The organism is Pseudoalteromonas sp. T1lg21 (assembly GCF_002964625.1).
GTDB lineage: Bacteria > Pseudomonadota > Gammaproteobacteria > Enterobacterales > Alteromonadaceae > Pseudoalteromonas > Pseudoalteromonas gelatinilytica.
In genome coordinates this window covers 624,802-681,889 of sequence record NZ_PQBX01000056.1, presented here as the reverse complement: position 1 = coordinate 681,889, position 57,088 = coordinate 624,802, and the positions used below count along the sequence as shown (strand labels likewise).

At 41.5% G+C, this 57,088-nt stretch carries 57 protein-coding genes, 2 pseudogenes and 1 riboswitch (1 of these 60 cut by a window edge); of the genes and pseudogenes, 41 read left to right on the top strand and 18 right to left on the bottom strand.

All coding sequences use genetic code 11. The annotated features are described in order from the left end of the window. Positions 1 to 773, bottom strand: partial view of an inosine/guanosine kinase gene (locus tag C2M25_RS13345; protein ID WP_105181307.1) — the 5' portion only. It extends 532 nt beyond the left edge of the window; only the first 773 of its 1,305 coding nucleotides appear in the window; it begins with the start codon at positions 771 to 773; its stop codon lies off the left edge, out of view. Between the two features lie 180 nt (positions 774 to 953). Between C2M25_RS13345 and tadA the strand changes: the two genes are divergently transcribed. Continuing rightward, entirely contained in the window at positions 954 to 1,451 is a 498-nt protein-coding gene (tadA, locus tag C2M25_RS13340) for a tRNA adenosine(34) deaminase TadA (RefSeq protein WP_105181306.1), read from the top strand. Here the strand turns inward: tadA and C2M25_RS21850 are convergent, their stop codons facing one another. Both C2M25_RS21850 and mltF read right to left on the bottom strand, forming a co-directional pair. After that, entirely contained in the window at positions 1,452 to 1,622 is a 171-nt protein-coding gene (locus C2M25_RS21850) for a hypothetical protein (RefSeq protein WP_199775179.1), read from the bottom strand. A 103-nt stretch (positions 1,623 to 1,725) separates the two neighbouring features. Beyond that, the gene (mltF, locus tag C2M25_RS13335) at positions 1,726 to 3,192 is read right to left on the bottom strand and encodes a membrane-bound lytic murein transglycosylase MltF (RefSeq protein ID WP_105181305.1); all 1,467 of its coding nucleotides are present in this window, start codon (positions 3,190 to 3,192) and stop codon (positions 1,726 to 1,728) included. 311 nt (positions 3,193 to 3,503) lie between these two features. On the opposite strand from mltF, the gene purL reads away from it, so the two are divergent. From purL to C2M25_RS13315, 4 genes are all read left to right on the top strand, one after another. After that, positions 3,504 to 7,388 carry a phosphoribosylformylglycinamidine synthase gene (gene purL, locus C2M25_RS13330; protein ID WP_105181304.1) on the top strand — a complete coding sequence of 1,295 codons (3,885 nt, stop codon included), beginning with the start codon at positions 3,504 to 3,506 and terminating at the stop codon, positions 7,386 to 7,388. Between the two features lie 141 nt (positions 7,389 to 7,529). After that, positions 7,530 to 9,998: a YdbH domain-containing protein gene (locus C2M25_RS13325; RefSeq protein ID WP_158679723.1), complete on the top strand. Its 2,469-nt coding sequence runs from the start codon at positions 7,530 to 7,532 to the stop codon at positions 9,996 to 9,998. Further along, positions 9,991 to 10,173, top strand: coding sequence for a YnbE family lipoprotein (locus C2M25_RS13320; RefSeq protein ID WP_054551055.1), 183 nt, complete (start codon positions 9,991 to 9,993; stop codon positions 10,171 to 10,173). Before C2M25_RS13325 ends, C2M25_RS13320 begins: the two co-directional genes overlap by 8 nt. A gap of 9 nt (positions 10,174 to 10,182) precedes the next feature. Beyond that, complete coding sequence (locus C2M25_RS13315) at positions 10,183 to 10,518, top strand: YdbL family protein (RefSeq protein WP_054551056.1); 336 nt, start codon at positions 10,183 to 10,185, stop codon at positions 10,516 to 10,518. A gap of 75 nt (positions 10,519 to 10,593) precedes the next feature. Here C2M25_RS13315 and C2M25_RS13310 read toward each other — a convergent pair whose 3' ends face one another. Both C2M25_RS13310 and waaA read right to left on the bottom strand, forming a co-directional pair. Next, positions 10,594 to 11,136, bottom strand: a complete 543-nt coding sequence (locus tag C2M25_RS13310) for a DUF1415 domain-containing protein (protein ID WP_105181362.1) — start codon at positions 11,134 to 11,136, stop codon at positions 10,594 to 10,596. A 50-nt stretch (positions 11,137 to 11,186) separates the two neighbouring features. Then, complete coding sequence (gene waaA / locus C2M25_RS13305) at positions 11,187 to 12,446, bottom strand: lipid IV(A) 3-deoxy-D-manno-octulosonic acid transferase (protein ID WP_105181302.1); 1,260 nt, start codon at positions 12,444 to 12,446, stop codon at positions 11,187 to 11,189. A gap of 153 nt (positions 12,447 to 12,599) precedes the next feature. On the opposite strand from waaA, the gene C2M25_RS13300 reads away from it, so the two are divergent. The 3 genes from C2M25_RS13300 to hldE are packed head-to-tail and all read left to right on the top strand — an operon-like array spanning position 12,600 to position 16,107. After that, positions 12,600 to 14,045, top strand: a complete 1,446-nt coding sequence (locus C2M25_RS13300) for a capsule assembly Wzi family protein (RefSeq protein ID WP_105181301.1) — start codon at positions 12,600 to 12,602, stop codon at positions 14,043 to 14,045. A gap of 32 nt (positions 14,046 to 14,077) precedes the next feature. Continuing rightward, positions 14,078 to 14,668, top strand: coding sequence for a D-sedoheptulose-7-phosphate isomerase (locus tag C2M25_RS13295; protein ID WP_105181300.1), 591 nt, complete (start codon positions 14,078 to 14,080; stop codon positions 14,666 to 14,668). Next, the gene (gene hldE, locus C2M25_RS13290) at positions 14,668 to 16,107 is read left to right on the top strand and encodes a bifunctional D-glycero-beta-D-manno-heptose-7-phosphate kinase/D-glycero-beta-D-manno-heptose 1-phosphate adenylyltransferase HldE (protein ID WP_105181299.1); all 1,440 of its coding nucleotides are present in this window, start codon (positions 14,668 to 14,670) and stop codon (positions 16,105 to 16,107) included. Before C2M25_RS13295 ends, hldE begins: the two co-directional genes overlap by 1 nt. Here the strand turns inward: hldE and C2M25_RS13285 are convergent. Next, positions 16,097 to 16,819 carry a 3-deoxy-D-manno-octulosonic acid kinase gene (locus C2M25_RS13285; protein ID WP_105181298.1) on the bottom strand — a complete coding sequence of 241 codons (723 nt, stop codon included), beginning with the start codon at positions 16,817 to 16,819 and terminating at the stop codon, positions 16,097 to 16,099. The genes hldE and C2M25_RS13285 overlap by 11 nt on opposite strands. 124 nt (positions 16,820 to 16,943) lie before the next feature. Between C2M25_RS13285 and C2M25_RS13280 the strand changes: the two genes are divergently transcribed. The 6 genes from C2M25_RS13280 (at position 16,944) to glpG (ending at position 22,163) form a co-directional block, all read left to right on the top strand. Next, positions 16,944 to 18,002, top strand: coding sequence for a glycosyltransferase family 9 protein (locus C2M25_RS13280; RefSeq protein WP_105181297.1), 1,059 nt, complete (start codon positions 16,944 to 16,946; stop codon positions 18,000 to 18,002). Further along, the gene (gmhB, locus tag C2M25_RS13275; protein ID WP_063703072.1) at positions 18,002 to 18,553 is read left to right on the top strand and encodes a D-glycero-beta-D-manno-heptose 1,7-bisphosphate 7-phosphatase; all 552 of its coding nucleotides are present in this window, start codon (positions 18,002 to 18,004) and stop codon (positions 18,551 to 18,553) included. Before C2M25_RS13280 ends, gmhB begins: the two co-directional genes overlap by 1 nt. Positions 18,554 to 18,701: 148 nt before the next feature. Next, positions 18,702 to 19,898 (top strand): glycine C-acetyltransferase, encoded by a 1,197-nt coding sequence (locus C2M25_RS13270; protein WP_063703074.1) that lies wholly within the window; start codon positions 18,702 to 18,704, stop codon positions 19,896 to 19,898. Between the two features lie 55 nt (positions 19,899 to 19,953). Continuing rightward, the gene (gene tdh / locus C2M25_RS13265) at positions 19,954 to 20,979 is read left to right on the top strand and encodes an L-threonine 3-dehydrogenase (RefSeq protein ID WP_063703076.1); all 1,026 of its coding nucleotides are present in this window, start codon (positions 19,954 to 19,956) and stop codon (positions 20,977 to 20,979) included. 54 nt (positions 20,980 to 21,033) lie between these two features. Then, positions 21,034 to 21,351 carry a thiosulfate sulfurtransferase GlpE gene (gene glpE, locus C2M25_RS13260; protein WP_063703079.1) on the top strand — a complete coding sequence of 106 codons (318 nt, stop codon included), beginning with the start codon at positions 21,034 to 21,036 and terminating at the stop codon, positions 21,349 to 21,351. Continuing rightward, positions 21,348 to 22,163 carry a rhomboid family intramembrane serine protease GlpG gene (gene glpG, locus C2M25_RS13255; RefSeq protein WP_105174872.1) on the top strand — a complete coding sequence of 272 codons (816 nt, stop codon included), beginning with the start codon at positions 21,348 to 21,350 and terminating at the stop codon, positions 22,161 to 22,163. The genes glpE and glpG overlap by 4 nt, the downstream gene beginning before the upstream one ends. A gap of 41 nt (positions 22,164 to 22,204) precedes the next feature. Here the strand turns inward: glpG and C2M25_RS13250 are convergent, their stop codons facing one another. Beyond that, complete coding sequence (locus C2M25_RS13250) at positions 22,205 to 22,576, bottom strand: flagellar basal body-associated protein FliL (protein ID WP_370626054.1); 372 nt, start codon at positions 22,574 to 22,576, stop codon at positions 22,205 to 22,207. A gap of 201 nt (positions 22,577 to 22,777) precedes the next feature. Here C2M25_RS13250 and C2M25_RS13245 point away from each other — a divergent pair, with 201 nt between their 5' ends. Together C2M25_RS13245 and ubiA are read left to right on the top strand one after the other, a co-directional pair. Next, positions 22,778 to 23,323 carry a chorismate--pyruvate lyase family protein gene (locus C2M25_RS13245; protein ID WP_105174871.1) on the top strand — a complete coding sequence of 182 codons (546 nt, stop codon included), beginning with the start codon at positions 22,778 to 22,780 and terminating at the stop codon, positions 23,321 to 23,323. Beyond that, on the top strand, positions 23,320 to 24,198 hold the full coding sequence (gene ubiA / locus C2M25_RS13240; protein WP_105174870.1) for a 4-hydroxybenzoate octaprenyltransferase: 879 nt from the start codon (positions 23,320 to 23,322) through the stop codon (positions 24,196 to 24,198). Before C2M25_RS13245 ends, ubiA begins: the two co-directional genes overlap by 4 nt. Here ubiA and C2M25_RS13235 read toward each other — a convergent pair whose 3' ends face one another. From C2M25_RS13235 to C2M25_RS13220, 4 genes and pseudogenes are all read right to left on the bottom strand, one after another. Continuing rightward, positions 24,199 to 24,819 (bottom strand): 2OG-Fe(II) oxygenase, encoded by a 621-nt coding sequence (locus C2M25_RS13235; RefSeq protein ID WP_063703090.1) that lies wholly within the window; start codon positions 24,817 to 24,819, stop codon positions 24,199 to 24,201. Positions 24,820 to 24,960: 141 nt separating this feature from the next. Continuing rightward, positions 24,961 to 25,848 carry a LysR family transcriptional regulator gene (locus C2M25_RS13230; RefSeq protein WP_063703094.1) on the bottom strand — a complete coding sequence of 296 codons (888 nt, stop codon included), beginning with the start codon at positions 25,846 to 25,848 and terminating at the stop codon, positions 24,961 to 24,963. 122 nt (positions 25,849 to 25,970) lie between these two features. Next, a pseudogene (locus C2M25_RS13225) lies at positions 25,971 to 27,496 on the bottom strand (DUF3369 domain-containing protein). Positions 27,497 to 27,547: 51 nt separating this feature from the next. Next, a complete protein-coding gene (locus tag C2M25_RS13220; protein ID WP_054560956.1) occupies positions 27,548 to 27,955 on the bottom strand; it encodes a DUF2721 domain-containing protein in 408 nt (135 codons plus the stop codon). An 86-nt stretch (positions 27,956 to 28,041) separates the two neighbouring features. Between C2M25_RS13220 and C2M25_RS13215 the strand changes: the two genes are divergently transcribed. From C2M25_RS13215 to tsaD, 3 genes are all read left to right on the top strand, one after another. Beyond that, entirely contained in the window at positions 28,042 to 28,407 is a 366-nt protein-coding gene (locus C2M25_RS13215) for a putative signal transducing protein (protein WP_054560955.1), read from the top strand. Next, on the top strand, positions 28,391 to 28,981 hold the full coding sequence (locus C2M25_RS13210; protein WP_063703099.1) for a YjaG family protein: 591 nt from the start codon (positions 28,391 to 28,393) through the stop codon (positions 28,979 to 28,981). The genes C2M25_RS13215 and C2M25_RS13210 overlap by 17 nt, the downstream gene beginning before the upstream one ends. 62 nt (positions 28,982 to 29,043) lie before the next feature. Further along, positions 29,044 to 30,057, top strand: a complete 1,014-nt coding sequence (gene tsaD / locus C2M25_RS13205; RefSeq protein WP_063703101.1) for a tRNA (adenosine(37)-N6)-threonylcarbamoyltransferase complex transferase subunit TsaD — start codon at positions 29,044 to 29,046, stop codon at positions 30,055 to 30,057. Positions 30,058 to 30,064: 7 nt separating this feature from the next. Here tsaD and plsY read toward each other — a convergent pair whose 3' ends face one another. Next, complete coding sequence (plsY, locus tag C2M25_RS13200) at positions 30,065 to 30,667, bottom strand: glycerol-3-phosphate 1-O-acyltransferase PlsY (RefSeq protein ID WP_063703103.1); 603 nt, start codon at positions 30,665 to 30,667, stop codon at positions 30,065 to 30,067. A 228-nt stretch (positions 30,668 to 30,895) separates the two neighbouring features. On the opposite strand from plsY, the gene folB reads away from it, so the two are divergent. From folB to trmB, 8 genes are all read left to right on the top strand, one after another. Beyond that, entirely contained in the window at positions 30,896 to 31,252 is a 357-nt protein-coding gene (folB, locus tag C2M25_RS13195; RefSeq protein ID WP_063703105.1) for a dihydroneopterin aldolase, read from the top strand. A gap of 1 nt (position 31,253) precedes the next feature. Further along, the gene (gene folK / locus C2M25_RS13190; RefSeq protein WP_063703107.1) at positions 31,254 to 31,742 is read left to right on the top strand and encodes a 2-amino-4-hydroxy-6-hydroxymethyldihydropteridine diphosphokinase; all 489 of its coding nucleotides are present in this window, start codon (positions 31,254 to 31,256) and stop codon (positions 31,740 to 31,742) included. Further along, complete coding sequence (locus C2M25_RS13185) at positions 31,739 to 32,542, top strand: undecaprenyl-diphosphate phosphatase (protein WP_063703109.1); 804 nt, start codon at positions 31,739 to 31,741, stop codon at positions 32,540 to 32,542. Before folK ends, C2M25_RS13185 begins: the two co-directional genes overlap by 4 nt. Positions 32,543 to 32,703: 161 nt before the next feature. Then, entirely contained in the window at positions 32,704 to 34,047 is a 1,344-nt protein-coding gene (gene mpl / locus C2M25_RS13180) for a UDP-N-acetylmuramate:L-alanyl-gamma-D-glutamyl-meso-diaminopimelate ligase (protein ID WP_105181296.1), read from the top strand. Between the two features lie 22 nt (positions 34,048 to 34,069). Continuing rightward, positions 34,070 to 34,693: a flavin prenyltransferase UbiX gene (locus C2M25_RS13175; protein ID WP_105181295.1), complete on the top strand. Its 624-nt coding sequence runs from the start codon at positions 34,070 to 34,072 to the stop codon at positions 34,691 to 34,693. Next, on the top strand, positions 34,690 to 35,619 hold the full coding sequence (locus tag C2M25_RS13170) for an ABC transporter ATP-binding protein (RefSeq protein ID WP_105181294.1): 930 nt from the start codon (positions 34,690 to 34,692) through the stop codon (positions 35,617 to 35,619). The genes C2M25_RS13175 and C2M25_RS13170 overlap by 4 nt, the downstream gene beginning before the upstream one ends. Further along, positions 35,619 to 36,386: an ABC transporter permease gene (locus tag C2M25_RS13165; protein ID WP_063703120.1), complete on the top strand. Its 768-nt coding sequence runs from the start codon at positions 35,619 to 35,621 to the stop codon at positions 36,384 to 36,386. Before C2M25_RS13170 ends, C2M25_RS13165 begins: the two co-directional genes overlap by 1 nt. Then, positions 36,386 to 37,051 carry a tRNA (guanine(46)-N(7))-methyltransferase TrmB gene (gene trmB / locus C2M25_RS13160; RefSeq protein ID WP_063703125.1) on the top strand — a complete coding sequence of 222 codons (666 nt, stop codon included), beginning with the start codon at positions 36,386 to 36,388 and terminating at the stop codon, positions 37,049 to 37,051. Before C2M25_RS13165 ends, trmB begins: the two co-directional genes overlap by 1 nt. Here the strand turns inward: trmB and C2M25_RS13155 are convergent. Continuing rightward, complete coding sequence (locus C2M25_RS13155) at positions 37,048 to 38,898, bottom strand: bifunctional diguanylate cyclase/phosphodiesterase (protein ID WP_105181293.1); 1,851 nt, start codon at positions 38,896 to 38,898, stop codon at positions 37,048 to 37,050. The two genes, trmB and C2M25_RS13155, sit on opposite strands and share 4 nt — an antisense overlap. 248 nt (positions 38,899 to 39,146) lie before the next feature. On the opposite strand from C2M25_RS13155, the gene panP reads away from it, so the two are divergent. Continuing rightward, the gene (panP, locus tag C2M25_RS13150; protein WP_105181292.1) at positions 39,147 to 40,775 is read left to right on the top strand and encodes a pyridoxal-dependent aspartate 1-decarboxylase PanP; all 1,629 of its coding nucleotides are present in this window, start codon (positions 39,147 to 39,149) and stop codon (positions 40,773 to 40,775) included. Between the two features lie 19 nt (positions 40,776 to 40,794). Here panP and argE read toward each other — a convergent pair whose 3' ends face one another. Further along, a complete protein-coding gene (gene argE, locus C2M25_RS13145; protein WP_105181291.1) occupies positions 40,795 to 41,946 on the bottom strand; it encodes an acetylornithine deacetylase in 1,152 nt (383 codons plus the stop codon). A 220-nt stretch (positions 41,947 to 42,166) separates the two neighbouring features. Between argE and argC the strand changes: the two genes are divergently transcribed. From argC to C2M25_RS13095, 9 genes and pseudogenes are all read left to right on the top strand, one after another. Next, complete coding sequence (argC, locus tag C2M25_RS13140) at positions 42,167 to 43,177, top strand: N-acetyl-gamma-glutamyl-phosphate reductase (protein ID WP_105174866.1); 1,011 nt, start codon at positions 42,167 to 42,169, stop codon at positions 43,175 to 43,177. Then, positions 43,177 to 43,935 carry an acetylglutamate kinase gene (gene argB / locus C2M25_RS13135; RefSeq protein ID WP_105174865.1) on the top strand — a complete coding sequence of 253 codons (759 nt, stop codon included), beginning with the start codon at positions 43,177 to 43,179 and terminating at the stop codon, positions 43,933 to 43,935. The genes argC and argB overlap by 1 nt, the downstream gene beginning before the upstream one ends. Positions 43,936 to 43,942: 7 nt before the next feature. Next, entirely contained in the window at positions 43,943 to 44,863 is a 921-nt protein-coding gene (locus tag C2M25_RS13130; protein ID WP_063703145.1) for an ornithine carbamoyltransferase, read from the top strand. Between the two features lie 9 nt (positions 44,864 to 44,872). Then, complete coding sequence (locus tag C2M25_RS13125) at positions 44,873 to 46,075, top strand: argininosuccinate synthase (protein ID WP_063703147.1); 1,203 nt, start codon at positions 44,873 to 44,875, stop codon at positions 46,073 to 46,075. 53 nt (positions 46,076 to 46,128) lie between these two features. Continuing rightward, positions 46,129 to 47,993, top strand: a pseudogene (gene argH / locus C2M25_RS13120) (argininosuccinate lyase). A gap of 252 nt (positions 47,994 to 48,245) precedes the next feature. Continuing rightward, positions 48,246 to 48,452 carry a hypothetical protein gene (locus C2M25_RS13110; protein ID WP_105181290.1) on the top strand — a complete coding sequence of 69 codons (207 nt, stop codon included), beginning with the start codon at positions 48,246 to 48,248 and terminating at the stop codon, positions 48,450 to 48,452. Between the two features lie 13 nt (positions 48,453 to 48,465). Continuing rightward, positions 48,466 to 49,008, top strand: coding sequence for a hypothetical protein (locus C2M25_RS13105; protein WP_105181289.1), 543 nt, complete (start codon positions 48,466 to 48,468; stop codon positions 49,006 to 49,008). Beyond that, a complete protein-coding gene (locus C2M25_RS13100; RefSeq protein ID WP_105181288.1) occupies positions 48,998 to 49,516 on the top strand; it encodes a hypothetical protein in 519 nt (172 codons plus the stop codon). The genes C2M25_RS13105 and C2M25_RS13100 overlap by 11 nt, the downstream gene beginning before the upstream one ends. A 3-nt stretch (positions 49,517 to 49,519) precedes the next feature. After that, on the top strand, positions 49,520 to 50,053 hold the full coding sequence (locus tag C2M25_RS13095; RefSeq protein WP_105181287.1) for a hypothetical protein: 534 nt from the start codon (positions 49,520 to 49,522) through the stop codon (positions 50,051 to 50,053). 10 nt (positions 50,054 to 50,063) lie between these two features. On the opposite strand, the gene C2M25_RS13090 is transcribed toward C2M25_RS13095, so the two are convergent. After that, on the bottom strand, positions 50,064 to 51,440 hold the full coding sequence (locus tag C2M25_RS13090) for a capsule assembly Wzi family protein (protein ID WP_105181286.1): 1,377 nt from the start codon (positions 51,438 to 51,440) through the stop codon (positions 50,064 to 50,066). Beyond that, positions 51,437 to 51,919, bottom strand: a complete 483-nt coding sequence (gene coaD / locus C2M25_RS13085) for a pantetheine-phosphate adenylyltransferase (RefSeq protein ID WP_063703162.1) — start codon at positions 51,917 to 51,919, stop codon at positions 51,437 to 51,439. Before coaD ends, C2M25_RS13090 begins: the two co-directional genes overlap by 4 nt. Positions 51,920 to 52,136: 217 nt before the next feature. Between coaD and C2M25_RS13080 the strand changes: the two genes are divergently transcribed. Next, positions 52,137 to 52,790 carry a TetR/AcrR family transcriptional regulator gene (locus C2M25_RS13080; protein ID WP_105181285.1) on the top strand — a complete coding sequence of 218 codons (654 nt, stop codon included), beginning with the start codon at positions 52,137 to 52,139 and terminating at the stop codon, positions 52,788 to 52,790. Positions 52,791 to 52,898: 108 nt separating this feature from the next. Then, positions 52,899 to 54,356, top strand: coding sequence for a tRNA uracil 4-sulfurtransferase ThiI (thiI, locus tag C2M25_RS13075; RefSeq protein WP_063703169.1), 1,458 nt, complete (start codon positions 52,899 to 52,901; stop codon positions 54,354 to 54,356). A 142-nt stretch (positions 54,357 to 54,498) separates the two neighbouring features. Here the strand turns inward: thiI and C2M25_RS13070 are convergent, their stop codons facing one another. Beyond that, a complete protein-coding gene (locus tag C2M25_RS13070; RefSeq protein ID WP_063703172.1) occupies positions 54,499 to 55,392 on the bottom strand; it encodes a ketopantoate reductase family protein in 894 nt (297 codons plus the stop codon). Next, on the bottom strand, positions 55,385 to 55,735 hold the full coding sequence (locus C2M25_RS13065) for a VanZ family protein (protein ID WP_063703175.1): 351 nt from the start codon (positions 55,733 to 55,735) through the stop codon (positions 55,385 to 55,387). Before C2M25_RS13065 ends, C2M25_RS13070 begins: the two co-directional genes overlap by 8 nt. 157 nt (positions 55,736 to 55,892) lie before the next feature. On the opposite strand from C2M25_RS13065, the gene C2M25_RS13060 reads away from it, so the two are divergent. Both C2M25_RS13060 and C2M25_RS21745 read left to right on the top strand, forming a co-directional pair. Then, the gene (locus C2M25_RS13060) at positions 55,893 to 56,375 is read left to right on the top strand and encodes a YajQ family cyclic di-GMP-binding protein (protein ID WP_063703177.1); all 483 of its coding nucleotides are present in this window, start codon (positions 55,893 to 55,895) and stop codon (positions 56,373 to 56,375) included. A 129-nt stretch (positions 56,376 to 56,504) separates the two neighbouring features. Then, on the top strand, positions 56,505 to 56,744 hold the full coding sequence (locus tag C2M25_RS21745; RefSeq protein ID WP_130050669.1) for a hypothetical protein: 240 nt from the start codon (positions 56,505 to 56,507) through the stop codon (positions 56,742 to 56,744). Positions 56,745 to 56,915: 171 nt separating this feature from the next. Further along, positions 56,916 to 57,071, top strand: a riboswitch (cobalamin riboswitch). Positions 57,072 to 57,088: the final 17 nt, after the last annotated feature.

The following is a 57,088-nucleotide window of genomic DNA, read 5'->3' as shown; positions in this document are numbered from 1 at the left end:
CCTTCTTCTTCGTTCATCGCAAGAATGTCGACATGCTTTTTGACAAACTCTGCCCACCAAGTTGGGTCTTGTTCAATCAAGAACTTAGTACCGAGTGTTAAAACCACAGGCACACCTGCATCATTGGCATATTTCACTGCCTGCATGGTAGCTTCAGTCATGGTTTCATCACCTTGCGTACGCATTAAGTATGCGCTGATCACCAATGCTGAAGAGTTCTCGATGAGTTCTTTATCGATAGATTCAGGACGAAGGTGATTCATAAGCCCCGCGCTGATCGCGAAGGTACGTTCACCTGTTTCGTCAATAAGAGTAAAACAGCGACCAATTGGGCCATCGACAGGTTGAAGATAATCAAGATCAACGCGGCTAGAGGTATTACATAAAAAACGATATGCATAGCTGCCGATTTTAATGTTTTCACTCATGACCCCTAATAACACTGAACGGTCATCAGCTAGGGTTGAGTAGTTGTGCATGGTGTTACCCACCGTACCACCGGCAAACTCATAGTCGATCATGTTGTCGAGTTTCAGTCTGTCGTATAACGCATTGGTAATATCGCTATCGATCACTTGCGACATGCCACGGCGCAATTGAAATTCATCTAGGAAAGCTTGATCAACTTTCGCTTCAATATCCACCACAATTTGGTCGATACCCGTAATATAACTACGTTGTAGTCGTTCGGTTGAGTTAAGTTGATTTGTTAGTGGATCTTTGGCTTCCACCGGAAAATAATGTTTATGCCTGCGGCGTCCAGGAAATTTCATTTGCTACCCGTGTTGTAAGCTAAATAAAAAAAGCGCGAGATTATAGCGCAATATGGGTCCATTGAGCCATGAAAAAGCCGCTAAAATTTGAGTTAATTTTTTAGTGTAGCAGTATTTATTGCCCTTTTTATTTACTAACTAGGTATAATTACTCACAGTTTTACAAGATTTGTGTGATATATGAGCGAACAATTTAGCGACGAGTATTGGATGGAAAAAGCATTAAACTACGCCAATGAAGCGGCTGCGATTAATGAAATTCCGGTTGGTGCTGTGCTGGTAAAAGACAATCAACTGATATCTTATGGCTATAACCGCTCCATTACCGATAACGATCCATCTGCTCATGCTGAAATGATGGCAATCCGCGAAGCAGGTAAAGTACTTAATAATTATCGACTAATAGATTGCACCTTATATGTAACGCTAGAGCCCTGTTCGATGTGCGCAGGCTTGTTGGTTCATAGTCGTATAAAGCGACTAGTGTTTGGTGCCAAAGATGCAAAAACGGGATCGGCAGGATCAATTATGAATTTGCTACAAGAACCCAGACTTAATCACCAAGTTGAAGTAACCAGCGATGTTATGGGGGAGCAGTGTGGGGTGGTGATATCTGCGTTTTTTAAGCGTCGTAGAGAAGAGAAAAAGGCGGCAAAGCTGGCAGCTCGCAACGCCTAGTTATACAACCGGCGTTGCAGGAATTTGAGCTTCCATTAACTGCATCGCAAATAAGCGGCGACGCCAAATAACTTTTTTATGCGTGTTACGCAGCATGATACGACGGCGTGTCGCTGTCGAGTATATAATATTACGCTTGAACTTGTGTGTCTTGCGTCTTCTTTTTAACATGTGTGCTCCTTAAGTGAGAGTAAAGCATGGCATGGTCCATTCCATTTCTACTAAAAGATAATGATCATTTGATGACAAGTAAACAGATTTCTGGTGCTTTAGGTCAGTTGTTTTCTAACGTCTGCTGCTCTTGGGAGTCTGGTTGTGTTGTGTCGTTTGGCTTTTCGCTCGTTTCTGTAGAAGTGTTAACCTCTTCAATGGTTTGCTCTTCTTCACTTGGGTCAGCAATTGCATCATTTTCATCAAGCCAAACCAACGCATCGTAATAACGACGAATATTGTCAACATACTGCACGGCAACATCGCCACGTGCATAACCATATTTGGTTTTACGATAATAACGCTTTTTAATTAAAAGCGGTAAGCGTTTTTTTACATCCGCCCACTTATCGGGGCTTGCCCCTTCTTGCTCGGTAATAATTCGCGCGTCATTTACGTGGCCCCAGCCAACATTATAAGAGGCTAAGGCAAACCAAGTTCTATCGGGTTGTGGAATACGTTCAGGGATCCACGAAATAACCTTCGCTAAATATTCGGCACCGCCTTTGATATTTTGCTCAGGCTCTAAACGGTTAGTAACGCCAACTTGTTTTGCTGTAGTTTGCGTAAGCATCATGATCCCGCGAACACCTGTCGGTGACTTGGCTTTAGGGTTCCACATTGACTCTTGATAGCTTAAGGCGGCCAGCAAGCGCCAATCAATATTCCCTGAATATTGCTCAAACCAAGGTTGATATTTGGGTAGTGTTTCTTTGATAGCTTCGATATAGGCTAGGGTATTAACATAATTAAACTGACGAACGTGGCCAAAATACTTTTCTTCTAATACATAAAGTTGGTTATTTTGTTTTACATCACCAAAAAAGGGCACCATCAAGGCATATAAAGAATCGTCACCATCTTTTCTTAGTAGCCAAGCGATAGGGTCGTTACGAGTCACTGAAAAGCCAATACTTAAATTAGGGTGGTAGCGGCGAAATAATGACAAGGTGTGAGAGTCAGCGAGAGTGTAATCAATTTCACCATCAATGACAGCTTGCAGAAGTTCTTCTTCATCCATATCTTCTGTTTCATGCCATGTTAAGTCTGGGTGAAGCTGTTTAAGTTGCTGTAATGCAAGTGAGTGACTACTTTTCGCAAGAACCGTTAGGTTCCCCGTTAAATCGGCAAATTCTCGAGGGCGAGTGCGGCCTTGCTTGTATACTAGCTTTTGGCTAATGGTGCGGTAAGTTGGCCCAAAACGATAATGTTCAGCCCGAATGGTATTATAAGTAAGTCCAGAGGCAATAATGTCTAAATCACCACTTTCGAGGCGAGAGAACATATCTGTAAGATTAAAAAAAGGCACCATCTCGAGCTCTACGCCAACATAATCGGCAAACTCTTGTGCTAATTCGTACTCAAAACCCTGCACACCTTGCGGTGCTTGATAGTAATTACTCGCGCCGGCTAAGGTGCCGACTCTTATCTTATTCTGTGCTTTGATATGAGCAAGTTGTGATGGTTGTTGTTGCATATCGCATGCACACAACATGAGCACAAGCGTAAATATAGCGAGTATTTTTTGCATAAATTAGAAATGCCCCTTAAACCATTACGTTACCGTTATAGCAAAACTTCACTGCCACGTCACTTCGCATATAGTTTTATATCTCTATTTAAAAATTAATAACTGTAATAGTGGCGGTAATAGATAAGTCATACAGAACAACAGCCTGCGGGAAAATAAAGAGTACTAAGATAGTTAATTGTTGCAACCATAATCGCGGTTATGAAGATTATTTAAATAAAAGCGCAATTTTGAGTTAAATCTAGACGTTATTTGCACTATAATACGCGCCTAAAATATCGTTCAATCCCTAACCCCGGATGAAAATACCTATGTTGATCCTTCGTGGTGCACCAGCACTTTCCGATTTTAGAGTTCAGAAAATTTTAGCGCGTTGCCAACAGGCACAACTTCCAGTCACTAACGTTTATGCTGAGTTCATGCATTTTGCTGATCTTACTGCTGAGCTTTCAGCAGATGAGCAAACAAAGCTTGAAAAGCTGCTTACTTATGGTCCAACGATTGCAGAGCACAGCCCTGCAGGCACGTTAATTCTTGTAACGCCGCGTCCTGGCACTATCTCGCCTTGGGCATCAAAAGCAACCGACATCGCACACAACTGTGGCTTAAGCCAAGTTCACCGTGTTGAACGTGGTATTGCATACTACGTTGAAGGTAATCTATCAGCTGAGCAAACAGCTGAAGTAGCAGCGTTATTACACGACCGTATGACTGAAGCAACGCATGCGGATATGGCTGATGCAGCTAAATTATTCCGCCACGATGAACCGCGTCCAATGTCATCAGTTGACATTTTAGGTGGTGGCCGTGAAGCACTTGCTAAAGCCAATGTTGAGCAAGGTTTTGCGCTTGCAGATGACGAAATCGATTACTTGGTAGAAAATTTCCAAAAGTTAGGGCGTAACCCGAACGACATCGAATTATTTATGTTTGCACAAGCAAACTCTGAGCATTGTCGTCATAAAATCTTTAATGCTGATTGGACAATTGATGGCATCGAACAGCCAAAATCATTGTTCAAAATGATCAAAAACACTTACGAGCAACACCCTGAAAATGTGTTATCTGCATACAAAGATAACGCAGCGGTAATGAAGGGCTCAGTAGCGGGTCGTTTCTTCCCGAACAGTGAAGGCGAGTACGCATACCATCAAGAAAACATCGAAATCTTGATGAAAGTTGAAACTCATAACCACCCAACAGCGATTGCGCCATTCTCAGGTGCATCAACAGGTTCTGGTGGTGAGATCCGTGACGAAGGTGCTACAGGTCGTGGTTCTAAACCAAAAGCTGGTTTAGTGGGCTTCACTGTATCTAACCTTCGTATTCCTGGTTACGAGCAACCATGGGAAACCGACTTTGGTAAGCCTGGTCGTATCGTTAATGCACTGGATATCATGACTGAAGGTCCATTAGGTGGCGCGGCATTCAATAACGAATTTGGTCGCCCTAACTTACTTGGTTACTTCCGTACCTACGAAGAAAAAGTATCAAGCCACAACGGTGAAGAAGTACGTGGTTACCACAAGCCAATCATGCTTGCAGGTGGTTTAGGTAACATTCGTTCTGAACATGTTCAAAAAGGTGAAATCCCAGTTGGTGCAAAACTTATCGCACTAGGTGGTCCGGCAATGAACATCGGCCTTGGTGGTGGTGCTGCGTCTAGTATGACATCAGGTCAATCGAACGAAGATTTAGACTTTGCATCTGTACAGCGTGAAAACCCAGAAATGGAACGTCGTTGTCAGGAAGTTATCGACAAATGTTGGCAGTTAGGTGATGCAAACCCAATCGCTTTCATTCACGATGTGGGTGCAGGTGGTCTTTCAAACGCATTCCCTGAGCTTGTAGACGACGGTGGTCGTGGTGGTAAATTCCAACTTCGTGATATTCCAAACGATGAGCCGGGTATGGCACCACACGAAATTTGGTGTAACGAATCTCAAGAGCGTTACGTATTAGCGGTTGCTGCTGAAGACTTCGCGCGCTTTGAAGCAATCTGTAAACGTGAACGTGCACAATATGCGGTTATTGGTGAAGCGACAGAAGAGCGTCACTTAACGGTTGAAGATAGCCACTTCGGTAACAACCCTGTTGATCTTCCGCTTGATGTTTTACTTGGTAAAGCACCAAAAATGCACCGTGAAGTGGAATCTAAAAAAGCGCAATCACAGCCATTAGACGTTGCTAACATTGATGCGGCAGATGCTGCACAGCGTTTATTACGCCTACCAACGATTGCAGAGAAAACATTCTTAATCACCATTGGTGACCGTACGGTAACGGGTTTAGTTGCGCGTGACCAAATGGTCGGTCCTTGGCAGGTGCCAGTAGCAAACTGTGCGGTAACAGCCGCTGCGTTTGATACTTACCACGGTGAAGCAATGTCACTAGGTGAACGTACACCAGCTGCACTTTTAAACTACGGTGCTTCTGCTCGTTTAGCTGTCGCTGAGTCACTAACGAACATCGCGTGTGCGAACATCGGTGGCCTTGAAAATATCAAGCTATCTGCAAACTGGATGGCTGCTGCAGGTCACCCTGGCGAAGATGCAGGTCTTTACGAAGCTGTTAAAGCGGTGGGTGAAGAGCTTTGTCCGGCGCTTGGTTTAACTATCCCTGTCGGTAAAGACTCAATGTCGATGAAAACTCAATGGGATGAAAACGGTGAGCAAAAATCAGTTACTGCACCATTATCACTGATCATTACTGCTTTTGGTCGTGTTGAAGATGTTCGTAAAACAGTAACGCCACAGCTACGCACTGATAAAGGTGAGTCATCACTACTATTAGTTGATTTAGGTGCGGGTCAAAACCGTATGGGCGCATCAAGCCTTGCACAGGTTTATAAGCAACTAGGTGATGTGACACCTGATGTTGATAACCCAGCACTATTAAAAGGTTTCTATGAAGCAATGCAAGCGCTTGTTGCTGATAACAAGTTACTTGCTTACCATGACCGTTCTGATGGTGGTTTATTCACGACTATCGCTGAAATGGCATTTGCTGGTCACACGGGTGTAACTGTTGACCTTGCTGGCTTAACAGGTTCAGACATCGAAGCGCTTTATAATGAAGAGCTAGGTGCAGTTATCCAAGTGGCAAACGCTGACTTAGACGCAGTGAAAGCAGTTCTTGCAGATCACGGCTTAGCAGCTATCAGCCATGAAATTGGTGCACTAAACGCTGATGACCGCGTGCTATTCACTCGTGGTGATGATGTGGTTCTTAACCATACGCGTACTGAGCTTCGTACGATTTGGGCAGAAACAACTTATCAAATGCAGGCACGTCGTGATAACCCTGAGTGTGCTAAGCAAGAGTTTGACGCTAAATTTGACGCAAAAGACCCAGGTCTTAACGTAAAACTAAGCTTTGACTTAAACGAAGATGTTGCAGCGCCTTACATTGCAACTGGTGCGAAGCCGAAAATGGCGATTCTACGTGAGCAAGGCGTTAACTCTCACTTAGAAATGGCGGCGGCATTTAACCGTGCAGGCTTTGCAGCGGTTGACGTGCACATGAGCGACATTCTTGAAGGTCGTTTAACACTTGAGCAATTTAAAGGCTTAGTGGCATGTGGTGGTTTCTCTTACGGTGACGTATTAGGTGCAGGTGAAGGCTGGGCTAAGTCAATCTTATTTAATGAGATGGCGCGTGAGCAGTTCCAAAGCTTCTTCCACCGCGAAGATACATTCAGCTTAGGTGTGTGTAATGGCTGTCAAATGCTTTCAACATTGAAAGAATTGATCCCAGGCACTGAGCATTGGCCACGTTTCGTAACGAATAAGTCAGAGCGTTTTGAAGCTCGCTTTAGCCTTGTAGAAGTGCAAGAAAACCCATCGGTATTCTTTAATGGTATGGCTGGTTCACGTATGCCTATCGCTGTTTCACATGGTGAAGGTCATGCTGAGTTCGCAAACGCTGATGCAGTTAAAGCAGCGCTTGAGTCAGGTACTGTGGCAGTGAAGTTTGTTGATAACTACGGTAACCCAACAACGCAATACCCAGCTAACCCGAATGGCTCACCAGAAGGTATCACAGGTATTACTTCTACTGACGGTCGTGCAACGGTGATGATGCCGCACCCAGAGCGTGTATTCCGTACGGTTGCTAACTCATGGCACCCAGATGAGTGGCGCGAAGATAGCCCATGGATGCGTATGTTCCGCAACGCTCGTAAAAACGTTGGCTAGAACTTAGTTATGTACCTAGCTATACAAGCTAGGTTCATACAAACCGTTTAAACTAAAAAGGCTGCACTATCATGTGTGGCCTTTTTGTTTATAATGACGCTAGTTGCTAGTAAGTGTAAGTTCAAAGGCAAGGAGAGTTTTTTGAGTTTTAAGCGAGCGTGTATTGGGTTGCTAGGGATCGTGCTAAGCATGGCACTGCTGGCGTATCTGTTCAGACTGCCACTGACATCGTGGTACTTAACGCCTATGCTCAGTAAAAATGGCGTTGCGCTTCACTGTGTTGATTGGTCATTAACTCGCAAGCTTGATTTGAATATCGAGAAATTATGCTTAACCTACCAAGGACAGCAAATTGAGTTAGCTGGCATTATTGCGAATAAGCAACAGGTTAGTGTTTCTCGCGCTAACCTCATCGTTAGTGACCTTATAAATAAACAACAACCAGACGCTTCACAGACTGAATTTAAAAAGCTTGCCTTGGTATTACCCGAGCAAAGACCGCTAATAAACATTGAGCAGCTTGATGTAGTCTCACCGTTTACCGACACCCCTGTTAGGTTGGCGATACAAGAAAAACGCCTAAACCATTTTACGATTTCGCGGGATCTTAATGCAGACGTTGCAATATCTAATTATGAAGTCAAAGCCAACATCACGTTTGATGAGCAAGTGGCAGAGCGATTCGTAACATTGCCAACAAGCAGCCATTTTACCACTCAATCACAGATTAAGTTTGATGGAATTACAGTTGCAATTGAAAGCTCAATCAATGCAAGTTATCAGCATGCTCTAGCGCAATGCGACTTAGGTTTTGCTAGTGAAGGGCAATTGAGTGCTAAGTATCAATTAAATCAACAGCATTTATACGCGGATTTATCAGCTTTACAAAATCAACTTAGTGCAAACCGAGACTGCTTAAACACCATCGCAGACCAGCAGCATCAATCATTTGTTGAAGCGCAGTTACCGCTTACTTGGCAGTTACACATTGAAAAACCAGTTAGTGTAGAAGGTAAGTTGCTATCAATCCCAACTGTAAAGCTGCAAGCTATAGAAGGGCAAAGTGAGGTGACAGTCAGTAATACGACCCTTTCTTTACAGGATCCGCTGGCATCACTTAATAGCCAAGTTAGCATTGATTTTAATAGTAAAGATATTGATGAGCTTAAGCTAAACGCACATTTGCATGAAGAGAACGTCAGCGCTGATTTTCAACTGTCGTTGGATTCACTCCCTGCATTTTTAGATTTTCAGGCTGATGGCGCTCTGGTTAAGGGGATTGGGGCTAAAGGAAAGCTAAATATCGATGACTTATTTACTAGCCCTACAGCTAAACTGAATACTAATATCAGTGTTAAAAATGCCCTAATATCGGGTGCACAGATAGCTGATTTTACCAGCGTAATTGACGCTGAGCATAATGCCCAGCGGCACCTAGTTGTTAACGCTAATAGCAAAGTTAAATCATTAACTTATGATGATATGAATGCAGCAAAAATCAGCAATGAGCTTACTCTTAGTACAGATCTCAGTGTGGGGGAGTTATTTGTTGATATTGATGCCAAAACCACGGCCGCTAAATTATCAACAGCAGAGCTCACCTTAAATAAGTTGTCAGTCGTTTCAAAGGCTCTTCAAAGCCGCGCCTTGCAGGCAACGCATCATGTATTTGCAGATGGTTTTGAAGCACTTGTTAGTCATCATATGTCTGAGGTTGCGCACCCATTTGAATTGGTGATACCAGAGCAGGCAGTATCCAAGCTAAACCCGATAATTGCTCAGTTTGAGCCGCTTGCTACCGTCACTGATGGGGTTGTTTCAGGCATTATAAAAGGGGATGTAAATCTTCAACAAGCACAAGGGCGCGTGCAAATAAGTAAATTCAGTGCGCTTTATAATGATTACCTAGCGAATGATTTTGCAGTGAATTTGAACGGCACGTTTAATTCAGGGCAGCTTAATATTGCAGCGACTAAATTTACACTCAATGAACTGCGCGCAGGTGCCGTGGTCAAAAATATACAAGGTCAGTTGCAGGTAACGGCTAATCAGCCTTGCGCAGCTAATCTAACTGGTCAGGTTATGGGCGGGGCATTTGTGGTGAATAAGTACTGCCCACTCAGTGATAACCAAACAGCGACTGTTAAATTTGAAAATATTGATGCCAGCAAATTGGTCACCCTTGATGCTGAATCAGGGATTAGCTTAAGTGGGCGCTTAGCAGGCACCTTACCCGTAGTAATAAGTAAACAGGGCATTGAGGTAAAGCAAGGGCAGTTAGTTAATCAGGGTGATGGTAAATTACTGATCACCAATAATGCGGGTTTTGACGCTGTAAAAGCGCAGCAACAGGAACTGAGTACCACGCTGAGTTTACTCGAGAATTTAGATATTAAAAAACTACGTAGCAGTGTTAACCTCAAACCGGATGGATGGTTGCATTTAGGTGTTAATTTAGAGGGTTATAATGAAGCCCAGCAGCAAGCAGTGAACTTTAATTATAATCATGAAGAGAATGTATTTACTTTACTTAGAGCGCTGCGTTTAAGTGATGAAATTACTCAAAGAGTTGAGAAAGAGTATGCAAAAAAAGGAAGCAATGATGGCTAAGTGGTTAGTAATGCTGACGGCAGTAGGCATGCTGAGTGCCTGTACGCACCGTGTTGAGGTGGCAGCAAAAGAGCCGATTACAATCAACTTAAATGTAAAAGTTGACCATGAGATCCGCGTAAAAGTGGATAAAGAACTTGATACCTTATTCAGTGATGACAGCGAATTATTCTAAGGAGCACACATGCGTAAATTACAACTTAAAAAACTAAATGTGATCACCTTGATCAGTGCTGTTTGTTTATCTTTCTCTGCGTGGGCTATCAGCCTTGATGATGCAAAAAGCCAAGGCTTAGTAGGTGAAGACAGCTCAGGCTATTTAGGTTTAGTGGTTAATAACAGCGAAGCAAAAGCGGTCGTTGATGAAATTAATGCAAAGCGTAAAGAGCAATATTTAAAACTTGCGAAAAAGAACAATCTTTCGTTAGCACAAGTTGAAGCCCTTGCAGCTGCTAAAACTATCGAAAAAACGAAGCCGGGTCACTACATTGAAGTGAACGGTGAGTGGGTAAAAAAATAACTCACTAAATTTAATCGCTATAAAAAACAAAAAGCCAGCATTGCTGGCTTTTTATCTTTATAAAGCCGGTAGGTGTTAGCACTTATCGATGCAGTTTTGCAGCAGCTGCTGCCAAAAGTTGATGCCTTTGCGTCTTGCAAGTTTAATATTGTGCTCTGGGATCGATTCAGGTTCATCGTAGTTATCTAACGCTTCGCTCATGCTGGCTTCACGGATCAGATGCAGTGTTGGGTAAGGTGCACGATTCGTATAGTTTGCAGCATCGCTGTCATCGCTATCAGCAAATACATAGTCAGGATGAAAGTTGGCTATTTGATACTTACCTTCATAGCCTTGTGCAGCTAAAAGCGCATTGGCTAAATCGACTAAATCTAAGAACTCTTCAAAATCCTTAAAGCCTTGCTCAAACATTAACAAAGTAGTTTCGCGCTCAGCTTGTTGGTCTAACGCGCTACATTGCTCAAGCATATCCATTACTGCATCATCAAGCGTAATAGACTGACTGATTTGATAATGAATGCAATTGCTTTCTACTTCTTTACGGGCAAACGGGCAGAAATTGTATTTTACGATTACGCTTGATACCCATTCGCGCATTTGTATTTCTGGGCGATTCATCGCTTGCTTTGAAGTCACATTATTTCTCTATTCTATTTTACTTTTCTATCTTACTTTTCTAAGTAATGCTCAATTAAATTAACCGTTTTACTGATGGCGCCTTGATTGTTAGTAACGCATTTCTGAGCTTGCTGACCGAGCTTAATCGTCTTTTGTACATCAGTACTCAAAGCAATAAGTGTGTCAGCAAGGTGATTTTCATCGGTAACGGTTTTAGCTCCTTTAGCACTAATCAGCTCAGGATAAATATGGTCAAAGTTATAGGTATGAGGACCTGCTAATACGCCAACAGAAAACGCTGCTGACTCTAACGGATTATGGCCGCCTCGCTCGATTAAACTACCACCAACATAGCTGATGTTTGCCACACCATATAAGCATTGTAACTCACCTAACGTGTCAGCTAACACAACTTGTTGGTTGTTATAGTTATCTTCACTGCGACGACTAAAGCTCAAATTTGAGTTTTTTAATATCTCCGCGACTTTATCAAATTGCTCTGGGTGACGTGGAGCAATAATCAAAAGTGCGTGGGGTAACGCTTTTAACAGCTTTTCATGAGCAGTTAAAATAAGCTCATGTTCAACAGGGTGAGTGGAGCCTGCAACCCAGATAAAGCGCTCGTTGTTATACTGTTTTTTTAGTGCTGCAACTTTATTTAATTGCTCTTCTGTAGGTGTGATATCAAATTTAATTGAGCCAAATACGCGTGCCTTTTCAGGCTTTAAACCAAGTTCAATAAAACGTTTGGCATCATTTTGATTATGACTAGCAAGATCGCTAATAGACTGCATTATCACCTTAGTTAAAGGCATTACCTTTTGGTAGCCTTGCTGTGATTTAGCTGAAAGCCGGGCATTTAGAACAAGTACTTTTGTACCGGTGTTGTTGCTTTGTGCCATAAGGTTTGGCCAAAGCTCAGTTTCTAAAATACACAGTACCTTTGGCTGGATACGTTTTAAAAATCGATTCGTAGCGAAGAAAAAATCAATCGGTAAATAACAGCAGCTAACTGCATCTTTAAAGTTATTTTTTATTTGCTCGCGACCCGTTGGGGTATTACAGGTTACTAAAATAGTAAGTGTTGGATTTTCTGATTGAACGGCCTTAATAAGCGGCGTTGCTGCTAACACTTCCCCTACAGAGGCACAATGGAAAACAACATCGTGATGCGACAAATTCGAAAAGCCAAAGCGCTCAGCAAAATGCTCACGGTAACCCTTATTCTTTTTGCCACGTAAAACATACAGGTAAAAAACAACCAGTGGGCTTAGTAGGTATAAAAGTAAAGAGTATAAAATGCGCGCCATTACTTAGCCTATTTAGGTAAAACGTTATGATAGCGTGGAACCTACGCAATCTAAATATAAAATGTTAAAAACGGTTATCTTAAAGAGTTTTGAGTGTTTCGCAGTGGCATATTTGGTAATATTTCGGTTACTTAATAAATCAACGAAGCAGTTATGAAATTTAAAATGATAAAAGCCACGGTAATTGGTGCTTTTTTTTGTTGCTCAATGCCTTTATTTGCAACACCTACCGCCTACTTACCGATAGGCATGGATGCACAGCTGGATCATCAATTAGATACTTTGTTTGCACTAACAATTGGCACTCCTATGGCTAAACCTTATCGTTTAGCAGAAGTCGAGAAAGCGTTGCTTATTCTTGAAAAGGATGAACCAGGGATAGCTGCTGCGATTCGTTCAAAAATAAAGCCATATCAAAGTGATGATGCAGTGACTCGTGTTGGTGTAAAACTGCAAGTAGATACAGATAAAGCAAAGAAAATTGCTAATCAACGCGGACTTAGCTCCGATGAGTGGGGACAAGGTTTTTTCGAAGGTATTTGGCGTGCCAATGATTACACGTTAGTACAAGTTGGTGTTGATTATCGAGCTAAAGCAAATAAGTTTGTAAATTACAATTCGTTTATCAGTTTTGCTGGTGAAGATTTACAGTTGAACCTGGGTTACAAAGAACATTGGTTCTCGCCGTTTAAGCATTCTGCGCAGATCATTTCTACCAACGCTAAAACTGCGCCCTCTATTTCAATTGGAATGGTAAAGCCGGCCCATAATTGGTGGAATTTTGATTTTGAATTGTATTATTCAGAATTAGAACATGTTGATAATGGTATTCTTTATCAAGGTGAGCTTCATAGTGGTACACCAAAGCTCGCAGGAACGCATTTTAGTATTGAGCCACTTGATGGTTGGAAACTGGGCCTTAATCGAATGATGCAGTTTGGTGGTGGGCCTCGTAAAGTAGATGTTGGTGATGTATTTGACGCATTTTTTGATCCCGCCGGAAATGATAATGGAGATTTAGCTGGTGGGGCAGATAATGAGCTTGGTGACCAAATAGCATCGGTAACAAGTACATTAAATTTTGATTGGGGCTTACCGACTGAGCTCTATTTTGAATATGGTGGAGAAGATACAAAAGAGCATCAGAATTACCAGTTTGGGAATATTGCATATAGTTTAGGCGTTTTCTTTCCTAGGTTAACAGATAATTTATCACTGCGTTTTGAGCATACTAATATGCATAGTTTCTGGTATAAAAATTACATTTACCCGACCTTTGGTAATACTGTGAATGGTTTTGTTATTGGTCACTTTGCTTCAGATCAGCGTTTATTTGGCGATAGTACACCATCTGAAGTAAATGTATTAGAGTTTACTTTTTCGGAGTCTCTAAACTCTTTTTGGAAAGCCAAATTAACAAGTATTAGTAATGAAAGTAACTTTAGCGCCGGTTTTAACTATGAATATGATGATGCTATTGAACTTCAACTTAGTAACACACGTCAATTAAACAAGCATACATTAGAGACAACTCTTACTTATGGTGAAGATGTATTTGGAGATAACTATACTTGGTTATCTGTTGCCTATTTTTGGTAAGCAAAGCCGTTAATACTTTTTAAGGAATATTTATGTCAAATTTTGATTCTGTAGCGGCAAGCTACCTTGAAAGTTTGAACCGCCATCAAATGTTATTTGAAACGATGGAAACCTACCACCCTGAAGTGATGCAATTACTTGAAGCATGTCACAGCGCTTTACAAGCAGGTGGTAAGGTTATTTGGTTTGGTAATGGTGGTAGCGCGGCTGATGCACAGCATTTAGCTGCTGAGTTTGTCGTGCGTTACAAATTGGAGCGCGGTCCACTTGCTTCTATCGCATTGACAACAGATACCTCAATTTTAACCGCTCACAGTAACGACTATCATTTTGATACTGTATTTGAGCGCCAAGTGCAGGCGTTATGTAAGCCTGAAGATTTAGTGATTGGCTTAACCACCTCTGGTACGAGCCCTAACATCAATCTTGCATTGGCTGCGGCAAATGAGATTGGTGCATTTACAGTGGCATTAACAGGCCGAGATGGTGGCAAAGTAAAAGACATCGCTAAGTTACCTATTATTATTAAAAATGATGAAACCGCACGTATTCAAGAAGCCCACATGTTCATCGGGCATTGGCTATGTGAAGCCATCGATATGGTTGTAGCGGAGCAAAAGTAATGGATTTAGCGTTACTAAAAAACCTTTCAAAGGCACGTATTTTAGTTGTTGGTGATGTCATGCTAGATAGATACTGGCATGGCGACTCTGGGCGAATTTCACCTGAAGCACCGGTCCCGGTTGTGAAAGTGAGTAAATTTGAAGACAAAGCCGGTGGTGCAGCAAACGTCGCAAAAAATATTGCTCGTTTAGATGGTAAAGTAGGCCTATTAGGTTTAGTCGGTGAAGATGAAAGCGGGCAAATTCTTGAAACCATCTTAAGTTCAGAAAAAATTGATTCGCAACTTGTAAGTGTGTGTGACTTACCGACAATTTCTAAAATGCGTGTTATTAGTCGTCATCAGCAAGTTGTTCGTTTAGACCTTGAAGAAACCTTCACTGAGCAGCACAGTCAACTATTACTCAATCGCCTAGAGCTAGTATTGGATGATTATGACTTTGTGTTGTTCTCTGATTACAACAAAGGCTCACTGAGCTTAATCCAACAAATGGTTCAGGTTGCAAAGAAAGCAGGCAAAACGGTGCTTATTGACCCTAAATCATCAGACTTAAGCTTATACCGTGGTGCTGATTACATTACCCCTAATCTGAATGAGTTTAAGCTTGCTGGTGGTTTGACAGACTCTGAGCAAAACTTGACTGACAGTGCTCGTAAATTAATTAGTGAAGCGGGCATAGCTGCGATGCTATTAACGCGCTCAGAGCATGGCATGTCGTTAATCAGCCAAGCAGAAAAACATGATTTTGCAGCCCAACAGCTTGAAGTTAGCGATGTAACCGGTGCCGGCGATACTGTAATTGCGACGCTTGCAGTGATGCTTGGTGCGGGAATGGCTGCAAAAGATGCTGTTGAAATTGCCAACCTTGCAGCAGGTATTGCTGTAAGCAAGCTTGGAGCTGCCACTGTTTCGCCTGAAGAACTAAGCCGTAAGCTTGGTCAATATTTACAGCAAACTGGCGAGCATTATCAAACACCGTTTGAAGATGTACTTCAGCATATTGAGTTTGCCAAACAAAATGGTGAAAAAATTGTTTTCACTAATGGCTGTTTTGATATTCTTCATGCAGGTCACGTACGCTACCTTGCACAGGCAAAAGCTCGTGGTGACAGGCTTGTTGTTGGCTTAAATAATGACGAGTCTATCACTCGCTTAAAAGGTCCACAAAGACCAATTAATCCACTGGATGAACGTGCCATGGTATTAAGTGCACTGGCGTCTGTTGACTGGGTTATTCCATTTGGCAGTATTGAAGAAAATGACACGCCAGCTAAGCTAATTGAGCAAGTTAGTCCTGATGTACTGGTTAAAGGTGGCGATTACACCGTTGATCAAATTGCCGGTGCCGATCATGTTTTACGCCATGGCGGAACAGTCGAAGTACTTGAGTTTCTTAATGGCTGCTCAACATCAAACGTAATTAGCAAAATTAAGTCTTAAGCAATGCTTGGTAGTCACACACCAGTGACTGCCAATCACTTTGCTGCCAATGCATCACTTCATTACGGCCTTGCTCTTTCGCAAATGAACGGGCAAGGCGTTTGATATTCTCTGTTTGCCAGCTAGCATGTGGCTGTTTGATTTCACCGCGGTCAAAGTCGATGATAAACACCTTACCTGTATCATCGAACAAGATGTTATTGATGTTTAAATCTGCGTGATAGACGCCATGATTGTGAAACTCGCTGAGGGTGACTGCAATCGCTTTGAGTTCAGATTGGTTAAGTGGACGCGTGATTAAAATATCTAACACGCTTTTTGCGCCTGTTACTGCTTCGGTGATGATATCGCCGCGATAGATTAAGCCGTGGGTGGTCACTTTTGCCGCAATGGGTGTCGGCACGTTTAGGCCAAGCTCAAGTAAGCGCATCATCAGTGTAAACTCTTTATAGACACGAGTTTGCTTTAAACCAACATATAGGTACTGATCGCTCAGTAACTTACCTACTAACCCACCGCGCCAATAGTGACGCAGAACGCCTGTAAGCTGTTGATGTTTAAAAAACCATGCTGTTGCGCGGCCTTTTTTTGCGCCAACTATTTTATCTTGTTGTTGCCAATAATTGGCATCGAACCACTGTTGCGTGAGCTCATCTTTGTAAGCTGGGTGACACAAAAGGGTGGTGTTTTGCAGATGCTGAGTTTCAAACATAACAACTTCAAGATTAAATAAAATTAGCGCTATCTTACCGTATTTTTAGCTTTTCGCATAAGTGCTTGCATTAGCATCAAGTTAATTTAAGATCGCATATTATTTGCTGTAGCTAAGGGCGCACGTGACTCAAACAACCTCCTATTCAGATATTTGTATTTTAAGGCTTTCGGCTATTGGTGATGTATGTCATGCCGTATCAGCAGTGCAAGCAATTCAAAAGGCACATCCGAAGGCAAAAATTACCTGGGTGATTGGTAAAGTTGAGTCCATGTTACTGGCCGATTTACCCGGTGTTGAGTTTGTTGTATTCGATAAAAAACAAGGCAAACAGGCTTATCAGCAACTAAAAGACACGTTCAAGGGGCGTAAATTTGATGTGCTCTTACATATGCAAGTCGCACTCAGAGCGAATCTAGCAGCCCGCTGTATTCCGGCAAAGGTCAAAGTGGGGTTTGATTGGGCTCGCTCAAAAGAGTTACATAGCTTGTTTATTAATAAGCGTATTGCCCCGCAATCTGAAGCGCATGTATTAGAAGGCTTTAAAGGCTTTGCTCAAGCAATTGGGTCGCCTGATTACAAACCTCAATGGCAAATGCCAATTACCGAGCAGCACCAACAAGCAGCCGATGCGCTATTAGGTGAAGAACGTTTAGCCGGGCGTATTTTTGTTATCTCGCCTGCGGCAAGTAAAAAAGAGCGTAATTGGTTACCCGAGCGTTATGCTGCACTTGCTGAACATGCTCATCAACAAGACTTTTCGGTAGTTATTACTGGCGGTCCAACTCCTTTAGAAATTGAACTTGCCGAGCAAATTATCGCGCATAGTTCGGCACCTGTGCTTAACTTAGTAGGGAAAACTCAACTAAAAGAACTGTTATGTGTTTTGAAACGTGCGGCGTTAGTGTTAGCTCCAGATACTGGGCCTGCGCATATGGCTGTAACGGTTGGAACACCTGTTATTGGTTTGTATGCCCACTCAAACCCAAAACGCACAGGGCCTTATTTGTATCAAGAGTATGTTGTTGAGGTATATCACCAAAACTTACGAGAGCAAACAGGTAAAACGGCGCAAGAGCTGCCATGGGGAACACGTGTTAAAGGGGCTGACCTAATGGCGCAAATCAGTGTTGAAAAGGTGATTTCGATGTTTGACCACGTGGTAGATAAAGAGCAATTGTAATGAGCAAAGTTTTATTTTTAGACCGTGATGGTGTGGTCAATATTGATCATGGCTATGTATACAAACCCGAAGAGTTTGAATTTGTACCCGGTGTATTTGAGGCGTGCAAAGCTTTCACTGATGCCGGTTATAAAATTGTGGTGGTAACTAACCAGTCAGGTATTGGCCGTGGTTATTATTCAGAACAAGATTTTTCCAACCTCACTGAGTGGATGAAGGGCGAATTTTTACGCCATGGCGTTACTATTCTTGATGTCTATTTTTGTCCGCATCATCCAAGCAAAGCAGAACCTGCTTATTTGCAAGAGTGCAACTGTCGCAAGCCTGCCCCGGGTATGCTTTTACAAGCCATTGATGAGCATCAAATCGATCCATCTCAAAGCATTATGGTTGGTGATAAGCTTGGCGACCTTATTGCCGCTGAAAGAGCCAACATCGCGACCCGCGTTTTAGTTCGCTCAGGGCAAAGTTATGCCGAGTCAACAGAACAGCACGCCGATGTAGTTTGTGAGTCTTTAGCTGAGTTACCAGCTTTAATTTTACAGTCTTAGCAGGTAAGACCAGTTTATTTCGCAACCCTTACGGTCTGCGACGAACTGCAAACAGTGCAATTGTTCGGCTAAGCTTTTACAATAGGCGCAAAATTTAAAGTCACGCTAATCATTTCTGGTTAGATACAAGAATATGTGGAGATTACAGATGAGAGCATCTGCGTTTTTTAATCAGTTGCAGCAGCAAATTGATGAAGTGAAAGCTGAAGGCTTATACAAAAGCGAGCGTATTATCACGTCACAGCAACAGGCTCAAATTGAAGTTGCTTCTGGTGATAAGGTTATCAACTTTTGCGCTAATAACTACCTTGGCTTAGCAAATAGCCCTGAGTTAATTAAAGCAGCTCAACAAGGCCTTGACGATCACGGTTTTGGTGTTGCCTCTGTACGCTTTATTTGTGGTACTCAAGATATTCATAAAACTTTAGAACAAAAGATCTCTGAGTTCTTAGAAACAGAAGACACAATTCTTTACTCATCATGTTTTGATGCAAACGCAGGTTTATTTGAAACAATCTTAGGCCCAGATGATGCAATCATCTCTGACGCGCTAAACCACGCTTCAATCATTGATGGTGTTCGTCTTTGTAAAGCAAAGCGTTTCCGCTATGCAAATAACGACATGAGTGACCTTGAAAAGCAACTTATTGCTGCTGATGAAGCCGGTGCTAAAACTAAGCTAATCGCTACTGACGGCGTTTTCTCAATGGACGGCGTTATTTGTAACCTTGAAGCGGTTTGTGATCTAGCTGATAAATATGATGCATTAGTGATGGTTGATGACTCTCACGCTGTTGGTTTTGTTGGTGAAAATGGTAAAGGTACGCCAGAGTACTGCGGTGTACTAGACCGTGTTGATATCATCACAGGTACGCTTGGTAAAGCACTTGGTGGAGCATCAGGCGGTTACACATCAGGTAAAAAAGAAATTGTTGAGTGGTTACGTCAGCGCTCTCGTCCTTACCTTTTCTCAAACTCACTTGCACCATCAATTGTTACTGCATCAATTAAAGTACTTGAGATGCTAAGCAATGGCGGCGAGTTACGCGCTAAACTTTGGGATAACGCAAAGTATTTCCGTGAACAAATGGAAGCTGCAGGATTTACCTGTGCAGGTAAAGACCACGCTATTATCCCTGTCATGTTAGGCGATGCTAAAATTGCCTCAGCCATGGCTGACAAATTACTTGCTGAAGGTATTTACGTAACAGGTTTCTCATTCCCTGTAGTACCTAAAGGCCAAGCACGTATCCGTACGCAAATTTCTGCGGCGCATACAAAAGAGCAATTAGATACCGCTATTGCTGCCTTTACCCGTATTGGTAAAGAAATGGGTGTTATCTAATTTTATTCCCTAAACCGAAGCTTTTGCTTCGGTTTTGTTTAATTGAGTGTAAATCATGAAAGCATTATCTAAATTAAAAGCAGAACCAGGGATCTGGATGACTGATGCGCCAAAGCCTGAAGTTGGCCATAACGATCTGCTTATTAAAATCCGCAAAACAGCAATTTGTGGTACAGATGTCCATATTTATAAATGGGATGAGTGGGCACAAAATACAATTCCTACGCCAATGGTTGTTGGCCACGAATATGTAGGTGAAGTGGTTGATATGGGTCAGGAAGTACGTGGTTTCCAAGTGGGTGACCGTGTTTCTGGCGAAGGCCATATTACCTGTGGTCACTGTCGTAACTGTCGCGCTGGTCGTGTGCATTTATGTCGTAATACAACAGGTGTTGGTGTAAACCGTGAAGGTGCATTTGCTGAATACCTTGTGATCCCAGCTTTCAACGCATTTAAAATTCCAGATAACATTCCTGATGAACTAGCATCAATCTTTGACCCATTCGGTAATGCAGTACACACAGCATTGTCGTTTGACTTAGTCGGTGAAGATGTATTAATCACTGGTGCTGGCCCAATTGGTATTATGGCAGCCGCTGTTGCTAAACACGTGGGTGCACGTCATGTGGTTATCACAGACGTGAACGAATACCGCCTAGATTTAGCGCGTAAAATGGGGGCGACTCGTGCCGTCAACGTAGCGAATGAAAAGCTTGAAGATGTTATGAAAGAGCTTGGCATGACAGAAGGCTTTGATATCGGTCTTGAAATGTCAGGTGTGCCGGTTGCATTCAACAGCATGTTAAACAACATGAATCACGGCGGCAAAGTCGCTATGTTGGGTATCCCACCTTCTGATATGGCGGTTGATTGGAACCAAGTTATTTTTAAAGGCTTAATCATTAAAGGGATTTACGGCCGTGAAATGTTTGAAACCTGGTACAAGATGGCGAGTCTAATTCAATCAGGCCTTGATCTGAACCCAATTATTACTCACCAGTTCTCTGTGGATGACTTCCAAGCAGGCTTTGATACAATGATTTCAGGCCAATCAGGTAAAGTAATCCTTAACTGGGATTAATACTGAGTTATTTGATAGGGCGGCTTTGGCCGCCTTTTTAGTTTAGAGAGTACTATGTCGTATAAACATATTTCAGTGAGCGAGACGTTTGCGCTGTTAGACAAAGAAGAGGTTGTGATTGCCGATATTCGCGATCCTAACTCATTTCAAACGGGGCATATCCCAGGCGCTGAGCATTTATCAAATGCCAACATCAGCGAATTTATGATGCATAAAGAGTTTGATCAGCCAATCATCATCGTTTGTTATCATGGTGTGAGCTCTCAAGGTGCTGCTAGCTATTTAGTTGAGCAGGGTTTTGAAGACGTGTACAGCATGGATGGTGGCTTTAGTGCTTGGCAGATGCAACTTCCGGAGCATATTGAACGATGATTGAGTTGGGTAGCATAAATAATCCTCGCGCCGCACAAGGCTTTATAGATTTCATCAAAAGTAAGGGCTTACATGGTGAGTTACGCTCTCAAGATGGGCAAACTGTGATTATTTGTGTTGCACCAGAGCACTTTCATCAAGCTCAACCACTTTGGCAGGAGTTTGCTGCTAACCCTCATGACGAAAAATACCAACAAGCTTCATGGCAGGTAGGCAGTACACAATCGCCTTTGTCATATCAAGGCCAATCACTTAATTTAAAAGCTCGCTTTAAAGCATTAAGCTGGCTAAACCGTACGGTTACTATAGTTTCGATAGCTATATTTGTTGCTTTCTTGCTAGGTGGTTTTGAAACTATTTACAGTATGTTGCAGTTTAATCCAGCACAGCCACTAACTTGGTTTACACCTGCCATTGTGCACTTTAGCGCTATTCATCTTATTTTTAATCTGATCTGGTGGATGACGCTGGGTAACGATATAGAAAAACGCAGCGGTAAATTAACCTTAGTGGGTTTATTTTTAGTGACGGCATTTATTAGCAATTGGGCGCAGTTTTTACTTGTAGGGCCTAACTTTGGTGGCTTAAGCGGCGTTGTGTATGGCTTACTTGGTTTTTGTTGGATCTTCAGTGCAATGAGACCTTCAGAGCCGCCATTGGTGAGTAATAGCATCGTTGGTTTTATGCTGGTTTGGCTTATTCTGGGCTTTGTAGATATGTTGCCGGTGAGTATGGCAAACTGGGCGCATTTAGCGGGGTTATTGGCTGGTATGGCTTATGCTGTGTCAGACAAGCTTCTTTCACGCAAATAATCGCGTAAATAAAAATGGCGGCTTATGCCGCCATTTTACAATTAATGATATAAATACTTAGTAAATAACACTTCTCTGACAATCTCTTGTCCTGTTTCTTGTTTTAGTAGTGCTTTTAGCTTTTCGGTGCAGCGCTTTCTGATTTCTTCGCGGCCGGTCAGTGATTTAATGTTTTCTTCAGGCTCTTTTGAGAGTATTTCAACAATCGCATCACGCAATAGTGGAGTGTGGTGTTCTACCACTGCAATATCAGCCATATCATTGAGCATGAGATCCACCGTAATACGAACATAGCCAAGCTTTTTATTACCTTGACCTATATAGTTAGTGATGATGTCAGGCTCAAAACCAAAGTAGCCAACATTTGATTCAGCGCGTACAGACCAACTTGTTGTAGCGCCAACAAGCAGCATGCTTATCAAGTAAATTGATAACAATGATTTTTTCATAGTTAAGAATATTCCACCCTTTCAATGATTTTTAGTCTATACCCAAATTCACTTAAGATACAGGCTGTTCTGCGTTTTTTAACCCAGCTTGAGATTAAATCATGACTTTTTCGAAACGTGCAGCAGTGATATCATTTGCACGGTTTTTAAAAATAATGAGTCGTTGTGATCACATTCCCAGTTTCATTAGCTGCAAATTGGCAGCCTGCTTCAGCATTTCCAAATTTGACGCAACAAGAGCAAGGTTGGCTGCTTGAGGCCGGGTCATTAACGGCCAAGCTTAAAAGTCACTGTCAGGCCTTTTCAGTTAAAGTTTTAAACGAAGCACCCTTTGACCTAACCTGCGAGCAACAAGCATTACTCAATACATCGCTAAGTCAGGCTTTAAACCGCGAAGTGTTACTTCTATGTGACGGCAAACCAATGGTTTATGCACAAAGCTGGTTGCCGGCAGATGATACATTAAAAAAGCAGCAGTTACTAAGTATGGGTACAAGGCCGCTGGGTGATGTTATTTTTCAAGACCCAAGCTTATCTCGCACAGAAATCGAGGTTGCTGAGTTTTCGCAGCAGCACGCCATTCAGGCATTAACAGCTGAGCTAGGCTTACCATCTAATTCATTGTGGGGAAGACGCAGTGTATTTAGTTTATCTAATGCTCATTTTTTAGTAGCAGAAGTTTTCTTACCTGGAGCTTATATATACCTATGAAGCTAGCTGCATTACAGGTCGCACATATTCCTTACTATAAGCAATTAATGCGTACCGATAAGCCAATTGGCACTTTATTGTTATTGTGGCCTACTTACTGGGCACTATGGCTAGCGGAGCTTGGCACTCCTAGTTTATTAAACTTTGTGGTATTTAGTTTAGGTGTCTTTGTGATGCGTAGTGCTGGTTGTGTAATTAATGACTTTGCCGATCGTAAAATAGATGGCTCAGTTAAGCGTACAGCCCAGCGACCGCTAGCCGCAGGGTTAGTTTCAAGTGGTGAAGCTCTAAGCTTATTTGTACTGCTTATTGTGGTGGCGTTTGGTTTAGTGTTAACGCTCGGGTGGTCAACGATATTACTGTCGTTTGGTGCTTTAGCACTGGCGTTTTGTTATCCATTTATGAAGCGTTATACCCAATTACCGCAAGTTGTGCTGGGTGCTGCATTTAGTTGGGCTATTCCGATGGCCTATATGGCATCAATTGGTTCTGTACCATTAGAAGCCTGGCTACTATTTACCGCGAATCTTGTTTGGACTGTGGCTTATGACACCATGTATGCCATGGTTGATAGAGATGACGATTTAAAAATAGGGGTTAAGTCAACGGCAATCTTGTTTGCAAGCTATGACAGACACATCATCTTTTTACTCAATGCTTTATTTATCGCAATTCTTGCTTACATTGGCATGAGTCATCAACTTGCCTTGCCTTATTGGCTGGGGTTAGTGGCAGCAGTTGGGTTTTTACTTTATCAACAAATGCTTATTCATAAACGAGAACGAGATCCTTGCTTCAAAGCATTTTTGAATAATCACTATGTGGGGTTAGTGATTTTTATTGGTTTAGCAGCATCCTTGCCACTGCCATTTTAATTATCTAGGTGGGTCGATAATACCGCTGATCGACGCATTTTTTCTGAACCAGCCCGCAATAGAGTAGCGAACATCATTTGCGGGTAATACTTCATGCATAAATCGTTCGCTTTCAAACATAACCAGCATGCCGGCTTGAGGTTTTACGACAATCTCAATATCTTTACTTTTCGGCTTGTAAATCACCAACTCACCGCCAGATTCTGGCGTATTTAAGTAACAAACCGTTGTGAAAATGCGATTCGAACGACCTTTGAAGGCATCATAGTGCTTTTTATAAAAGTCACCTTGTTGATACTTTGCATAATGGCATTCATAGTCAAACAACCCTAAATAAAAACTACGGTTTAACTGTGTTTTTATCGCTTCCATGGTCGCAAGATATGTAATTTGTGCTTGGCTTGAACTATCAAACCAGTAGGTTTTATCTTTACGAACGGTTTTATCTATTTGTTGGTCGTTCAAACGGCCAATGCCAGCAGTATGGAAATGTGGGTTAATACGATAACAATCAGCCATTAAATCAGCGATTAAGCTTTCATCAATCGCGTTTTCAACAACGGCATAGCCAGCACGTTCGATGGCATCTAAATAAGTGTCGGAAATAAGCTGCGCGGTCATTCATGTGCACAATCAAAAAAAGGTGCGTAAGTGTATATGAAAAATTGTGCAATGCACGCTTTTTATGCAGTAGATAGTGTGAAAAATAAAGGCGGATTAGCTAGCCTGATTTATTTCAGGCTAGCGGTAATTAAACGGCGCTTAGCCTTGGCTTGCTAATGCTGTTTTTTCAATGAGATCAAGTAAATGACTAACGTGAGAGTTCTCATTGATTTGTTGGTTTGTTTGGATCACAAGCTGCTCGTGTGCGATGCCTTTATTGGTTTTCAATAATAGTAATTCTGGGTCTGAAGAGACAATATTTGTGTGTTCAATACTGGCAATGGCGATGTGATTCGACTTTTTAAGGCCATCCATTACTTGTTCAATGCTACCTACTTTGATACTTGATGTTTTATCAAAAGATTCGATTGCATCGTTTAGCATAGACTGCACTTGTTTTGACTGTGAAAAGCAGCTGTACATTGGGTAGTCTGCAAAGTCGCGTTTGCTAATGTCGCTCTTATTTGCAAGCGGGTGGTTTTTAGCCACGAAAATGATCAGTTGATCAGGTAAATGAATATCACTGCCAATACTGTTCATCGCTTGAGAACATACACTGATATCAATTTCACCTAATTGTAGTTTACGTACAAGCTCACTTTGCTCTTGTAACTGCATCTCAATTTTAACGTGTGGATACTGCGCTAAAAACTGACCGCAAGATACTGGTACTACCGTGCTTGCTTTGTTGGTATAGCCAATAACTAGCTTCTCGTTAGCACAGCCATTTAATGACTCGAATAAACGTTTTTTAGTTTCTTCAAGGTTGTCGAGGGTTTGTTTAGCGTACTCTAGGAAAAGTTCACCTTCTTTGGTTAACTTTACAGAGCGAGTAGAGCGGGTAACGAGTTCATAGCCAATTTCATCTTCAAGCGTTTGGATGCTGCGAGTTAACGCTGAAGTGCTAATTTGGGTTTTTTCTGCAGCTTGGCGGAAATGCCTCAGCACGCCTAGTGCTACAAATTGTTCAAGTTGTTCAAATCTCACTTTAATAGTCCCTTGTTATAAGTAAGCCCTTTACGTCCAGGCGGTATTATTATACTTCACGGTGGGCATAGTAAATTATTGTACCCTTTTTGGGAAGTGTTTGTTTTACAGAAAAGTTACAATTAATCAGGGTAACGGTCTTTAATCTCTAAGAAAAGTGGTAAATTTTCAAGTAGTAAGTCGACTAGAATTGGATCAAAATGTTTCGCGCGCTGGTCTTTTATTAATAATAGTGCCTCATCTAATGGCCACGCTTTCTTATAACAACGGTCGCTACAAAGCGCATCAAACACATCAGCAAGGGCGGTAATGCGGCCAACAATATTAATATCGTCACCAATTAAACCTTGTGGATAGCCTGAACCGTCCCACTTTTCATGGTGTTGATAAGAAATTAAAGCGCCGCATGTCAATATCTCGTTACTTGAATTTTTTAATATTTCGTAACCAATTTCGGCATGGGTTTTCATTATTTCCCATTCATCATCAGTCAGTTTGCCCGGTTTATTCAATATGCTGTCGGGAATGCTAATCTTACCAATGTCATGCAGTGGTGAAGCAAGCTTAATGATTTCACATTGAAATGGGTTAAGCTCTGAAAGCTGTGCCAGTAACTCGCTGTATAATGCAACACGCTTAACATGAGAGCCTGTTTCTTTAGAGCGCTTTTCAACCGCCTCACCAAGAATATAAGACAACTCTTTTTGCGACTCTTTCACCATTTCTCTGAGCTTTAAGTTGTCGTAGGCGAGTGCAATATTGTTGGCATAAAACTCTAACAGCTGATGCTCTGTTGGCTGTAACTTACTGCCTTTGTGAACATAGAGCATGGTTTCAAGACCCGCTTTGGTAGGGAAGTAACAATATAATCATTACTTGTTTTCAGTGATGATTTTCGCTCGTGGGCATCTATAAATAAGTTTTTTACTTCGTCAGGAATGGTGTTTTGCTTTGGTGTAGGACCCACGCCAGAGGCGGCAAGCAATTGAAAATCTTTTGCTGGTGACGATTGCAGATTAACGGCCGCAGCACAATAAATTTGCGTGTCATTAATCCCCATCACATTAGTGACATGGCTTAAAATTGTTGAAGCAAATTCATGAACACTGTCACATTTTAAAAAGTTAGCAGATGCATTAATGATCTGTTCAAGGCCATGTTTGTGGCGGTCAATAATTTGAATATCGCGGTGTGCTCTTAACGCCGAGTAGAGCAGGGTTTTAATTTTAATCGCGGTGAGCTCAGTTTTGTTTTTATAATCATTGATGTCGTAATCGCGGATAATCGCTTCTTCAGGGGCTTCACCTGGCTGACCTGTGCGTAGTATTAAGCGAATATCATGGTTTTCTATTTCATCGCGAATGTATTGAATAAGTTCAAGACCAGCATGGTTGGTTTCCATGACTACATCAACAAGAGCGACAGAAAATGGAATGTCTTTTTTTAGAAACTCTTTTGCTTCGGCAGCAGAATAGGCGTCATAAAAGCGCAGACTTTTATTTTCAAAAGTAAACCCAGCTAATACTAGTTTCGTAACTTGGTGAATATCTTCTTCATCATCAACAACAAGAATATGCCAGTATTCAGGTTCTTCAGTTTGTACATTATTTTCTTCTAACTGTTCTTCAGAAAATAAGAAATCATCCACAAAAACACCACTTATTGTTGTATCTCATACAATAAGTATAGAGGCAGAAATTTACTCTGCCTTATCTGAAACTGGTTTTTTTTCGATATTCTTCAATTCGATTTCAATAGCATCACATGAAATGTGAATCTCATACAAAGAGGTGAGAAGCGACAAGGCTAAGCACGCGAGGCTGATACCAAATAAAATGATACCTGTGGTATTAAATTCGATGAATAATGCAAACATTGATAAGGTACACATTAAAAAAGAGGCAACACCATAAACCTGCATTACGCGAATTAATTTAATGCGTTTTCTTAAATTGGTAATTTGCGCAACAACCAATGGGCGGATACTTTCTCCTTCACGTGCATTGAGTTCTCGAATAAGCTGAGCAAGCACTAAAAAGCGATTAGTGTAAGCAAGTAACAGTAAAGAGATCGCAGGGAATAACAATCCCGGTGTTGTTAAAGTCATGTGGCTACCTTGAAATAAGCATTGCAGCGAAGTTAGTTGCTATCGTAGTTTAGGATTTAAAGATAGAAAAGTAAAAGGGAAGTGATTTGCAAAACAATAATTTAAATCAACCAGCCAAGCAGGACCCATTCGCTTGGGTGAAAGTGTTTCAGGCTGAAAACGGCTTAGAAGCAAACATTATTAAAGGGCTTTTAAAAAGCAAGGGAATTGAATCGCAACTACAAGGAGAGCTTTTACAAGGGGCGCTTGGGGAAATCCCATTTGAACAAACAGGGGTTGATATACTTGTTTACGCATTAAAAGAGCGCCAGGCGCAAGAAATATTGCTAAACTACCGGCAATTAAAACAATCGGCTCCTGACTGGGTATGCCCAAAATGTCATGAGCTTAACGGAGCAACATTTGAAATATGTTGGTCTTGTGGGACTGTAAAGAATGACGAAAGCGAATAATTTTCAACGTATTAGAGAATTAAACTATTTGCAAAAAGCGGTGTTAGGCGGGGCATTACTTGAACGTATGCTGCCTAACTATAGCTTGTTTAGTGAAGCAACTGGGTTTGGTGATGCCGCGGTATTTCGTAGTGCACTAAATGTGTGCTGGGAAAAAATCTTACTGCCAAAAAGTAAGATTAGCCTTGAAAAGCAGATTGAGAAAATTGAACCAAATGTACCGGAGCTGAGCGACTTTGATATGTTTGGGACTTATCCAGCAATCGATACAGCAACCGCTTTATTAGGTATGTTGCATGGGTTGATTGCAAAAGATGAACAAGAGTTCTTGAGCATCAGTAAAATTTCACAGGCCTCGGTGGCACGCTTCATAGAGTACCAACTAACGGTTGATGGTGAAGTAGCAGATAACAAAGCCGTACGTGAACACCCTTTAATGCAATACGAAATTGATGTACTTGCTGAGCTTATTGATTTTGTAGAGCAAATGGGCCGAATTACCTCAGAGAACGTAAAAGAGCTTAAGCAGCTGGCGGTATCTGACGGTCAAACCAACATTGGTATTGCAATTTAATATTTAGTAATGCGTGTTTTCGCTGTAAAATGCGCGTTTGTTTTTTCTTGGCGGAGTAATTGATGCGAATTTTAGGTATTGAATCATCATGTGATGAAACAGGTATTGCCATTTATGATGATGAACAAGGCTTATTAGCACATCAACTGTATAGCCAAGTAAAAGTACATGCTGATTACGGCGGTGTGGTACCTGAACTTGCTTCACGGGATCACGTGCGTAAAACCTTACCTTTAATTGATGCCGCCTTTGCACAAGCGGGCTGTGGCCCAGAAGACTTAGATGGTATTGCTTACACCGCAGGCCCTGGACTTGTTGGGGCGCTCCTTGTGGGTACTTCTATTGGTCGCTCATTGGCCTATGGTTGGAATATTCCAGCCGTTGCTGTACATCATATGGAAGGTCACCTACTTGCGCCAATGCTTGAAGAGGACAAACCGGAATTTCCGTTTATAGCACTATTAGTGTCAGGCGGTCATACTATGATGGTTAAAGTATCTGGCATTGGTGAATACGAAGTATTAGGTGAGTCAGTTGATGACGCCGCAGGTGAAGCATTCGATAAAACCGCGAAGTTATTAGGTCTTGATTACCCTGGCGGCCCACGTTTAGCAAAACTTGCAGAGCAAGGGTCGCCTGAGCGTTTTGTTTTCCCGCGCCCGATGACTGATAAACCAGGCTTAGATTTTAGCTTTAGTGGTTTAAAAACAGCGGCATCCCTTGCGATTCGTGATAGCGATGATGATGAACAAACTAAAGCTGATATTGCTCATGCATTCCAAACAGCAGTTATTGATACCTTAATCATTAAATGCAAACGTGCATTAAAACAAACCGGTATCAAACGTTTAGTGATTGCTGGTGGTGTGAGTGCTAACGTGCAACTGCGTGCGCAACTTGAACGAGTAATGCAAGGCATGAAAGGGCGCGTGTATTACCCGCGCACTGAGTTTTGTACAGATAACGGTGCAATGATTGCTTACGCTGGTATGCAGCGTTTGAAAGCCGGTCAATTTGCAAGCCTCGATATGAAAACTAAGCCGCGCTGGCCTATTGATTCACTCGAAGCCTTATAACTGCTCGCTATTCTTGTTCAGGGGCTTTTTTCTTAGCCCCTACTTTAGGTTCTTCCCCTGCCATCAAGCGAGTAATATTTGCTCTGTGACGGAAAATTATCAGTATGGTTAAAAAGGTAACAGGCAAGGTATACAAAGGTTTTATCCACCACGTATAAAGAGGTGCTAATGAAACCGTAACCAGAGCCGCAAGTGATGAATAACGCGTGATAGCAACAATTAAGATCCACGTTGCAATCAACATCCCACCTAGCGATAAACCAATCGGTAATAACGTGCCAAAAGCGGTCGCGACGGCTTTACCACCTTTAAAACTAAAAAACAGTGGATACATATGGCCTAAACAGGCAGCCACACCAATTAAACCTAACATTAGAGGGTCTATTTTTAAAAAGTAGGCACCCCAAACAGGAATGGTTCCTTTTAAAATATCAAAGACAAGAACTAAAACAGCGGGGACTTTACCACCAAGGCGATAAACATTTGTAGCACCCGGGTTATTCGATCCATGACTGCGTGGGTCTGGTAGTTTAAACAGCCGTGATACAAGGATAGCGGAAGAGACCGATCCCAGTATGTAAGCTAAAACTAACATTAAAACTTCTAACACGCGCTTCCTTATTTTTTAATCTGCACTTTTGGGCTATCATTGGCGGCAAAACCATCTGCCGCTCTCATCGAGTAGTATGTAAGCACCATATTGCAATGCATCTATCCGTTATTGTAGGGGTAATTTTTATATATTAAAACACTATGACAGCTTATACAGCGCATTATTGAAATCAATAAGCGTTTAGGATGAGTATTGTTTTTAATATTTATGTCACTTGGAGTATCAATGGACAAGGTATATATATCACAACTGCACGTAGACACCATCATTGGCGTGTATGATTTTGAAAAAGAAAGTAAACAAAGCCTGTATTTTGATATTGAAATGTTATGTGATATTTCAGCCGCAGCGGCAACGGATGATATTAATTTAGCCCTTGATTATGCCAAGGTGAGTGAGCGAGTGATTGAGCACACAACAGCAAAACCTGTTGAGCTGCTTGAGACTTTAGTTGAGCAATTAGCTGCATTGATCCTGGCTGAGTTTACGACCAACCAAGTGACTATTCGTGTTAGTAAACCAGCCGCAGTGCCACAAGCGCAAACTGTGGGAGTTGAGATCACCCGTCGTAAGGCAAACTAACATGGCGCAAATATTTATTAGCCTAGGCTCTAATGTCAACAAAGAGCATTATCTTCGACAAGCGCTTATTGCCTTAAAGCCTTATTTTCCTGACTTTATACACTCGTCTGTTTATGAAAGTGAAGCGGTGGGGTTTGCAGGTAACAATTTTTATAATTCAGTGGTTGCAGCAAAAACCGATATGCCATTAGCTGAACTCTGTAAACTACTGAAAAAAATTGAACTTGAGAATGGCCGTACTCGCGAGGATAAAAAGTTTAGCCCGCGCACATTAGACCTTGATTTATTGTTTTATGATGACATTATCTGTGATTCGCCTGCGCAGTTACCGCGGGATGAAATAACCAAAAATGCGTTTGTATTACAGCCTCTTGCTGAAATAGCTCCCGACTTTTTTCACCCTGTAGCTAAGCTAACTTTGGCTGAGTTATGGAATAATTATAACAACCCACAACAAAAACTATGGAAGGTGGAGTTTTCTAACCCATGAGTATTATAGAGATAATTGTTTTAGCCTTAATTCAAGGATTGACTGAGTTTTTACCTATTTCGAGCTCAGCTCATTTAATTTTACCCTCACAAGTTTTAGGTTGGCATGACCAAGGCTTAGCATTTGATGTTGCGGTACACGTAGGTACGTTAGGTGCGGTGGTACTGTATTTTCGTAAAGAAGTGGTGGATATTCTCGGCGCTTGGTTTAAATCATTTGGCTCACAAGGAGCAACCGATGATAGTCGTTTAGGCTGGTGGATTATTGTAGCGACTATACCTGCATTATTAATTGGTTACCTATTCAAAGATTTTGTTGAAAGCTACTCGCGTAATGCATGGGTTATAGCCACCTCAACCATCGTATTTGGTTTGTTACTTTGGTATGCCGACGTAAAAGCAAAGCAAGTTAAGAATATTTACCAAATAAACTTTTTTAGCGCGTTATTGTTAGGGTTTTCGCAAGTTCTCGCTATGGTTTTCCCTGGAACATCGCGTTCAGGTATTACCATTACTGTGGGTTTAATGCTGGGCTTAAACAAGCAAAGCGCTGCACGTTTTTCATTTTTAATGTCAATCCCTGTGATTGCCGCAGCAGGTTCATATTATGTGTATCAGCTTGCAACAGCGGGCGAGGCAATTGATTGGCATGCTATTTTACTAGGCGCAGGTTTATCATTTGTGTCGGCTTATGCATGTATTTTCTTTTTCTTAAAAGTGATTGAGCGCATGGGCATGATGCCATTTGTTATCTACCGCTTACTATTAGGTGTAGGTTTGTTTGCGTTCTTAATGCTGTAAAATAAGTATTCACCTTAATTCGAAAAACACCTCAGATTGAGGTGTTTTTTTATGTTGGCTATTTGGCAAAAGTCTATTGCCGTGTAGTAATGGTAAGTAAAGCTTATATTTGGCATTATAACGCCTTACTTATCTCTTATTCATTTTGCTCAGGACAGTAGATGCATATTCATATTCTTGGAATTTGTGGCACCTTTATGGGGGGAATTGCCGCAATCGCTAAATCGTTAGGTCACACCGTGACAGGCTCTGATCAAAATGTGTACCCGCCGATGAGCACGCAATTAGAAGAGTTAGGTATTACACTCACCCAAGGTTATGACGTTGCCCAACTAGAACCCGCGCCAGATATGGTCGTCATTGGTAATGCTATGAGTCGAGGCAACCCTTGCGTTGAATACGTACTAGATAAAGGCTTGCCTTATACTTCAGGCCCAGAATGGTTAAAGCATAATTTATTGCAAAACTCGTGGGTTTTAGCTGTTGCAGGTACCCATGGTAAAACGACTACAGCCAGTATGCTGGCATGGTTACTAGAATACGCAGGAATGAAACCGGGCTTTTTGATTGGCGGTATCGTACAAAACTTTGGGGTGTCAGCCCGTGTTGGCGAAACGCCATTTTTTGTTATTGAAGCGGACGAATACGACACGGCGTTTTTCGATAAACGCAGTAAATTTGTTCATTATTTACCGCGCACCTTAATTCTAAATAATCTTGAATTTGATCATGCTGATATTTTTGAAGATTTAAACGCAATAAAGAAACAATTTCACCACTTGATGCGTACATTACCCTGTAGTGGCAAAGTGATCTGGCCAAGCCAAGACGAAGCACTACAAGATGTGATTGAACGTGGCCTTTGGAGCGAGAGCGAAACACTCTCGGGTGATTGGGATTACCGTTTACTTAAAGCTGATGGTAGCGAGTTTGAAGTGCTATTAAATTCACAAGTGCAAGGTGTTGTCAGCTGGCAAGCCATGGGTGAGCACAATGTCAAAAATGCCATTATGGCCATTGCAGCAGCCAGACACGTCGGTATCGCGGTATCTGTCAGTATTGCAGGCTTAGCTGAGTTTATCTCTCCTAAGCGCCGTATGGAGCTTAAGGCCGACATTAACTCGATAAAAGTGTATGACGACTTTGCCCATCATCCAACGGCAATTAAAACAACCTTAGCAGGGCTACGTGCAAAAGTAGGCACTGATAAGATCATTGCTATTTTAGAGCCTCGTTCAAACACTATGAAAATGGGTGTGCATCAACAAACCCTAATTGATTCACTCGATGCAGCAGATGATGTGTATTTATTTGAGCCAGAAAATTTAAACTGGTCGCTTAAAGAATATGCAGACAAAGCCGGTATGCATTGCATGAAAAGCACTGAGGAAATCATTACTCAGGTTGTTGGCAACAGTGCGCCGTCACAACATATTTTAATTATGAGTAATGGTGGTTTTGAAGGTATTCATCAGCGTTTAATCACTGCTCTTGAACAAAACTAACCAGTATACGGAGCTTAACTGTATGCAATTTAAAGATAAAATAACGTTAGCTTTTAGCGGTGCTTCAGGTGCTCCCTATGGCTTACGGTTACTAGAGGTATTACTTGAACAGCAGTTTCAGGTGTATGTACTGATCTCAAGTGCGGCAAGAGTGGTGCTTGATACTGAATCGAATATTAAACTTTCAGGCAACGAAGACAAAGCGACAGAGCAGCTTAGTACACTTTTTAACGCTGCCCCTGAGCAACTCAAAGTATTTGGTAAAGACAACTGGTTTAGTCCTGTTGCATCAGGCTCAGCTGCGCCGAAAAAAATGGTGGTTTGTCCGTGTAGTGCAGGTTCAGTGTCTGCAATTGCGGTCGGTGCGTCAGATAACTTACTTGAACGCGCTGCTGACGTGGTGATTAAAGAACGTGGGCAATTAATTTTAGTCCCGCGTGAAACGCCATTTAGCGAAATTCACCTTGAAAACATGCTGAAGCTAGCAAGGCTAGGCGTAACCATTATGCCAGCGGCTCCGGGGTTTTATCACCAGCCAGAGCAGATTTCAGATCTGGTTGATTTTATGGTGGCGCGAATTTTAGATCATTTAAACATTGAACATACTTTAACGAAACGTTGGGGTTATGGAGAGGGCAAACAGTGAGCGAAAAAACGATCGCATTAAATATTGAAGGCCTAAAAAAGGTTTATAAAAATGGTGTTGAAGCCGTAAAAGGCATTGATTTACAAGTTCAGCAAGGCGATTTCTTTGCTTTACTTGGACCAAACGGTGCAGGTAAATCAACCACCATTGGCGTTATCTCATCGTTAGTGAACAAAAGTGCTGGTCGGGTTCAGGTGTTTGGTCACGACATTGATACAGACCTTGAAGCCGCTAAGTCTGAACTAGGCTTAGTGCCGCAAGAATTTAATTTCAGTCAGTTTGAAACACTAAATCAAATTTTGGTTAACCAAGCGGGTTACTACGGTGTGCCAAGAAAGCTAGCGCATGAACGCGCTGAAAAATACTTAAAGCAGTTAGGTTTACTTGAGAAAAAAGATAAGCAAGCACGCACCCTTTCAGGCGGTATGAAACGCCGTTTAATGATTGCTCGTGCACTGATGCATGAACCTAAGTTACTCATTTTAGATGAACCAACAGCCGGTGTTGATATTGAGCTACGCCGTTCTATGTGGGATTTTCTTCGCGAGATTAATAAGCAAGGTGTGACCATCATCTTGACTACCCATTATCTAGAAGAAGCTGAGCTGTTATGTAAAAACATCGCGATTATCGACAGTGGTGTGATTGTTGAAAACACTACCATTAAAGCGCTACTTGCCAAGCTTGATAAAGAAACCTTTGTACTGGATTTAAAGCAACCTGTGCAGCCAATTAGCATCGACGGTTACAAATACACACTCACTGATGATCACACTTTAGAAGTTGAAGTGGCGAAGTCTCAGGGCTTAAACCAAGTATTTAGTGCGCTGACTGAACAAGGTAATACTGTGCTGAGTATGCGAAATAAAGCAAACCGATTAGAAGAGCTGTTTGTAGGCTTATTAGAACAAGGGCGAGGCGAATAATGTTTAGATATGGAGTAGCGCTAAAAAGTATTTGGATCAAAGAGTGTATTCGCTTTTTACGTATTTGGGTGCAAACCTTAGTTCCACCTGCAATCACGATGAGCCTGTATTTTGTGATTTTTGGTAATCTGATTGGTTCTCGTATCGGTGATATGGGTGGCTTTACTTATATGGAGTTTATTGTCCCGGGTCTGATTATGATGTCGGTGATCACCAACTCTTACTCGAATGTTGCTTCTAGTTTCTATTCGACTAAATTTCAAAAAAGCATTGAAGAGCTATTAGTTGCGCCAGTGCCCAATTACATCATTGTACTTGGCTACATGGGCGGTGGCATGACACGAGGCATGCTGGTTGGTTTAATTGTTACCTGTGTTTCTTTGCTATTTGTTGATATTCAAATTCATAATATTTTTGTGATTATGGCAACGGTTATTTTAACGTCGGCTGTGTTTGCGTTAGGCGGTCTTATCAATGCAATTTATGCTAATAGCTTTGATGATATTAGTATTATCCCGACCTTTATTTTAACGCCGCTGACTTATCTCGGTGGGGTGTTTTACTCTATCACCTTGTTGCCAGAATTTTGGCAAGGCGTATCGCAAGTGAATCCAATTATTTATATGGTGAATGCATTTAGATATGGTTTCTTAGGTGTGTCTGATGTCGATTTATCGGTAGCATTTGGTGTACTTGGTTTATTTATTGTAGGTTTATTTACGTTAGCATTAACCCTTATTAAACGTGGTGTGGGGCTTAGACATTAATGACGGATGCAAATTCGAGAAGTATTGTATCGAATCAACCTGGCTTACATGAAAAGCTAGACGAAATTGTTTTAAAACACTTAAGTGCTGAATTTAAAAAGCCGATTGCAGAGCATACGCAAGCGGCTTTTGATCAGGTTAACGAGAAGGTGCAGGCGTTTAAGGGGCCGCTCATTCTTGATTCGTGTTGTGGTGTGGGTGAAAGCACCGCTAACTTAGCAAAACGTCACCCCGATGCACTGGTGATTGGCATTGATAAATCATCACATCGTTTAGACAAGCATGATATCGAGTACAAGCAAACGGATGCAGGGCAGTACATTTTAGTACAAGCTGATTTAAACGACTTTTGGCGTTTAGCCGTGGCTGCAAACTGGCAACCTAGTCATCATTATTTGTTGTATCCAAATCCTTGGCCAAAAGCAAAGCACTTGCAAAGACGCTGGCACGGCGCTGCAATTTTTCCGTATATCGTTAAATTAGGCGGTCGCTTAGAGCTTAGAAGTAACTGGGATATATACGTTAAGGAATTTGCCCGCTCATTAGAGCTTGCAGGGCATAAGTGCGATGTTGAGCTATACGAAAGCGATACTGCAATTACCCCATTCGAACGTAAATATTGGGCCAGTGGTCAACAAAGTCACCGCCTGGTGATCAACCTTTAATGAATATAGGGAGTCGGTGGTGCAAAGTGACTCCCTTGCATTAAAGTCACACCCGCGCGAGCTAGTGCGTCTGCTATTTGCTCGTTATCAACTTGCTCAGCAATCACTTCAAGTTTAAGTTGCTGAGCATATTTCACCAAGTTCTCAATAAACAGATAGTTATCGGCATTGATATGAATTTGGCTGACCAATCCTTTATCAAGTTTTAGGCCATCAATTTCGAGCTTTCTGATGTGGGGCAAGTTTGAAAAACCCGCGCCAAATTCATTAATAATAACCTGAGCGCCTTTATTTTTTAGGGTATTAATAAACGTTTTTACTTCACTAAAGTAAGCGATAGCATCACGCTCATAAAACTGAAAAATAATATTATGGGGCTGCGGGTAGCGCCTTAGTTGTAACTCTAAAAACTCGCTTAAACTAGGATCGAGAATATCTTGCGCAGTAATATTAATGCTCCAGCGCACATTGGTTTTTCTAAATTGTTCAATGCAACGGGTAAACATGGTACGTCTTAAAAGGCCGTCCATCCGTGAGCGCTTTAATACCATCATAAAGTAATCTGGTGCATGAATACGGCCCGTGGCACTGGCCATTCTGGCAAGGCATTGATAATGGTCAATCTGTTTGCTCTGGTTGTCATAGACAGCTTGAAAATAAGGGACAATGCGATTGTTATCGAAAGCTTCTTTTACTTCTTTGGCAAGGGTTACGTTACTTCTAAATCGCTCTTCAACTTGTTTAAAGACATTTTCATAACGCACAATACGCTGGTTATTTAGCTTTGCTTGTTGCAGCGCAACATGGGCATTTTCAATCAGCATTTGCTTGTTACCAGTGGCGATACCTGCATACAAGCTCACGTAAATATAAGGTTCTTTTAGTGCTGGAATTGCATGGTTAAAGGCCGTTATTACATCATCGATATTGCGCTCATCACTATGCGTTCTTAATAGCGCAATTTTATTGGTTGCTAAACGATAAACAAACCCTTCGCCTGGCATTCGTGATTGAAAATAGCCAAGTAGGTTTGCCATTACTTTATCGCTCACTTGCGTGCCATAAAAACTGCTAATGTCTTCTAACTCATTAATGGCAATAACGGCCAGTTCCATGCGGTGTTTAGTGGTTTTTTTTATGTAGTATTCCAGCGCAACATGGTTCGCAAAGCCGGTACGGGCATCCGTAGAGAGCGAGCGTTTCAGTTGTAAAAAATACAGCCCTGCAATAAGTGCAGCGATAAAGAAAAAGAAGCAGCCGGTGATCATTGCGCGTGTAACACTATGCTGCAGCTGCTGATTCAAATCACTAATGGTTATGTCGGCACCAGTGATATAAGTGTGGCCATTATTATCGACAAAAGTCACAAAAATACTTTTAAAATAGCCCCATTGATCTTTTGAGATCTCAAAGACTGGTTCAGTCGAAAAAAAGGCTTCTTTATTAAGTTCAGTTGCTTCTGGGTAGGCATCTAGAAACTGGGTAACGCGGCCATTGTTTTGATCTTTTTGCGTGTAACTCGAGGCGCTAAAATACACTTTGCCGTCGCGCAGTACCATTGCGTACACATAGGCTAATTGCATTTGTTTTGCATACTCAGATAGAGCACGGCTTTTTTCTTTATAGGTTGCCGCAGAGACTGGTAACCCTGCATTCACTATATTGTGGTAGTCATCACCGAGGATATGTTTGACACTGACCGCAGCATTAAGCAATTTGCTATCGATATTTTCCATGATCTCACTGCGGGTGGTTTCATAGGTGTAATAGATATAGCCAAATAAGCTTATAAAAAATGCGGCGAAGCCATATAGCAGCCAGCTGGTTTTTTGCATTCCTTTGGGCATAGAGGTTCCCTTAGCAGTTATCATTTGATTATACTCAAAAAATGCGGGGCTGATAGTAGAAAATGCCCGCAAATTTCATTAACTGATCACTTTTTTGTCATCGAAATTAGGGCTTTTTTGCTTTATGCGAGACATTTTCGTGATATTCCAGTAAAGTTAGCCAATTTCGTAGAAACAGTGCTGCAAAAGTGCTCACCAAGGTGTCCCATCATCGGGTGCATTTTTAGCTGCTAATTATGGGTATTAGGATGGATCAAAAGCGTTGTGCCGTCGCCTCTAAAGAAAGCTTGATTCGTATTTTTACGGTGCCAGAAGCACCAGACTCGACATTAAGTAAAATCGAATCTGAAATTTCTAGCAATTTAGCTGGGTTCTTAAATGAGAACATTGCAGCGATTGAAAAGCCTTTGCACGAAATTGAAAAAGACTTTCAAACGGCCACTATTCCAGAAGAGCCAACTTTTGTTTCTGATTACGCTCAAGACATTATGGAGCAGTTAGTTGCTCATTCTGTGCATACCGCTGCGCCGAGCTTTATTGGCCATATGACCTCAGCGTTACCGCACTTTGTGTTACCGCTATCTAAGTTAATGGTCGGTCTAAACCAAAACCTAGTAAAAATTGAAACTTCAAAAGCATTCACACCACTTGAAAGACAAGTATTGGGAATGATGCATCATCTTGCTTATGGTGAAAATGACAGTTTTTACAGTAAATGGATGCACAGTGCGAAAACCTCATTAGGCGCATTTTGTTCAGGTGGCACTGTCGCTAACATTACCGCTTTATGGATTGCCCGCAACCGTTTATTAAAAGCCGATGGTAATTATAAAGGCATTGCCGCACAGGGGTTAATCGCTGGAATGCTGCACTATGGTTACAAAGGCTTAGCTGTACTTGTATCTGAGCGAGGCCATTACTCATTAGGTAAAACCGTTGATTTACTGGGCATAGGTCGCGATAACATCATTGCCATTGCTACTGGCGAAAATAATAAAGTTGATGTCGATGCGATGCGCAAAAAGGCTCATGAGCTTGAAGCGTCTGGTATTAAGGTAATGGCGCTTGTGGGTGTTGCTGGGACAACTGAAACGGGTAGTATCGATCCACTAAATGAGATGGCTGATTTGAGCGAAGAGCTTGGCTGTCATTTTCATGTCGACGCTGCATGGGGCGGTGCAACCTTACTTTCTTCAAATTACCGCCACCTTTTAAGCGGTATTGAGCGCGCTGATTCAATTACCATTGATGCACACAAACAAATGTATGTGCCAATGGGGGCAGGTCTGGTGTTATTTAAAGACCCTGCCGCAACGGATGCTATTGAGCATCATGCGGAATATATTCTTCGTAAAGGCTCGAAGGATTTAGGGAGTCATACACTTGAGGGCAGCCGCCCTGGTATGGCAATGTTAGTACATGCTTGCTTACGTGTTATTGGCCGAAAAGGCTATGAGATGCTGATTGACCGTAGCATCGTGAAAGCACGCACTTTTGCCAATATGATCAAGCAAGATGAAGACTTTGAGTTAATTTCAGAGCCAGAGCTTTGCCTATTAACCTACCGTTATGTTCCAAAAGAGATCCAAGCAAAGCTGAATGAGGCTGACGAAGAAACGAAATTAGATATTTACGCTTCGTTGAATCGCTTTACTGCGAGCATGCAAAAACGTCAGCGTGAAGCGGGACGTTCTTTTGTATCCCGTACTCGTTTAACACCTGCAAAGTATGACCATCAACCTACCGTGGTTTTTCGCGTTGTTTTAGCTAACCCATTAACCTCTAAAGCGATTCTAAAAGATATTTTAGCGGAGCAAAAAGAGCTGGCGAAAACCGATCCGGTATTTAAAAAATATTTAAGTAAGTATATGGATTAGAAAAGGGAGCGTGATGCTCCTATTCACTAAAGCAGCTTGCTTTGATCATGTTACTGATAATCGCTTGCGAAGGTTTTATTTTTTCCATCGCCAAAAACTCATCTGGCTGGTGGGCTTGGTTAATTGAGCCAGGTCCCATAACAATGGTTTCGCAGCCAAGCTGTTGAATGAAAGGGGCTTCTGTACAATAGTTTACAGCGACAGCAGGTTGACCCGAGACTTTTTCGGCCAGCTTTACTAATGCTGTATCCGTGCTGCCGCTAAACGCAGGGATAGGTTCATGCATGTCGATAACACTTACAGCATTTGGGTATTGGGCATTAATTTCTTCTGCAGCAGTTAGCAAAATCGCTTGCAGTTCTTGCACGCTTAAACCAGGTAAAGGTCGCATATCAATGTGCATTTCACAGCAGCCACAAATGCGGTTGGCATTGTCGCCACCATGAATATGACCAAGGTTCAAAGTAGGGTACGGAATTTCAAAGTGGTCAACTGAATATTTATTCTTTAATTCTTCTTTAATGATTAACAATTTTGTAATCATTTTATGCATGACTTCGATGGCGTTTAAACCACGCTCAGGATCAGAGCTATGGCCTGAGCGGCCAATCACACGAATCGCTGTACTCATATGGCCTTTATGAGTAAATACTGGTGTCATATCAGTTGGTTCACCAATGATACAGCGCGCTGGTTTTAAATCTGGGTGGCGGCAAATTTGCTGTGCACCGGCCATCGTGGTTTCTTCGTCGGCTGTGGCTAGGATCAATAGTGGCTCTGTTTGCTTCGTAGCATCAAGCTCGCTAATTGCCTGCAATACAAAGGCAAAAAAGCCTTTCATATCAATACTACCTAAACCATATAGTTTATTGTCATGCTCGCTGAGTTTAAACGGATCGTAATTCCAGCGGCTATCATCAAATGGCACCGTATCGGTATGACCTGCAAGCATTAAACCGCCATCCCCTTCACCACGTTTGGCTAATAAGTTGTAACGGCCTTTGCCGTTTTCAAGCTCTGTGATTTCACAAGTAAAACCAAGGCTTTCGCACCAATTTGCGAGCAAGGTGATAACCCCTTTATTGCTCATGCACAAAGAATCTTCAATCGCACTAATTGAAGGGGCTGCAATCAGCTGCTGATACATAGATAAAAAAGAGGGTAGCGACATAAAAAATCCAAAAATAATTATTCAATCTAATTGCATAACAATATAAAAGTATTTATGATGAATATCAATTCACTTTTTAAGCATAAATATTAGTAAAGCTGTACGATGAACACGAAACGACGATAACCTGATTTCATTACTTTAGACAGTGTTTTTATTCGCAATTGTGCGAGTAATTTTAGGCGTATCGATAAACAGATTTAATAGGTAAAAGTAAGCAATGAATGTAGTGATTATTGGCGCAAGTGGTTATAGCGGCGCAGAGCTAGCAAGTTTAGTTGCTAAGCATCCAAAACTGACCCTACAAGCATGTTATGTGTCTGAAGGGAGTTTAGATAAAGATAAATTATTAAGCGATTTATACCCTGAGCACCTTGGATTGTTAGAGTATCCACTACAGCCTCTAACAGCTGAGGCTTTCCAAGATATCGAAAATAATGCTGATTATGTGTGCCTGTGTACAGACCACAAGGTCAGTGTTGATCTTGCTCCCCAATTTTTAGCCATGGGTAAAAAAGTATTCGACCTATCTGGTGGTTTCCGTTTAGCTGGGAATGAGGATTACCTAACTTATTACGGTTTCGCACATGAACATCCAGAGCTTTTAACACAAGCTGCATATGGTTTAGCTGAATGGAATAGTGATGCGATCAGTAAAGCAAACCTTGTTGCTGTAGCGGGTTGTTACCCAACCGCAGCACTTAATTCTTTAAAACCACTTAAAGAAGCAGGGCTATTAGCTGATCAAGCCATTATTGTTAATGCGGTGTCAGGTGTTACAGGCGCTGGCAGAAAAGCCAGTGTTAATACGCATTTCTGCGAAGTGTCACTTGCTCCTTATGGTTTGTTTAATCACAGACACACACCTGAGATTGAGCAGCACCTTGGTCACCCTGTGTTATTCACCCCACATTTAGGTAATTTTCCTCGCGGAATTTTAGAAACTATTTATGTGCAATTAAAACCGGGCGTAACAGCAGAGCAAGTGAGCGCGGCATATCAAGTGTTAGCTAACGAGCCGTTAATTCGCTTACTTGGCAATAAAATTCCAAGCATCAAAGGCGTCGCTAAACAACCATTTGTTGATATTGCATGGCAACAAAAAGGTGAGCAACTCATCGTTATGTCTGCGATTGATAACCTTCTAAAAGGCGCGGCAGGACAAGCATTACAGTGTATTAATTTAGCCATGGGTGAACCTCATCACACTGGTTTAGTAGGAGCGCTGTAATGAAAACTTGGATCATTAAAGTCGGTGGTGCTGTGTTAAATAGCGCAGATGCAGCAAAAGCGCTTTTTGATGTTTTAGCCTCTGAACAAGATAACTTTGTCATTGTTCATGGTGGTGGTGCCTTAGTGGATGCTTGGTTACAAGACGCAGGTTTTGTAACTGCAAAACATCAAGGCTTACGTATCAGCCCAAATGAGCAAATGCCTTATATTGTTGGTGCCCTTGCAGGTTGTGCCAATAAACAATTAATGAGCCAAGCAATCAGCGCAGGTCACAAACCTGTGGGTTTAAGCCTTTATGAAGCGGGTGTACTGGTATCTGAAAAACTTAAAGTATTGGCGCAAGTAGGTCAGTGTTCAGGTAGTTGTGACAGCGTGCTACCTAGCTTACTTGAACAAGGTCGTTTACCCCTTGTGAGCTCTATTGGCTTTGGGGAAGATGGCCAATGGTACAACGTCAATGCAGATGAAGCCGCAGCGGCTATCGCTAAAGAGCTTGATGCAGAACTTATTTTTATGACTGATGTAGAAGCGGTACTAGATGCAAATAAGCAGCCACTACATCAACTTAATACGCAGCAAATCGAAACACTTATCCTTGAAGGAGTTATTCAGGGCGGGATGGAGGTCAAAGTAAAGACCAGCCTTCTTGCTGCCCAACATTTACGACGTGGTGTGTATATCTCAAGCTGGCTTAAGCCAGAGAACTTAGTCGCTTTATTAAAAGGCGAGCATGTAGGAACGAAAATTACACCATAGGTATTTCATGTTAAAGAATTTCTTAAATGGTCTTGAATTAGACCAAAAAGGCGCCCTTAAATTACTTAACTTAGCGCAAAAAATTAAAGCAAATCCAGCTGATTTTAGCCAAGCATTAGCGGGTAAATCAGTGGTTACCTTGTTCGAAAAACCCAGCTTACGTACCCGTTTATCATTCGATATTGGTATTAATAAATTAGGCGGTCATGCGGTTTATTTAGATTCACAAAATGGTGCCATGGGTGCTCGTGAATCAGTTAAAGACTTTGCTCTTAATATCTCCGCTTGGGCTGATGGCATTGTTGCTCGCGTGTATGCACACAAAACACTGACTACACTTGCTGAGTACTCATCGGTGCCTGTCGTTAATAGCCTGTGTGATTTATATCACCCATGCCAAGCGCTTGCTGACTTTTTAACGCTGCAAGAAGTGCATGGCGATGTTAGCAAACTAAAGCTTGCTTACTTAGGTGAAGGTAACAACGTCACACACTCTCTAATGTTATTAGCTGCCACTTTAGGCACTGATTTTGTTGCAGTTTGTCCTAAAGGCAGTTCGCCAGATTCACAAATTCTCAAGCAAGCAGAGCAAATTGCAGCAATGAATGGTGCGTCTGTTATGGTAAGTGACAGAATTGAGGCGGCAGTTGGCGCAAATGCAGTCTATGCTGATACCTGGGTTTCAATGGGTGATAAAACACCGCTTGAGCAGGTAAAAGCTAAATATATGCCTTATCAGCTTAACCAAGCCCTATTAGAGAAAACAGGTGCGCAGACTGTACTACACTGTCAGCCAGCGCATCGTGAGTTTGAAATTACCTCTGAGGTAATGGATGGCCCAGCATCAAAAATTATTCAACAAGCAGAGAATCGTATGCATGCGCAAAACGCTCTACTTGTCACATTATTAAATCCAAATTTTGTTTAAGGAACACCAATGAGTTCAATTAAAAAAGTCGTACTAGCCTATTCTGGTGGTCTTGATACATCGGCAATCGTGCCATGGTTAAAAGAAAACTACGGCTGTGAAGTAATCGCGTTTGTTGCTGATGTAGGCCAAGGCGCAGAAGAGCTCGAAGGCGTTGAAGCAAAAGCGATTGCTTCAGGTGCGTCAGAATGTCATATCGTAGACTTAAAAGACGAAATGGTCAGTGACTATATTTACCCAACTTTAAAAACAGGCGCTATTTACGAAGGTACTTACCTACTAGGTACGTCTATGGCACGTCCGATTATTGCTAAAGCGCAAGTTGAAATTGCCCGTAAAGTAGGTGCTGATGCGCTTTCACATGGTTGTACAGGTAAAGGTAACGACCAAGTACGTTTTGAGTCATGTTTCGCAGCCCTTGCACCGGATCTAAAAGTGATTGCGCCATGGCGTGAGTGGGACTTATCAAGCCGTGAATCATTACTTGATTACTTAGCTGAGCGAAATATTCCATGCTCTGCTTCAGCGACAAAAATTTATAGCCGTGATGCTAACGCTTGGCACATTTCTCATGAAGGTGGTGAGCTTGAAGATCCATGGTGCCAACCAAGTGATCAAGTATGGACGTGGACTAACTCGCCAGAGCAAGCGCCAAATGAAGCTGAATATGTAACATTAAACGTTGTTGAAGGTGAAGTGGTTGCAGTAAACGGTGAATCACTAACACCATATGACTGCTTAGTTAAATTAAATAACATTGCTGCGCCACATGGTGTGGGTCGTGTTGATATCGTAGAAAACCGTTTAGTTGGCATGAAGTCGCGTGGTTGTTATGAAACACCAGGGGGCACAGTGATCATGGCAGCTCTTCAAGCGGTTGATGAGCTCGTGTTAGATAAATCAAGCCGTAAGTGGAAAGAAGTGCTTGGTGGTGAGTTCTCTCACCTAGTGTATGACGGTCGTTGGTTTACGCCATTAAAAGACTCGATTCTTGCTGGTGCTGAATCTCTGTCTAAGTTAGCAACGGGTGAAGTTGTGCTTAAGCTTTATAAAGGCCAAGTCACTGCGGTACAGAAAAAATCACCGAATAGCTTATACAGCGAAGACTTTGCAACCTTCGGTGAAGATGATGTATATGACCAATCACATGCTGAAGGCTTCATTCGTTTATTCTCGCTATCAAGCAGAATCTCAGCACTAACGAAAAAGTAATTTAATTATTGCCCTGCACGAGCAGGGCAATAGCCGAATTTGGAGACAGTTCAATGGCACTATGGGGCGGACGTTTTTCTACGGGTCCAGATGAAGCGTTTAAACAATTCAACGATTCACTTCCTTTTGATTATCAACTTGCAGAGCAAGACATTATTGGTTCAGTTGCTTGGGCAGGGGCGTTAAAACAAGTAAACGTTTTAAACCAGCAAGAATACGATGATCTCGTTGCAGCACTTAATAAGCTGCTAGATGAGGTTAAAGCAAACCCACAAGCAGTCGCTGTAGCAGGGCATGAAGACATTCATTCTTATGTTGAATCAGCACTGATTGATAAAGTGGGTGACCTTGCTAAAAAGTTACACACTGGTCGTAGTCGTAATGACCAAGTTGCAACCGATTTCCGCTTATGGTGTCGTGATACTGCTGAGCATATCCTTGAGGCAATTGCAGAGCTCAAAGGTGAGTTTATTGCCTTAGCTGAGCGTGAGCTTGGTACTATTTTACCGGGTTACACACACTTACAGCGCGCACAACCTGTGTTATTTAGTCATTGGTGTATGGCCTATGTTGAAATGCTTGAGCGTGATGAAAGCCGTTTAACCGACGCCAAGAACCGTATGAATTATTGTCCACTTGGTAGTGGTGCTTTAGCTGGAACAGCGTACCCAATTGATAGGCAAATTCTTGCCGAAGGGTTAGGTTTTACCGGCGCAACACGTAATAGCCTTGACGCCGTATCTGACCGTGACTTTGTGGTTGAGCTATTAAGCTGCGCATCGATTTCGATGATTCACTTATCGCGCATGGCAGAAGACTTAATTTTTTATAATTCGGGTGAAGCGGGCTTTATTGAGCTTTCTGATGGGGTAACATCAGGCTCTTCTCTAATGCCACAAAAGAAAAACCCGGATGCTCTTGAGTTAATTCGTGGTAAAACGGGCCGTGTATTTGGTGCATTCAGCGCCATGATGATGACACTTAAAGCACTACCACTTGCCTACAATAAAGATATGCAAGAGGACAAAGAAGGCTTATTTGATGCGATGCCAACTTGGCTAGCATGTATTCATATGGCGCAGGCATGCATTAAAGGTATTAAAGTTAATGCAGAGAGAACATTAGCGGCAGCAAAAGGCGGCCACTCAAATGCGACTGAGCTTGCTGACTATTTAGTGGCTAAAGGTATTCCATTTAGAGAAGGTCATCACATTGTTGGTACGCTCGTGCAAATGGCTATTGCACAAGGGAATAACTTAGAAGATTTAAGTTTAGAGCAATTTAAGTCTGTGCATAGCATTTTCGAATCAGATGTATATCCTGTATTAGAAATAGACGCGTGTATTAAAGCAAGACAAGCGCTGGGTGGTACGTCACTTGAGCAAGTAACAAGCGCCATTAAATACGCAAAAAAAAACAGCAAATAGCGGTACGTGACGCAACCTTAAATGATGTTGAGTCAATCGCCAAGCTTATTCAGCATTGGGCAACGGTAGGCGAAAACCTACCACGCGCTAAGAGCGACATGATTCACTCAATCAATGAGTTTGCTGTTACTGAGGTTGAAAACCAAGTTACTGGCTGTGCATCGCTTTATATTTACGACACTGGTCTTGCTGAAATTCGCTCACTTGGGGCGAACCCTGAATCTCGAATTGCCGGGCAGGGGCGTCAACTTGTTGAACATTTGCTTAAAAAAGCCAAAAGCTTGGCGCTTAGTCGGGTAATTGTTCTGACAAGAGTGCCAGAATTCTTTGCAAGCCAAGGATTTAGTTTTTGTAGCAAAGACAGTTTGCCAGAAAAAGTGATCAAAGATTGTGAGCTTTGCCTTCGTAAAGATAATTGCGATGAAGTGGCGATGGAATATATTTTAAAGCCGAGTAATAGCGCGGTGATCCCGTGTAAACACCTGGCTTAATTTTCCCTGGATAGGAAAAACGCACGGTTACCCCTGTGCGTTTTTTTATGCCTGAAATTTAGATTTGCTGAATTTTATGATCAAAAAGATCAAAAATTATAAAAGTTGGATCGTTAATTGCTTTTATTATCAGCGCGGTGGCAACGTCGCGATGAAGTATAAAAAAGCGTCAAAAAAATGAGAGCGCTTAACTCAGCTTACAAGCTATTGTAAGCTGAACTGAAAAAACAATTAACTTAAAGGAATTAACTTATGCAAATTTCAAACAATAGCCAATTGCAAATGCAAGCTTACAGCCAAATGCAACAAACAAAGCCTGCTTTGGAACAAACTACTAGTAATAAAACCCTGCAATCTGATACAGTAACTTTATCAAGTGAAGCGCTGGCTTTATCAGGCGGTGCAGAGATTCAACGCGGTGGCGGTGTAATTCTTCCTCCTAGTAAGAAGGAAGAATGATTATAGGAAAACAATGTTTTTAACTGAGCAATTTGGATTTTTTTCATTATCAGCCCTATCTGCTTGGGGATTTTTAATGGCATTTTTCTTTAACGTTTTTGTTTATAGTTTAGATGTCAAGCGTCGTACTACCTTGTTGCTCAGCTCTTTTATAATGATGCTTTCTTATATGGCTGGTGATTATTTCTTCACTTGGATTTCTTCTACCGCCGCAACTTATTTTGATTGGGTACTTTACGACTTAGCAACAGTATTAGCGCTCTTAACTGGGTATTATTTCATAAATAAAACGACCCCTTCCTTTTTATATTTAGTCGTTGGTTTAGCCGTTAACATTACACTTTTTATCTCTTTGTATATAGATGTTGAGTTAAATAGAAATTCAACTCCATGGCTACTATGGGATATTTATGCATTTGGAGTTAACTTCGTTGATTACAGTATGATTGCAGTTCTTATTATCGATAGAGACATATACGGTCTGCATAAACTTAAAAAATCTATCAAATCTCACTTTAGGAATAAAAAAGTAGTAAATACCTCTAATGTATCTTGATTCAATTACTGGCCAGCTGGTTGGAATTTTTATTGAATGGGGGGTACTTATGGCTTTCTTGTTTAATCTATCGACCAGCATTAATAAAGTTGATAAATCTCCTCTGATTTTATCTGCGATTATGGCCTTATCATATTTTGTTACGGATGTTATTAAATTATCTGACGCGCCATACTTAAATTGGTTTCTATACGATTTGATAACAATATTAGTGATCTCTTTTTGGTTGTTAGTAAAAAGTGTAAAACTCTTTACAGCTTCAATTTATGTAATCGCTGGATTACTGCTTAATGCAAGTTTTATGCTCTCGATGCATTACGATATTTTCATACTAGGTAATCGAGAACCTTGGCTTTTGTGGAGTGTATTTTCGATAGGTGTAAATTTACTAGATTTAATGATGATAATTGCTATTGCATCCAATAAAGACTTTTTACTACTCAAAAAATTTGTTAAGTATCCTATGTCGTCGAGCGAAAAACCTGAAGAAAAGTTGGAATTGATCTAATCAATGATTGGAGTGGTTCAAGAAAACATAGGTTTATATCTAGCTACATTTATTATGTGGGGATTTTTAATGGCCTTTTTATACAATATGGTCAAAAAATCTTCATTTCCAGGTGGTGATGGCACCAAGATGTGGATCTCATTCACAATGTTTATTTCATATATGGCTAGTGATCCGTTGCTGAATATCACTTTTGGATACGATATTTTGGATACAACATTAGCTTATTTAATCTGGGCTTGTTCTGATATTGTCATTTTCTTTATAGTGTGGCTAATTTCAAAAAGTAAAAGCATTTCTGATGAGCCTGTAAAGCTCTATATTTCAATTGGTCTAAGTGTAAATATATCACTGTTTTTAGGTATGTATTTCGATATTAACTACGCCTATACAGGAAGCTGGTGGTTTTGGGATGTCTACAGTATCACAGTGAACCTGATGGATATCATGATGCTCATCGCACTTTTCATTAATAAAGACTTTTTAGGGCTTGTGAAGCTATACAGGAAAGTTCGAGGCCAAGCTGAACCAGCTTGACCCCAATTGGTTAGAAACGGTATTCCCAGCTAGTTCTCAGGGCTGTGTTTGTTTCTGACTCATCACCTTTTTCATCTTTTGAAATAAGCCCTGTCACTTTCCACAGACCATTAAACACAGATTGCTGATAACCAAGCTCTAACTGCAGCTGACTCGTATCTGATGCGAGCTCAGCGTGTGTGGTTTCGCTTTCAATCCAACGTAACTTCGCATGGCCACCATAACCATTTAGAGTGTGGTAATAGGCGCCAAGGATAGCCGATTTACTTTGTAGCGGTGTTGAGCTACCAATTAAGCGTGAGCGTTGTGTATAGCTGCCAGAGCCATATACGCAATCGCTAATTTGATCACAGCTTTGCTCTGTATTTGAGTATTCAAAGTAGCTTTTTAATAGACTTTCTTTCGAGCCAAAATAGCTTTCTACGCCTAGCGTATAAAATGGCTCACTCGGTGCTAAACCACTTTCATTTCGACCCATTACTTCAGCATAAAATGCCACAGGTTGCGCCGCTAAAGTGGTTGAGTACTTAACATCTAAACTCGTTAAACGGTGTGTTGATTCACTGCTTTCGAGTGTAACAGGGTTGATTTCGAGGCTAGTTAAATAATCAGAGCCTGCACTGTTAATTGCTATTTCAAGGCCTGTTAATGGCGTACTTGCAAACCGGAGTGCCCAAAAGTCACCGTCATCTGAATTATTTAGATATGGCTTTTGTTTGGCGTAAATACCCGTTAACTGCCAATTACCGATAAACGACAGCCAACTTGGGCCTACATATTGCGTATTTGTTCTGCTGAAGCGCACACCTTTCATTGGCGCCGCATTATTTGATAGAAGTAGGGCGTTATCGTTACTTGGCCCCCACCAATGACTAACTTGCTCTGCACTGATTGACCAATTACCCAGGAGTACGGCTAAATAGCTATCTTGATAAGTAACATGCTGTTTATCAAGGGCGTCATCGGCGTAATTTACACTCACTTTAGCGCTAACACGCTTCCCTGTGATTGAACCATAACTATTTACACCGCTTTCTTGCTGGTGGCGTTTACCAAAACCTTGCTGAGTGAGAGGTTCGCTGTTGTAGTTTAGGCGAATACCTGAGCTGGTTTTTTGTTTTGCATTATCAAGAGCATGTTTTACATGCTGATAAGCAAATAAGCTTTGCTCGTCAAGTTGGCTGGTATTGGTAACGTCTAGGTCGCGTGCGATACCTTGCCACATTAATGGATAGCTATTAATTGGCTGTTTAATAATGCCTTGGTTAAAGAGCATTTCGATTGAAGCGCGAAGCAATGGGTCGTCGCTTTCTATCCATGGTCCAGCAACACTTGGCGCAGAGATCATTAGTAATGCTGTTAAGCTAATGAACTTTTTTAATTTCATCCGTGAATTTTATCCTGTAAGGCTTTGGCTACGACTGGGTCAACAAACTCGCTTACATCGCCATTGTGGCGTGCGACTTCTTTGACGAGTGTCGATGAAATAAATGAATTTTTTTCTGCCGGTGTTAAAAATACACTTTCTAGATCTGGGTTTAGGCGACGATTCATATTCGCTAACTGAAATTCATAGTCAAAGTCAGACACCGCACGAATTCCACGAATAAGCACTTCGGCTTTGTGGTCGCGAGCTAAATCAGCCAATAAGCCAGAAAAACCAATCACACTCACATTATCAAGGTGCGCCAAAATCTTATTAGCAAGTTCAACGCGCTCATCAAGGGTAAAGCAAGGTTGTTTACTTGGATTATGCGCAATGGCAACAATCACTTTATCGAACATTTTTGCCGCGCGATGAATTAAGTCTGTATGGCCATTTGTAAGTGGGTCGAAAGTGCCCGGATAGATTGCAGTAACGTTCATAACATTCAGCGATTTATAAATTTGCTTGCTATATTAACAGTGTTTTCTCGACGATGCAGCTTCGAAAGTACGCGTATCGGATTAGAATCCTTCACCTATATAAGGTACTAAACCGATTGAGGTTAATATTTTTCAAGGTAGTATTTAATTGCTGCGCATTTGTTTATACTGCTCGGCTGGGGACCGTAATAATCATAAAAAACAGAGTAAATAAGCTATGAGCACAAAGGACAAAATCATACACACCAGCATCGAGTTATTTAATCGCCATGGTGAGCGTGCCATAACAACTAACCATATTGCTTCGCATATGGGGATAAGCCCAGGTAACTTGTATTATCACTTTAAAAATAAAGAAGATATTATTCGTCACATATTTGCTTTGTATAGCGATCATTTACACACTCACTTTAAGCCACTGACTCCCGGTGACGACGCACTAGAAAACCTAGCGGGCTATCTTGATTCGCTATTTGAACTTATGTGGCGTTTTCAGTTTTTCTACGACAACTTAGGCGATATCTTATCTCGTGATGAAGAGCTGAAAAAAGGCTACATTGCGTTTCAAGCTGAGCTTTTAGAGCAAGTCAAAGATGTGCTATTTGCATTGCGTGAAGGCGGTATCATTTGCATTGAAGACGAAGATGTCACAGAGCTTGCGCATATGCTAAAAATGACCGTGAGCTTTTGGACGCCTTACATCAAAGCTCGTCGCTTAAGTGGTGAACTTGCCAGAGCTGATATTTATAACGGTATTTTAAAAGTATTACTGCTATTAAAAGCTCATTGCACTGAGCAACACTTAGAACAAGTAAATCAATTAAGAGCTAAGTATTTAGCCCTTGCTGAAACAGAGCAAAGCGAACAATAATCCCGCAAAGCAGTTTATTTCCTAGACGCTATAATTTTTGTTATAATCGCGCGCCCTTGAGGTTGCTATACCTCAGGGCGTGTGAAATCCACAGTCTAAGAGTGAACTATGCTTAAATTTATCGTCAAATTACACCCTGAAATCGCGATCAAGAGTAAATCTGTTCGTAAGCGTTTTACCAAGTTATTAGAAAATAACATTAAGATCGTTTTGCGTCGTGTTGACGAAAAAGTTCAGGTAAGAAACAACTGGGACAATATCTCTGTTGTTAGCTTGCTAGAATCTGAGCAAGTTCGCTTAGATATTATCGATGGCTTAAAACGCATTCCAGGTATCGTACAGTTTATTGAAGTAACAGAAACAGACTTCGACTCAATCGACGATATTTACCAAAAAGCACTTGAACTAATCGGCCACACGATTGCGGGCAAAACATTCTGTGTACGTTGTAAACGTTCTGGTAAGCATGACTTTACATCGAGCGACGTAGAGCGCTACGTAGGTGGTGGTTTAAACCAGCATGTTGAAGGTGCGCGCGTTAAGTTATCTCACCCTGAAGTAACTGTTCGCTTAGAAGTGCGTGATGATAAAGCATACATCGTTACTCAAACTCACTTAGGTATGGCGGGCTTCCCGCTGCCTACACAAGAAGATGTATTGTCGCTTATGTCGGGCGGTTTTGACTCTGGTGTTGCCAGCTATCAAATGATCCGTAAAGGTGCACGTACTCACTTCTTATTCTTTAACTTAGGTGGGGCTGCGCACGAAATCGGTGTTAAACAGGCGAGTTATTATATCTGGAAACAGTTCAGCTCTACTCACAAAGTGAAGTTCGTTACTGTTGATTTTGAACCTGTTGTTGCTGAGATTTTAGAGAACGTTGAAAACAGCCAAATGGGTGTTGTACTTAAGCGTATGATGATGCGTGCCGGTAGCCAAGTTGCAGAAAAACTAGGTGTACAAGCGCTAGTGACTGGCGAAAGTATTGGTCAGGTATCAAGCCAAACACTGGCTAATCTTAGTGTGATTGACCGTGTAACGGAAACTTTAATCATTCGCCCGTTAATCCAGCACGATAAGCAAGATATTATTGATATTGCGCGCAAAATTGGTACGGCTGAGATGGCAGAAAGTATGCCTGAATACTGTGGCGTAATTTCTAAAAAGCCTACGGTTAAAGCTAAAATCAAAACTATTCTTGCCGAAGAAGCTAAGTTTGATTTCGACGTGCTAAATACAGTTGTTGAAAATGCACGTGTGATGGATATTCGCGATATCGACACCGAAGCTAAGCAAGAAGTGAAAGAAGCAGAGTCTGTATCTGATTTACCTGAAGGAGCGGTTGTTGTTGATATTCGCTCACCTGAAGAAGAAGACGCAAACCCACTAGAGCTTGAAGGTATTGAAGTTGTACATTTACCTTTCTTCCGTTTAGCGACTAAATTTGGTGACTTACCAAAGGATAAAGAATATTACTTATATTGTGCTAAAGGTGTGATGAGCCAGCTACAAGCACTGATCCTTCACGAAGAAGGCTTTAGCAACGTAAAAGTGTATCGCCCGTAAGGGATAGTGAGAAAAGCGCGACATGTTCGCGCTTTTTTAATGCCTGAAATCATTACGAGAACTTTCCACTTTCCCCTTGAAACTTTCCCCTTTCCCCTTGTAGCTTTATTCTTTACTCTTTCTCTTAGTAGCTAGCAGCCCATCAACTTTTAATTTTTATCATGCTTAGCATTGCTTGATTATAGGGGGTTTTTATCCCTAACTTAGCACCTTGCTCACACACATAGCCACAAATTGCATCAATTTCAGATTCTCGATTATGGCTGATGTCTTGTTGCATAGAAGAAAAGTTTTCAGCGGTGGCTGTCATCACAGAATAGGCTTGGTCCAACGCCTCGCTGAGTTTTACATCAACACCTTGTTTATTGGCTACCAAACACGCCTCACTAAGTAAATTAATAATGCGCGTGCTAAATTGTGGTGCGCGTAACTGGCCATTTTTAACGTTATGAATTGCCGTTAAGGGATTAATGGCAATGTTCACTAGTAGTTTTTGCCAGCGCAGCGAGTGAATATCATCGCTCACAGAAAAATGTGGTAAGTAACTAAACTGCTGCTTAAGCTCGTTGAGCCTTTCGCTTGCAGCCGCATTACATGCGCCTAGCACACTTTCACCATTTCCAGTGTGGTTTACGCTATAAGGTGTTGTTTTAAAACCAGCTAGACGCGTTGTTAAAAACGCTAATCCTTGCGTGTTCAAAAGCTGGGCATTAAGTTCATCAACATTACCCATACCATTATGAGAAATAACGATTTGGCAGTCTTCATTGAGGTAAGGTTTTATTTGCTTAAAGGCCGCTTGAACTTGAAATGCTTTAACGGTGATTAACACTAAATCAAAGGGCGCTGAATGACCAAGCTCTTTATGATTAATGAGACGGGCTTTGATAGGGTGTGATTTACCATTACTTGCTTGATAAAAACGTGTGGTCAGGGTTGGCTTGCGGGTCAGTAATGTAATGTCATGTTGTGCAGATAAAAAATGGCTAAACAATAAGCCAATTGCACCATCGCCAACTATTAAAACATTAGCCATTACGTTGCTTACTACCTAAATGAAAACCAAGTTTTATAGCAAAATAGCTGATGGCACCAATAAAGTCAGCGATAAAGTCACCAACCGAGGCTTGACGGTAAGGCAGCATATCTTGCATAAATTCAATGGCGGCTCCATACCCAGCTAACAGTAAAATTTGCACCATGAGTGGTAATTTAAAGGCTTTATCCATCACCATGGCTAATATGAAGAAAATACCAAAATGCGCCACTTTATCTACGTGTGGGAAGAGGTTGCTCACCCCTTTAATTTCTTTGGCAAACAAAATCGTAAAGCCAATAATGCTGGCTAAAAAGATAACTTGGTAAACACGCCTTGTCACAATAAACCCTAAAAATGCCGAAATTGAATGGCCAGTATATCAAACAATTTTTGCATCGCACCTGAACAAATCGGATAAAAATAGAAAGAATCGACAAATAAGCGTTATAATTGCCAACCATAAATGAATTTAAAAAAGACTATGTTAGGAGAACCCCATGCCTTCATTTGATATTGTTTCTGAAGTAGAAATGAACGAAGCGCAGAATGCAGTAGATAATGCAAAGCGTGAACTAGAGACGCGTTTTGATTTTCGTGGTGTTGATGCATCAATCGAACTAAGTGATAAAGTAATCAAGTTAAAAGCTGAAGCACCACAACAAGTAATGCAACTTTTTGACATTCTTGCTGCGAAAATTTCAAAGCGTGGCTTAGATGTATCTAGCCTAGAATTAAGAGATGAGTCGCGTAGCGGTAAATACGTAATGCGTGATGTTGCTCTTAAGCAAGGTATCGAAAAAGACGTAGCGAAGAAAATCGTTAAGTTAATCAAAGACTCAAAAATTAAAGTACAAGCCGCGATTCAAGGTGAAGAATTACGTGTAACTGGTAAAAAACGTGATGATTTACAAGAAGCAATGCAAGTTGTTCGTACTGCTGATTTAGGTCAACCATTCCAGTTCAAAAACTTCCGCGATTAATACACTGTGTTTATAGCTTTAAGCTATAAGCCTGCAAGTTTCTGAACTTTACAAGGAGCGTATTTTGAGACGAATATTAGGTTACAGAGAAAAAGATATCTTCTAGCTATTTTCAGCTAGAGGATATTTATGTCAGTAAAAAACAAAACAATTGACCGTAATAAACACGGTAAAATAAACAGAAAATACACAGGTCCACACAGTACTTATTTTTACCAACAAACACCAAGTTGGTGGGTGAAAATGACAATGACTAAGCCAAGAAGACGCTTAAATAAAGCTCTTTGTAAGCTTGTGCTGAATGGTGCTGACCCAGAAGGAATTGTTTTTCCGTTAGGAAACTCAAAACCTCATGAGTACTTCTGGTAATTATTGTTTTATAAAAGCCAATCACTATGTTGATTGGCTTTTTTGATCTGACTCCACTTGCAGCTTGAAGCTTTAGACTTAAAACTTTTTTAGCAGTATAGCCGTCCATTGACTTTCTTCCCCAAAATCATCACAATAACGGCCTATTTTCGAGGTGCTTGCTGTATCTTCTGATACGTTTTATTTCAAAGGGTGAAATAGTCGCAAGATAATCGGGAAGTCGGTGCGTTTTCAGGGAGAAAACAATGCCAACACTGCCCCCGCAACGGTAATGTATATGCCATGCATTTACAGAGTCCGGAGACCGGCCTTGAAGTAACTTACTATTCGCGTGTGCGGTGGGC

Coding starts and splice junctions, on each gene's coding strand:
- glpG (WP_105174872.1), top strand. CDS start 21,348: ATGATTGAGTTGGGTAGCATAAATAATCCTCGCGCCGCACAAGGCTTT.
- C2M25_RS13125 (WP_063703147.1), top strand. CDS start 44,873: ATGAGTTCAATTAAAAAAGTCGTACTAGCCTATTCTGGTGGTCTTGAT.
- C2M25_RS21745 (WP_130050669.1), top strand. CDS start 56,505: ATGTCAGTAAAAAACAAAACAATTGACCGTAATAAACACGGTAAAATA.
- purL (WP_105181304.1), top strand. CDS start 3,504: ATGTTGATCCTTCGTGGTGCACCAGCACTTTCCGATTTTAGAGTTCAG.
- glpE (WP_063703079.1), top strand. CDS start 21,034: ATGTCGTATAAACATATTTCAGTGAGCGAGACGTTTGCGCTGTTAGAC.
- mltF (WP_105181305.1), bottom strand. CDS start 3,192: ATGCAAAAAATACTCGCTATATTTACGCTTGTGCTCATGTTGTGTGCA.
- trmB (WP_063703125.1), top strand. CDS start 36,386: ATGACGGATGCAAATTCGAGAAGTATTGTATCGAATCAACCTGGCTTA.
- C2M25_RS13295 (WP_105181300.1), top strand. CDS start 14,078: ATGTCAAATTTTGATTCTGTAGCGGCAAGCTACCTTGAAAGTTTGAAC.
- C2M25_RS13300 (WP_105181301.1), top strand. CDS start 12,600: ATGAAATTTAAAATGATAAAAGCCACGGTAATTGGTGCTTTTTTTTGT.
- mpl (WP_105181296.1), top strand. CDS start 32,704: ATGCATATTCATATTCTTGGAATTTGTGGCACCTTTATGGGGGGAATT.
- C2M25_RS13070 (WP_063703172.1), bottom strand. CDS start 55,392: ATGGCTAATGTTTTAATAGTTGGCGATGGTGCAATTGGCTTATTGTTT.
- argE (WP_105181291.1), bottom strand. CDS start 41,946: ATGTCGCTACCCTCTTTTTTATCTATGTATCAGCAGCTGATTGCAGCC.
- argC (WP_105174866.1), top strand. CDS start 42,167: ATGAATGTAGTGATTATTGGCGCAAGTGGTTATAGCGGCGCAGAGCTA.
- tadA (WP_105181306.1), top strand. CDS start 954: ATGAGCGAACAATTTAGCGACGAGTATTGGATGGAAAAAGCATTAAAC.
- C2M25_RS13155 (WP_105181293.1), bottom strand. CDS start 38,898: ATGCCCAAAGGAATGCAAAAAACCAGCTGGCTGCTATATGGCTTCGCC.
- gmhB (WP_063703072.1), top strand. CDS start 18,002: ATGAGCAAAGTTTTATTTTTAGACCGTGATGGTGTGGTCAATATTGAT.
- C2M25_RS13185 (WP_063703109.1), top strand. CDS start 31,739: ATGAGTATTATAGAGATAATTGTTTTAGCCTTAATTCAAGGATTGACT.
- C2M25_RS13100 (WP_105181288.1), top strand. CDS start 48,998: ATGTATCTTGATTCAATTACTGGCCAGCTGGTTGGAATTTTTATTGAA.
- ubiA (WP_105174870.1), top strand. CDS start 23,320: ATGAAGCTAGCTGCATTACAGGTCGCACATATTCCTTACTATAAGCAA.
- C2M25_RS13310 (WP_105181362.1), bottom strand. CDS start 11,136: ATGAATCGCCCAGAAATACAAATGCGCGAATGGGTATCAAGCGTAATC.
- hldE (WP_105181299.1), top strand. CDS start 14,668: ATGGATTTAGCGTTACTAAAAAACCTTTCAAAGGCACGTATTTTAGTT.
- thiI (WP_063703169.1), top strand. CDS start 52,899: ATGCTTAAATTTATCGTCAAATTACACCCTGAAATCGCGATCAAGAGT.
- C2M25_RS13320 (WP_054551055.1), top strand. CDS start 9,991: ATGGCTAAGTGGTTAGTAATGCTGACGGCAGTAGGCATGCTGAGTGCC.
- C2M25_RS13165 (WP_063703120.1), top strand. CDS start 35,619: ATGTTTAGATATGGAGTAGCGCTAAAAAGTATTTGGATCAAAGAGTGT.
- C2M25_RS13095 (WP_105181287.1), top strand. CDS start 49,520: ATGATTGGAGTGGTTCAAGAAAACATAGGTTTATATCTAGCTACATTT.
- C2M25_RS13060 (WP_063703177.1), top strand. CDS start 55,893: ATGCCTTCATTTGATATTGTTTCTGAAGTAGAAATGAACGAAGCGCAG.
- C2M25_RS13110 (WP_105181290.1), top strand. CDS start 48,246: ATGCAAATTTCAAACAATAGCCAATTGCAAATGCAAGCTTACAGCCAA.
- C2M25_RS13235 (WP_063703090.1), bottom strand. CDS start 24,819: ATGACCGCGCAGCTTATTTCCGACACTTATTTAGATGCCATCGAACGT.
- C2M25_RS13130 (WP_063703145.1), top strand. CDS start 43,943: ATGTTAAAGAATTTCTTAAATGGTCTTGAATTAGACCAAAAAGGCGCC.
- folB (WP_063703105.1), top strand. CDS start 30,896: ATGGACAAGGTATATATATCACAACTGCACGTAGACACCATCATTGGC.
- coaD (WP_063703162.1), bottom strand. CDS start 51,919: ATGAACGTTACTGCAATCTATCCGGGCACTTTCGACCCACTTACAAAT.
- tdh (WP_063703076.1), top strand. CDS start 19,954: ATGAAAGCATTATCTAAATTAAAAGCAGAACCAGGGATCTGGATGACT.
- argB (WP_105174865.1), top strand. CDS start 43,177: ATGAAAACTTGGATCATTAAAGTCGGTGGTGCTGTGTTAAATAGCGCA.
- C2M25_RS21850 (WP_199775179.1), bottom strand. CDS start 1,622: ATGTTAAAAAGAAGACGCAAGACACACAAGTTCAAGCGTAATATTATA.
- C2M25_RS13270 (WP_063703074.1), top strand. CDS start 18,702: ATGAGAGCATCTGCGTTTTTTAATCAGTTGCAGCAGCAAATTGATGAA.
- C2M25_RS13220 (WP_054560956.1), bottom strand. CDS start 27,955: ATGACTTTAACAACACCGGGATTGTTATTCCCTGCGATCTCTTTACTG.
- C2M25_RS13090 (WP_105181286.1), bottom strand. CDS start 51,440: ATGAAATTAAAAAAGTTCATTAGCTTAACAGCATTACTAATGATCTCT.
- C2M25_RS13210 (WP_063703099.1), top strand. CDS start 28,391: ATGACGAAAGCGAATAATTTTCAACGTATTAGAGAATTAAACTATTTG.
- panP (WP_105181292.1), top strand. CDS start 39,147: ATGGATCAAAAGCGTTGTGCCGTCGCCTCTAAAGAAAGCTTGATTCGT.
- C2M25_RS13175 (WP_105181295.1), top strand. CDS start 34,070: ATGCAATTTAAAGATAAAATAACGTTAGCTTTTAGCGGTGCTTCAGGT.
- C2M25_RS13250 (WP_370626054.1), bottom strand. CDS start 22,576: ATGCTGCTTGTTGGCGCTACAACAAGTTGGTCTGTACGCGCTGAATCA.
- C2M25_RS13285 (WP_105181298.1), bottom strand. CDS start 16,819: ATGTTTGAAACTCAGCATCTGCAAAACACCACCCTTTTGTGTCACCCA.
- waaA (WP_105181302.1), bottom strand. CDS start 12,446: ATGGCGCGCATTTTATACTCTTTACTTTTATACCTACTAAGCCCACTG.
- folK (WP_063703107.1), top strand. CDS start 31,254: ATGGCGCAAATATTTATTAGCCTAGGCTCTAATGTCAACAAAGAGCAT.
- C2M25_RS13080 (WP_105181285.1), top strand. CDS start 52,137: ATGAGCACAAAGGACAAAATCATACACACCAGCATCGAGTTATTTAAT.
- C2M25_RS13105 (WP_105181289.1), top strand. CDS start 48,466: ATGTTTTTAACTGAGCAATTTGGATTTTTTTCATTATCAGCCCTATCT.
- tsaD (WP_063703101.1), top strand. CDS start 29,044: ATGCGAATTTTAGGTATTGAATCATCATGTGATGAAACAGGTATTGCC.
- C2M25_RS13315 (WP_054551056.1), top strand. CDS start 10,183: ATGCGTAAATTACAACTTAAAAAACTAAATGTGATCACCTTGATCAGT.